This window comes from Prosthecobacter sp. GW821-HT29F12, from assembly GCF_058803405.1.
In genome coordinates this window covers 7,452,315-7,509,985 of the sequence record NZ_CM179517.1, presented here as the reverse complement: position 1 = coordinate 7,509,985, position 57,671 = coordinate 7,452,315, and the positions used below count along the sequence as shown (strand labels likewise).

The following is a 57,671-nucleotide window of genomic DNA, read 5'->3' as shown; positions in this document are numbered from 1 at the left end:
ATGTGGTGCCACAAGTCCCGAAGACACACCATGCAATGGCAGAACCCGCACCTGATCCCAAGCCATCCGCCGACCCCAAAGCCATCCACACCCGCAGCTTTCGCGTGCCCCCCGATTTTCTCTCGGCAGGTGGAGATTCGACCTCCACAGTTGGCAGGATAGAACGCAAGACAGCAAGGATCATCCTGGAAGAGGCCGGCATCCCCTTCCCTGAAGGAACAGCCGCTTATTACGGTCCACCAACAACTCAGATGGTTGTCAAAAACACGAATGAAAACCTCGACCTGATTCAAACCTATGTTGACTCAATTGTTGTTTGCCCACCGGCAATCATCGCCTTTACCACCCACATCCTCCAGGGCCCCGGCCCGCTGCTGCGCCGCCTCACCGCACAATCCGCCGGCAGGTGCGATCACCGCGCCGAACTCAACGAACTGCTCGCCGCAGTGAAAGCAGGCACCGTGCAGCATCTCAACACCGCCCACATCGAGACCAAGTCCGGCACCCGCGCCACCACCACCCAGGCCACCAAACACATCGCCATCGCCGATGTCAGTGTGAACGAAAAAGGCGAGCCCCACTTCACGCAGGAGAAGCGCGAAGTCGGCCTCAAAATCGAACTCGAACCCACCATCGGCGCAGACGGCCACACCGTCGAACTCACCTTCGCCCCCGAATTCCACACCGCCCCTCCCCTCGAACATCGTGAGCACCTCATCGACACCCAAGGCCGCCGCCTCGAATTCCCCCTCACCGATTACTTCACCACCACAGGCACCACCGGCATCACCCTCCCCTCCGGCTCCGCCCGCCTCCTCTCCCTCTACAAACCCACCGGCAACCCCGAGTTCGAAAAAGAAGACATCCTCCAGGCCATCTTCATCACCTGCGACATCCTGCGCCCAGAAAAGTAGCCCAGTTGCGCCGCAACTGGAGTTCCATCAACCAAGCGTACGTATTGTAGTCCCGGCTTCAGCCGGTCTTGATCTGAGTACGTAGTTCGGGCTTCAGCCCGTCCGGATCTGAGTTCGGGGTTCGCTCCGCGTCATTCCAGCAGCCCATCCGGTCAAGGCCAACTCAAGCCCATCGCATGTATTGTAGTCCCGGCATTCTTGTCCTTCGTAGCCTCGGCGCAGAAGGAAGCCGGTTCCGGTAATTCGTGTCCTCCGTCTCGCCCTTCGTCGCGTTAGCGAAGAAGAAAACTCGAAGAGCGAAGAAGGAAGCCCGCCCGCTCCACCCTTTTCTGATCCGTCCCTAGCATCTAGCAGCCTCGGCGAAGAAGGCTCGACACCACTCCCCCGCATCCATTAACCTCACCGGCATGTCGTTCCACGTCCGCAGCCTCCACCTGCTTCTCATCCTCGCCTGCACCATGGCTCTGGGCGCAGAAAAGCCCGAGATGCACACCCGCATCTTCCAAATCCCGCCCGACTTCCTCTCCTGCGAGATTCCACCGGATGGTGCCCCCCCCAAAGCCACTGCCGATCCCTTCTCCGATGCCAATCCCGCAGCACCGGCGCCCGTTTCTCTTCTCAAAACCGCCAGACAAATCCTCGAAGCCGTCGGCATCCCTTTTCCCGAGGGCGCTAGCGCAGCATTCAGTCCAGTCACCAGCCTCCTCACCGTCACCAACACCGCACCAAATCTCGAGCTCGTCGAAACCTACATTTTATCCATCTCCCACCAATCGCCAGCCACCATCGCCTGCACCCTCACCGTCATCGAAGCTCCTGGAGATCTCATCCGTCAGGCCAGTGCCGCCTCTTCGCGCACAACCAACGCCGCCCCAGAGTTCACCAAGCTCCTCAGCCTCGTAAAAAATCCCGACTCCAACGTCCGCATCGTCGGAGACGCCTTTCTCGAAACCAAGTCCGGCACTCGCGCCACCACCGAAGCCGTGTGCGAACACACCTATGCCTCCGATCTCACCATGGACGCGAAAAGCCGCGCCTCCGTCACCCAGGAAACGCGCCAGATCGGCCTGTTGCTGGAATGGGAGCCGACTCTCGGCGCGGATGGCACGACCATCGAGTCCTCCGTTTCGATTAAATTGCATCCCGCACCGCCCACTTCGCGCCAGGTCAGCATCACGGAACCGGCCAGCGGTGGCACCGCTGAATTTCCTGCCACCGACATCCCCACGGCCCATTTCATCACCGGCTTCACCAGCACCCCCGGCTGCACCAAGTTCCTCGGCATCGCCAAACCTGTCGGCACCTCCAAACAAGACGCCGACATTCTCTGGGCCGCATTTGTCACCACCAACGTACGCCGGATGGAATGCCTGCCCTTTTCCAAACCAGCCCCTCAGCCTCAAGTCGCTCAGGTACCCGCAGGCATGAGTGCCGCCGCATTCAATGTGCCCGACGACTTGTTTGAATCCTTCATCGAGGAATCCCAACCTCCCCAGGCAATGGTCAAGCAACCCGTGCCGCTGCAAACGTGGTTCGAATCAAACGGCATCACTCCAGTCAAAGGGGCCATGGCAGAACACACCCACAATGTTCTGACCCTCATCAACACCCCCGACAACATCGAACGCATCGCCAGCCTCACCGACGAATGCCTCCGCAGATCTCGCAAGACGGCCGCATTCACCCTCCATACCCTTCAAGCACCCGCCCACTTCCTGCGTGAACTGACACACCAGATCACCGCCTCAGCGGATGATACCGCCATGCTGGCCGCCGTGGAAGCCGCCGTCGCTCGTGGAGAGGCCACCTTCATCGACTCCCTCTTCCTCGAAACCAGATCCGGCACCCGCGCCATGCATGAATCCGTGCGCGAACACACCTATCTCTCCTCCTTTGGCACCAATGCCAAAGGCCAGCCTCATCTCGCTTTCGCGATGCGTCCTGTCGGCTCCATCCTCGAAATCGAACCCACCTTCGGCAGCGATGGACACACAGTGGAAATCACCTTGAACCACGTGCTGCATTCCGCCGCTCCCGAAGCACGTCGCGAACACTTTCGCGATCCTTCATCGAACAAGCCCTTCGACATTCCCGTCATCGACTTTCACGCCGCCAAGACCACCACCGGCATCACGATGATCAAAGGTGGCACCAAGCTCATCTCACTCAACCGTCCCACGGGCCGTGGCGATGCCGACGTCCTGTGGGCCACGTTTCTGAAATGCGATCTCGTCACGCAGGTTCCAAAGTCCCGCCAAGCCCCCGCTGAAAAGAAAAAGAAACCACCACTCGACCCCAAAGCCTGGAACACCCGGATGTATCACGTCCCCCCAGATTTCCTCTCCACAAGCAGCGGAGGAGAGCTGACCACGGTCAAAGAAAGACAGGAACACTTAAAATCTCGTCTCACATCGAAGATGATTCTCGAAGCCTGTGGCATTCCCTTCCCCGAAGGAGCCACCGCCTCATACAATCCCGCCACATCGATAATGTTTGTCAGAAACACCAACGAGAACCTCACCTTGGTGGATGCCTACGTTGAATCCATTAGTAGACTCGCCCCCAAGACCGTCGTGTTAACCGCCCACGTGCTCCAAGGCCCCGGCCCCCTGTTGCGTCGTCTCACATCGCAAGCCGTCAGCAAGAGCGATCACCGCATCGAACTCGATGAAGCCCTTGCCGCCGCAAAAGCTGGCAACGTCCAGCATCTCAACACCGCACGCATCGAGACCAAGTCCGGCACTCGCGCCACTTCAGAGCAGGCCATCGAGTACACCGCCGTCACCGATGTGACCATGAACGAAAAGGGCGAACCCACGTTCAAGCAGCAGATGCGTGAAGTCGGCCTCAACATCGAATTCGAACCCACTGTAAGCGCAGACGGCATGTTGGTGGAGCCCAACATCACCTTCGAATTCCACACCGCTCCTCCCCTCGAACATCGCGAACACATCATCGACAACCAGGGCCGCCGCCTCGAATTCCCCCTCACCGATTACTTCACCTCCAAGACCACCACCGGCATCACCCTCCCCGACGGCACCACCCGCCTCCTCTCCCTCGACAAACCCACCGGCAAACCCGAGTTCGAAAAAGACGACATCCTCCAGGCCATCTTCATCACCTGCGACCTCCTCCGCGCAGGCGAGTAGCCCAGTTGCGCCGCAACTGGACTCCGATCAGCCCCTCTGAGTTCGTAGTTCGGGCTTTAGCCCGTCTGGTCAAGGCATCGTCAAAATCTTTGCCATCAAAGCTCCCAGCAGTCATCCGGCAACGACCCTCCATCATCTTTGCTCCTTCTTGCGCCCCTCCTGTCCTTCGTAGCTCGGAGAACGAAGAACGGATTGCGGCCACCTCTCCGGCCTCTCCCCTCACTCCTCAAACTCCGTGTAATGCCTCCTTCGCGGCGGCTCCGTCACCATCGCCTTCTGCTTCCAGAACGTGGCCAGATGCAGATCCTTCTCACAGCCCACGCCTTCCAGATAGCATTGAGAAAGGCTCTTCATCGCCTCCACCACGCCCTCCTCAGCCGCAGCCTTGATCGCCGCAAAACCCGTTCGGCGCTCCTTCGTCGTCTGCCCATGATTCAGCAGCACCATGCCAGCCAGATTCTTGGCAGGCGGAAATTTCTCCACCGCTCGTGAGAGCGTGTCATACACATCCTGCCACAGCGCCGGATCATGCTCCGCTTTGCGCCACAGCAGATGCGCCGCCAGGTACGCCTCCAGCGGATGCTTGGACCGGCTCATAAACGCCAGCACCAGCGCCCCCGCCTTCTCGATGTCCTGCGGCACGCCTTGTCCCTGAAACAGCGCCTCCGCATAGTAGAACCGCGCATCACGCCTCTTCCCCTCCTCAAAGGCCTTCTGGTAAAGCGCCACGCTGCGTGCCGCACTCCGCTGGCAGCCATAACCCGCCGCATACAGGTGCCCTTCCAGCAGCATCGCAGACACACTGCCGTGTTCGGCAAACTGGTGCACCTGCTCCGCCCACGCCGCATCCAGCCACTTGCCACTCATGAACAACTGCCGCGCCATGCGATCACACAGCTTGTCCGCAAACGGCTGCCAGAAAGTATCCTGTGGAAATTCATACATCGCGTTCATCAGCACCGTCAGCGCCGGCTTGAAGTCCTCCGTCGCCTCCAGCCCCCGCATCTGCTCCAGAATCTCCAGCCGCGCCTCATCCACCTGCTCCTCATGCGTGAAAGCCGGCTTCAGCTCGCGCAACGACGCAGCACTCACAAACTGCTCCTTCGTCGGCAGCAGCTCCGTCACCTCAATGCGGTCACTCGCATCCGTGACCCTCCAGTGGTCCGCCACATCGCGCTGCACCGAGCACACAAGCACACCCTTCCCCCGCGCAATGCGCTCACCACGCTGCACTTCAAATTGAAACGGCTGCGTCACCTTGATCACATCAAACGTCTCCAGCTCCGCCTGTGCTCCCGCCACCACGCTGATGCGCCGCAACGGCCAGCGGTCCCGCATTTCCTCCTCCTGGCGCAGCAGCACCTCCATCGGCGGATGATCCAGCGTGAAAAACTTCCCCTGCCCCGCCGCCACATGCTCCAGCAGCCTGGCCACGGACACCTCGTTCCAAGAGCGCACATACGCAGCCACACGGTCCAGCGCCCCCTGCTTGGCTGAAAGCTTCTCCACAGCACGCTTGTCTCCCGCCACCCGCGCCTTTTCAAAAGCAGCCAGCGCCAGCTTCATGTCAGGCTTTGTGCCGTTGCCATACTCGTAGCGCTCCCCCAGCGGCATCCAGGCCGAAGTCTCCCCGAGTTTCGCCGCCAGTTGCAGCTGCTTGAAAGCCACCTCCGTGTAGCGCGCCGGATTCTCCTCATCATCCACCACAGTCACAAAATCACGCAGCGCCTCGCGCCGTCCGCCCTCGACCGCCCTCTGCAGCAGCACCGCCACTTCCTCTCCAAACTTCCCCGAATCCCGCAGTGCCAGCGCCAGTTGATGCATCGCCGCTATATCCCCCTTCTCCGCCAGCGGCATCAGCATCGGCGCAGCCAATTGCGGAGCCCCTACACGAATGAGGTCCTCGCACGCCCACACCGTCGTCTCCGGCGAAAGAGCGGGAGCAACCACCGGCGGCAGCACCACCTCGGGTTTCGCCGCAGAGAGCTGATCCAGATGATGCGGCCAGTAAACGATGCCCGCGATCATCGCTCCGCAGAGAAGCAATCCCCCCAGCACCAGCTTGGAAGACTCCTTGTCCTCCTCATCAGCCGGCAGCGGCGTTTCCACCATCGCTTCCACCGTCTGAGTTGGCGGCGCGACAGCCTGAGTCGGCATGGGCACCTCGATTTCCGGCGGCGGACCAGCCTCTAAAATCACCTCCCCCACCCGCTGTCCGGCGCGTGGCTTCAAGGTGATCGGCCTCAGCAAATACTCCCGTCGGCTGGGTCGAGGCCCAGCAGCCCCCCCTTCAACTCCAGCATTAGGCTCCGCCGTGACCCCCTCTTCCAACGGCACCTCCGCTTCCCCCTCAGCGAGATCCACATCAAACATCTCCCCGCCAATCCCAAACTTGAACGGCACATTCACTTCCAGCTCGCTCGAAATCACGCCATTCACCGAGAACAGCGCCGCCGCATACACTCCAATGATTTGAAACGTCCGCTCTCCAGTCCGGTACAGCACGCAATGCCTTGGCAGGATGCCCACTCCTTCAAACGTCACATCACAGTCCGGTCCGCAGCCAAGCGTCAGAGACGTGTGCAGCGGACACGAAATCCGATGCTCGCCGTCTAGATTACTCAATGTCAAAACCACCAGGGGCATCCATGCAGTATGCTAAACAACGGTTTAGCGTCGAGTCAGCATTGCATAAAAGAACCTAGGATATCCTTACTTTCCAGCACCCAGTTCCTGATAGTAACGCTTCACCAGATCTCGGAACTCAGCCGGCACCGGATCACGATCCACCGGCGCCAGATTCTTCCCCGCATCCTTTTTCGAAAGCTCCTCCACCACTCGATCCCGCAGCTCCATCAGAGGCTGCGTGATGCGCGTATTCAGGTTGGCGACCTGCGGTGCCTCATTGCTCCGTTTGAGTTCAATGCGCAGCGCACGCGCGCGATCCTGCACCTTCGCCGCCTCGTTGCGCAGTTCCGGGTTGTTGAGAAGCTCCTCCACATTGCGCAGCCGGTCGCTCCATTGCTCGTAGCCACTTCCAGTAAAGACCCCGCTGTCAGGCTGCTCCTTGCTGTCGTCAAAGAACAGCGCCTCAGGCACAGCCCCCCCAGTGATCTGCGGACGCCGGCGGTCATTGTCCGAATCACGATCTCCCGTGATGCCAAGCCCCATGTTGGAATCCGCCGTCTGCGTCTGTGCCTGCCCCCTGCCTTGACCACGGCCTTGATTCTTCCCTTTGCCAGGTTGTTGTCCCTGACCAGGTTGCTGCCCTTCACCCGGTTGCTGCCCATTCTCCGCCGTCTGCGGTTCGCCCTGGCCTTGGCCCATCCCCTTGCCTTGCCCATCTTTCCCAGGCTGCTGACCTTCCTTGCCCGGTTGCTGCCCGGGTTGATTCCCCTTGGGCTGCTGCGCTGAAGCCTGCTGCCCCTGGCCTTCTCCTTGGCCATCAGGATTGGGCTGCTGTCCGCCTTGCCCCTTCTCGCCGGGTTGCATTCCTTGTCCCGGCTTCTGCCCGTTCTCAGCAGTCTGCTCACCTTGGGCCTCGCCTTGGCCTGCTTTGCCATCCTTGCCTTGTCCAGGCTTCGGCTCCCCTTCGCCAGGCTTCTGACCTGCGCCAGCCATCTTCGGATCCTGCGGCTCGCCTTGGCCATTCTTGCCTTCACCTTCTTTGCCCGGCTGCTGACCTTCCCCGGCCATCTTCGGTTCCTTCCCCTGACCTTGGCCATCCTTGCCCGGCTCCTTGCCTTGCCCATCTTTTCCAGGCTGCTCGCCAGCCCCCGGCTTCTCACCTTTCTCAGCAGTTTGGCCATCCTTGGGCTGCCCGTCTTTCCCCGGCTTCCCCTCTCCCGCTTTGGCCCCCTTCTCGGCAGCATTCGGCTCCCCGGCATCCGCAGTTTTTTGTCCTTCCTTACCTTTTTGCCCTTCGCCCGCAGCCTCCTGCTCCTGCGCCTCCTTGATTAGCTTATCGAGTTCATTCTTCGCCACGCGCAAAGCCTCGCTCTCACTGCCCAGCACGCTCTCAGCCGCCTTCTCCACGCCCTTCCTCAGCTCCTCCACCGCATTGGCCGCTTTGCGCTCCGCATCCTTGGCTTCCGCTTGCGATCCATACCGCAGCTGATCCCGTGTCTCCTTCAAATTCTCTTCCAGCCCGCTCGTCTGCGCCTTGCGCACAGCGTCGTAAAGATTGCGGTGCAGCAGCGGTTCGCTCTCCTCCGCCTGCTCGCTGAGCTGTCGCATGCTGTTGAGCAGCTTTTCCACCTTCTCCTGCTGCTCCGCCACCTGCCGGCTCTGCGCCGCATTCTGCATGTTCTGCTCGATGTCAGTCCCGGCCTCCTTCTGATTCTCCAGCGCCTCGCTGATCTTCTTCTCGTTCTCCGCCGCATCACGCGCCTGCTGGCGGATCTGCTTCACCTCCTCGGCAAATTTCTTCGAAGTCTTCTGCCGGAAATCCTCCTGCATCTTTTCCAGCTCACGCTGCGCACGCGTGGCGGAGTTCGCAGCATCCGCCAGCTTCTCATCCTTCAGCTGCTCCGCCGCCTCACTCACCTTCTCACGCGTCTGCTCCAGCTGCTCCTTCGCCTCCGCCATGTTCTGCGCGTTCTCCGGCTTCTCCATGCGCTCCTTGAGATCATCCAGATCACTCAGCAGCTGCTCCTGCTCCGCCTGCAAACGCTTGAGCTGGTTGTCCAGCTCCTGCTTCTCCTCCTCCGTCTTCGCATTGGCAATCTGGTTCTGCAGCTCTTTGATCTTTTCCGCCAGCGCCTCCTGCCGCCGCGCCAGTTCCTTCAGCCGGTTCAGCACCTGCAGGTTCTCCTGCTGCTCCGCCGTCTGCTCCTCCGTGGCGGCCTTCTCTTCTTCGTAGCGCTGCTCCTTCTGCTTCAGCTCCAGATCCATGATCTGGTTCTTGTTCGCCTGCTGCTGGCCCTGCGAGGGCTTGTCCTGCCGCATCACCTGGTGCTCACGGCTCTGCGCACGGTGCAGCCATTCCAGCGCCGTTTGTTCAAAAGTCAGCGCTTGATTCAGCGGCGAACGCTTCTTCTCCGCCGACGCCTGCTGCAGCGGCCCCTGCGCATCCTTGAGACTCTTCCACGCCTCCGTCAGCGACTGCTTCACTTCCGCATCCTCCACTTCTTCCATCGCCTCTTTGACCTTCTCCATCGCAATTCCCACCGACTGATGCACCACATCAATGTCCGGCGTCGCAGCCTCAATCACCCGCCCCGCGTTGGTATCACGAATGATCTTCCACGTCGCGTTGACGATCTGCTTCACCAGATCCACCAGCTTGTCACTCTGCGCCTTGCCGGGGGGGGCCGGCGCTGCCTCCATCTCACGGAAAATGTCTTCGTAATGTCGCACGTCGGCAAAGAACATCTCGCTCATGCTCCGCCGCACCTCCCCCTTCGGCCCCGTGTCCTCCGCCCATAGATAATAACTCACCAGCTGTCGCGGCTCGGCGTGCTCCTTCTCCAGCGCCAGCTCCGTCTTCACCTCCTGCTTCTTCAGCGGCGCAGTCACCGGATGCTTGAAAATGATCTCCTTGCTGTTGCCGTTGATGCTGAAGACCGCCCCAGATTTCGTGACCCCAAGATCATCCGAGACCTGCGCCTCCACCGGCAGTTCCTGAATGCTCGACACCTGCAGATCTCTCTTCGGAAACACCATCTCGATCTTCGCCAGCTGATTCGCCTGCACCGTCACCGTAAACCACGGCGGATTTTTGTTCCCGCGCTCCGCTTCATCCACCAGATGCAGCCGATACTTCTGCGTCTTCTCCGCCATCAGCGACCCCTCAAGCACCATGGCATCCTCCACCGAGGGCGTCAGTGCAATCACACTCTTGTCCTCTCCAAAAAGCTCCGCCGCCGTCAGATGCGGTGCAAACGGAGACACCTCTTTCCGCGCAGGTGCGCCCGACTCACCCGCGGCGATCAGCGGCTTGTTCACCTTGATCTTCCATACAATTTTCGAGCCCTCCAGCGCCGTCACCTTTCGCGTGTTCTTCGTCTCCTTGGCAGCCAGCTTCGTGTACTCCGGCGGCGTGACAATGACATCGCTGCCGACCAGCGCAGGAAAATCAAACACGGTCAGCGTATGCACCTGCGATTTCTGATCCGCAAACTCCACGTGGTATTTCGCATCACGCTCCACCTTGTTGATCATGCCGCCAAACACCTGCTCATCCACCGTCAGGCGCATCGGCAGACGCTCCCGTTCCTTCCCATCCGCCTCGCTCACCACCAGCGTCGCATCCGCAGGCACCGGCCCATTGAAACGCGCTTCGATGATGAGCCGTGAACCGCGTTCCAGCTCCGCATCCCCCGGAGTCAGCGTCGCTTGAAATTCCGTCGGCTTGGCCTCTTCCTCCGTTTGAGTTTTGACAATCTCCGCCTTGCTGCTGCGGCGTGATTGCAGCCGCAACGCCACATCCGTGGCCAGAAAAGCGATGATGGCAATCACCGCGCCCACCGCCGCACGAGTGTAAGGCTTGTTGGCCACCGTGACCGGCCAGTTCTGCGTGGCGGCATGCGCCAGCGCACGATCAATGAGCCGTTCATGCAGGAAACCGGCAGGCTTCTCAGCCTCCGGTTCGTGCTCGATGGCCGTCAGCAGCAATGCGTTCAACGAAGGATGCTTTTGCTCAATGACACGGGCGATGTCACGATCACTCCAAATGTTACGCCGCCCTTGGATCCAGGCAATCAGCCCCAGCACGATGAGCCCCAGCATCGACCAGCGATCAAGCCTCTTCGAAACAGGAAATCCATTCAGCGTCGCCAGCAGCAAGCCGCCCCTCACCACAACCCCCAGCGCGAACACAACAGCGAGATGACGCATGAGCCGCGCGAGACGCAGCGCCTCACGAACTTCAACAATGCGAGCTTCGAGGATGGTGCGTGCGATCATAAGTGGAGAGAATTACGCCGTTTGAAGAGTCGTCTGTCGGGCGCGCCCCGCAACCCACGTTTCGAGCAGGAGAACGGCCAGGAGGATAAGGAGAATATACCACCACGACTGCTGCCGCTGCTCCGTGTCAGTCGCCGTGAGCCGCTCGTCCGTGGTTTCACCGGCGGCACTACTATCACCACCGCTGGAAAGCTTGATCCCATATTCCGCCAGCTTCTGCGGAGCCAGCGGCAGCACACGCCCTTCATCCGGCGGGAGATTGACGGCCAGAATCTGCATATGGCTGGCGCTTTGCACCTTGTAGAGTCCGATCCCCGTCGTGGTGAATCTCTCGCCCGCCTCGAGGCTGTGCGTCTTGCCTTCCGGCTCCGTGATGGTGTACGCGGAAGCGGAATCAAGCGGCAGGTCTTCACCCACCAGCAGCGTCGCCGCTGGATCATGGCTGAAACCCGCCGCCGCCAGCCAGCCATACAGCAGCGGCACAAACTTCGTGCTGAGCGCCAGCTGGCTGTCACTCGGCTGCCAGCCTGAAGCCAGGACAATGAGCGTCCCCTTCCCAATGCGGGCGCTGAGAATCGCAGGCCGACCGTTGTCAAAGCTGGCCAGAGTTTCCAGCTTGTTGCCCGCATCTTGAATCCCGATCTCCCGGTGCTTCCAAAACCGCAGCTTGGTAAAGTCGCGCAGCTTCGGATCACCAAAGGGCTTGAGCAGCGGATGCTCCGTTTTGACATCCGCCAGCATCCGGTAGTCGTCATTGCCATCCCCGTCCTTGACGGTGATGCCAGGAATCCCAGTGAGCGTTTGAAGCAGGATTGCATCGGCAGAAGAAGAGGCGACCTCCACCAGAAACCCGCCCGCACTGACAAAGTCGCGCAAGGCGACATGCGTCCCGGCAGGCGGCGTGCTGCCCGAGATGACAAGCACGTCCGGCTTCTGCGCCGACATCGCCTTCCCCGCCGTGAGCACCGGCGCCAGCGTGGCCGTGGGTTGCAGCGCTCGTGCCAGATAATACAGCGGCGCAGCAGCCTCATCCCGCGTGGCCTCATCGCCCAGAAAGTGAATCCGCACCGCACGCGGCTGCGGCGGGGCGATGAACAGTCGGTTGTCGAAATCGTATTTGTCGCCCGTGAGAGTCAGCGTCGTCGCGCGATTCGTGGAATTCGGCGGTGCGTTGAGGATGCGCGAAGCTCCCGGCGGGATCTGTGCTGTGATGCTGTCCGTCAGCGGGCCTTTTTCCCACGCCAGCGTGAAGTCGCGCAAAGCCGAGTCACGCGTGTTGCTCAAACGCACACGAATGAGCGCGTCCGCATTCCCCTCCTCATCGCGCGCAGCCAGAGCCACAGCAAAATTATCATTCGTCACCGGATCAAGCCGATGCACATGGAGCGTGAGCTCGGCAGGCCAGGCAATCGTCCGCAACGCATCAAGGTGCGTCCCCTCCTGCAAATCCGTGATGAGATGAATGCGCTTCTTCAACTTCGCCGTGCTGGCATCAAACGACGGCACCGCAGCGATCAGCGCACGATCCAGCTGCGTGCCGCTCCACGTCGGCGCCAGCGCAGCCAGTCGGCTTTGCAGTGCCGCACTGCGATTCGCCGGCGTGTTGCGATCTTCTTCAAAACTCCACACCTGCGTGAGCTCGCGGTCAAACACCGCCAGCGCGATCCGGTCCGTAACCTTCGCCGCCTTAAAAAGCCTCTCCGCTTCAGCCAGACCCCGCTTCCACAAATCATCCCGCCGCATCGAAGCACTTCGGTCCAGCAGGATCAGCGTCGCCTGATCCGCCGATGAGGCAGTGGCACTTTCACTCTGCAAAAACGGCCGCGCAAACATCAGCGCGAGAAGGATCAGAGCGAGACACCGCAGCAACAGCAGCAGCCAGTTCTCCAGCCGCCTCTTGCTCACCGGCACCGGCGTGCTCGCATCCAGAAACATCAACGTGCTGAACTCCACCCGGTCCTGCGGCGGCCTGCGTCGCAGGTGCAACAAGATCGGCGCGATGATCGCAGCGGCACCAGCGAGGTAGAGTGGAAAGAGCCAGGACATTGGGAAAGGACGAGCTAGTTGGCGATGCGTGCCGCTGAGGATTTGGAAGCCTTCTTCCTCTGCCGCGCACTCAAAAAGTTAAACAGCACCTCTTCCAACGGCTGATCCGTCGGACAAAAATGGTATTCAACATTATGGCGGTCCGCCGCCAACTGAATCGTATCACGATGCGCCTGCAGCCGCTTCAGGTAATTCTCCCGCACCAGCTGCGGATCAATGAACCGCTCCGCCCCAGTCTCCGCGTCCCGAAAGTGCGCCGACTTCTCAAACGTGAAATCAATCTCCGCCCGGTCCATCAGGTGAAACAGCACCAGGTCATGCCCCATCGCACTCAGCAGCGCCAGTTGCTTCTCCAGATGCTCCACCGGCGCCAGCAGATCCGTGATCAAACAAATCATCCCACGCTTCCGCAGCAGATCCGCCAGCTGCCCCACCGACAGTGCCAGCGACGTCCCCGCTGCCTTCGCCGGCCTCTCCAGCTCCGTGATGATCCGTCGCAGATGCCCCGGCCGATTGCGTGGCGGCAGATGCTCCTCAATCCCCTCCGCAAAAGTCGTCAGCCCAGCTGCATCCCCCTGCTTCATCAAAAACGACGCCAGCGTCGCAGCCAGCGTCGCCGCATAATCCGCCTTCGTATATCCCAGCGATCCAAACCCCATCGACTTGCTGTGATCAATCACCAGCTGACACCGCAGGTTCGTCTCATCCTCAAACTTCTTGATATAAGTCCGGTCACTCCGTGCCAGCACCTTCCAGTCAATGTACCGCGGATCATCCCCCTGCACGTAAGCCCGGTACTCCGAGAACTCCACCGAGAACCCATGATACGGACTCCGATGCATCCCCTTCCAAAGCCCCTCCACCACCACCTTCGCCCTTAGCTCAAGCGACTTGATCCGCATCAGCGCGGCAGGATCGAGGAAGGATGCCTGTGAAGAGCGGGAGGATGTTGGAGCAGTATTCACAGCAGTATTATTTTAACAATCAGGCTAGCCAACGAGCACCAAATATTCGTGAATCAACACGATCACAAATACGCCAAAACTGATCAATCCAAGGGTTGATATTGCTTTTGAGGAAGCTCCTAACGCCACAGCACTCAGGATAACTGTGACTAAATCTTGCCGACAAACCACCCAAGGATGAATTTTGACTGAACTGACCCGAATTCCCAGCCATAAGATGATGGAGAATCCCAGACTCAGTATGGCAACAAAGTTGGGAATGTATGGAAGTTTTCGGCGCAGATTCATCTGGAATGTTCTTTCACCCCTTCACATGCGTCCAGTTGCACAGCAGCACGCTCGGCTCCGCCACACACCAACCCCAACGGGGTTGCGGAATATAGCCCAGGGTTGATCTTTCTTCGATAATGCAGACACTCAAAATAGGGTTAGTTGAGTTGGATGATTTTTTCGAAGTTGGCAGGTGATTGGAAGCCGAGGGAACTGTGGAGGCGAGTGGTGTTGTAGAAGGTTTCGATGTAGTCGAAAACCATGAGATGGGCCTGGGCACGGGTGGCGGGTATCATTGAACCAAAGCACTCGGCTTTGAGGGTGGCCCAGAACGATTCCATGGCGGCGTTGTCGTAGCAGTTGCCTTTGCGGCTCATGCTCTGGGTGATCTGGCAGAGGTCGAGACGCTGGCGAAAGGCGGCGCTGGTGTACTGGCAGCCGCGGTCGCTGTGGTGGAGCAGATCTGGCAGCGCGGCGGCGGGCCGTGCTTGAAGGGCACGGTCAAGGGCCTGGGTGGTCAGTTCGGTGGCGAGGCTGTCGTGGGTGCTCCAGCCGATGATGCGGCGGCTGCAGAGGTCGAGCTCGGCAGCCAGGTAGAGGAAGCCTTCGCCAGTGGGCAGATAGGTGATGTCAGTGAGCCAGACTTCATTGAGGCGGGTGACTGCGGGGTGCTTGAGCAGATGATTGGGCGACACCGGAGAGGCTTTGTCGGCCACGGTGGTGCGAGGCACGAAGCGGCGTTTTTGCTGCACATAAAGGCCCTGCTGGCGCATGAGCCGGGCGATGCGGTTTTTGCCGTGGCGTGCCCCTGCATGGCGCAGGGCGTGCATGATGCGCGGGCTGCCGTAGGTGCGGCGGCTCGCGTCGAAGGCGGCGCTGATCTGGCCGCCGAGCGTGGCGTCCTGACGGCGACGCTGACGCTGGTTCTTGTGCTGGTGGGCATAGTAACCGGCGGGGCTGATGGCCAGGGTGTGGCAGGCTTCACGAATGTTCATGGCAGGTCGGTGCAGGCGCAGCTGGTCGATCAGTGCGTAGCGTTCGGCGGATCCTGGGCAACGATGGCCAAGGCTTTTTTTAAAATGTCACGCTGACGAATGACGGCGTCGAGTTCACGGCGCATGTCGGCGAGTTGCACGGCGAGCTCCACGGTGCTGGCTGCGCCTGCGCTCGTCCCTGCGGCGCTGCGCGCCTGGGGGCTCGCTACGGCGCAGCCAGCACCGTAAATCTCCTTCCAGTCGCGCAGGTTCCATTGCGAGACGCCCAGCTCGCGGGCGAGCTGGGTGGCAGAGCGCCCCTGCTGCAGCAGCGCGACAGCATCGCGTTTGAACTGCTCTTCATACTGACGTCGCTTCGCTTTGACCTGGGGCGTTTGATGTGTTGCGGATCTGTTCATGCTTTGTGGGAGTTTACCCCTCTTTTCGTGTCTGCATAAACGAAGGAAGGTCAGGTCAGCCGAGCCTAGGCGAGGCGACCCTGGGTATCGATACATACGACCGGAAAGCAAACCCAGCACTCCACCGAACCCAGCAGCCACCAGCAGCGTCTGCAAAGAGCTCCGCCACGCATTCGCTCCGCGATGACACATCACTCCAAAACCACCCAGCCCCCGGATGACCGCCGTTCTGAACTGAGTGCTCTTCATAGTAGTCATGGGAGTGCGTAAGGTATCATCATTCGTCATTCCTTTGCCTAGACCTTCACGTGCTCCAGCAGCTTCCCTATCACCTTCTCCACCGTCACCCCCTCCGCCTCCGCCTTGTAATTCACCAGAATACGATGCCTAAACACCGGCAGCGCCATCGCCCGAATATCTTCCACCGTCACATGCGTCCGGTTATGTAAAAGAACCCGCGTCTTCGCCCCCAGCACCAGATTCTGACTCGCACGTGTCCCCGCTCCCCAGCTCACCCACTGATTCACAAAATCAGGCACGCCCTCTCTTCCAGGCCTCGAAGCCGCCGAAAGCCGCACCGCATACCGCGCCACGTCTTCCGCAATCGGCACCTTCCGCACCACCTTCTGAAACGCCAGCAGTTCCTCCCCGCTGAACAGCCTCTGCACCGGCTCGCCTTTTCCAGACGTCGTCTTCGTCACCACCGCCACCTCATCATCCTCGCTCAGATAATCGATCACGATGTTCAGCATGAATCGGTCAAGCTGCGCCTCCGGCAGCGGATACGTCCCCTCCTGCTCAATCGGATTCTGCGTCGCCAGCACAAAGAACGGTTCCGGCAGATGCATCGTCTTCCCATTCACCGTCACCTGATGCTCCTGCATCGCCTCAAGCAGCGAAGCCTGCGTCTTCGGCGGCGTGCGGTTGATTTCATCAGCCAGAATCATGTTCGCAAACACCGGCCCGCGACTGAACACCAGCTTCCGCCCATCCGGGCTGTCCTCCAAAATCTCCGTTCCCGTAATATCTGAAGGCATCAAATCCGGCGTGAACTGAATCCGCTGGAAGCTCAGATGGCACACATCCGCCACCGTCTTGATGAGCAGCGTCTTCGCCAGCCCCGGCGCCCCCGTGATCAAACAATGCCCCCCGCTCAGCAGCGCGATCAGCATCTCATCAATCACATGCAACTGCCCCACAATCACCTTCCCCACCTCCGCAAACAGCCTCTGGCGGGCGGTGGAGAGCAGTTCGACAATCTGACGTTCAGTGAGTGGGGCGGAGGACGGCGGAAGGTCGGAAGGAGCGCTCATGGAGTGTGTGTTGTATCAAACAGCGCCCACGATGCCAAGTTTTCATCCACCACGCAGGAACCCAAGATTGATCGTCCGAGTGCGCGACAGCGTCCTCGGAGTGCGGCGCTTCAGCGCCGCTTTCGAGCGTCCCTACCCATTCTTCCTTCTCAACAACCCCACGCCACTCACGCCTCGTCATCCAGCATCCAGCCCCCTACTTCGACCACGCCGGCTCCGGCTCCCACGTCTTCTCGCCGTGGCCCACACCAATCAGCTCCGCCTCCTCCTCTTCCTCCGTCTGCTCCAGCAAAGGTGCAAACCTCTCCGATCGGAATCCCAATTCCTGCTTCACGCTCGAATGCGGATCATCCGGATTATTAAGCTCCTTCAGCAGCAGCAGCAGGTCAAACTCCGCCCCCGCCAGCTTGATCTCCGCATCATCATTCACCACAAACTGCGGATTCGAGCGCCCCGCACGCAGCGCGCGCACGGTATAAATCTCATCCTTCTTGGGCAATGACTTGTACAGATCAAAGACCCACGGATCGAATTGATCATCAATGCAGACAACTTGCTGGCCGGTTTTAAACATGCAGGTAAAACGAAAAAGGGAGAGATTACGGGTGTACAAAATGAATGCCATGCTCGCCGGCAATCGCAACGAGACGCTCCATATCCGGAGCACCCGGTTTGGCAAATTCCTCCGCACAGCGGTCAAAGAAAGTCTCAAAGCCGGACGGCACCGTGGTGATCAGCATTTTCAGCAGCGTGCTGCCCGCATTGCGAAACGCATGCACCACGCCCTTAGGCATGAACACCGCTGTTCCCGGCGGCACCGCCGTCCACTGCCCGTCTTGGAAAAACTCCACGCTGCCCTCGATCACATAAAAGTTCTCATCCTCCCGCGTGTGGTAGTGCGGCGGCGGTCCGCCCCCGGGATGCGTGGTCTCAATCCACTGGGTAAAACGACCACCCGTCTGCTCCCCGGTGATCACAAACTCGACTTCATCTCCAAAAACAGACATAGCCCGCCCCTGTCCGGGCGGAGTGATCACAGGAATGGCAACGCTGGCTGAACTCATGCCCGCGATCGTAGCATACCCCGTGCAGCAGGCAAGGCATTGACATACCCCACCGATTCCGACGTACACTGCACCTAACCATGAGAATATTCCGCCTCTCCGCCTGCCTGCTGCTTTCGCTGTCACTCCCTCTCTTCGCCGAGGTGAAACCAGCCGCAAAATCCATTCGTGAAAGCATGGAGTCCTTCGTCAAAGAGGGCACCCTCTCCGGCGCCGTGACGCTTTTTTCCCACAACGGCAAGATCGTCAGCGAAGAGGCCGTCGGCTTGCGCGACATCGCTTCAAAGTCACCCATGACCAAGGACAGCCTCTTCTGGATCGCCTCCATGACCAAACCCATGACTTCGCTGGCAGTCATGATGCTGCAGGACGAAGGCAAGCTCAGCATTGAGGACCCCGTCATGAAGCACCTGCCCGAGTTCAAAGGCCAGATGCTCCTCAAGGAAAAAACCAAGGACCAAACCGTGCTCGTCAAACCAGCACGCCCTATCACCATCAAAGACCTCCTCACACACACCAGCGGCCTCGTCAGCAATTCGCCGCTCGACGGCACCGCTCTCGACGTCCTCACCTTGAAGGAAGCCGTGATCACCTACGCACTCTCTCCATTGCAATTCGAACCCGGCTCCAAATGGTCCTACTGCAATCCCGGCATCAACACCCTCGGCCGCATCATCGAAGTCGTCAGCGGCCAGGACTACGCAAAGTTCATGGAAAGCCGTCTCTTCCACCCCCTCGGCATGCACGACACCACCTTCTGGCCGAGCCCGAAGCAGCTCGCACGTCTGGCCACCAGCTACCAGCCCGCAGCAGACGGCAAAGGCCTGGAGCCCACCACCATCCGCTATCTCACCGCACCCTACTCCAACAAAAAACGCTCCCCTCTGGCCGCTGGCGGACTCTTCTCCACCGCCGCAGATCTCCTCAAATTCTACACCATGGTGCTCAACGGCGGCGAAGCCGGCGGCAAGCGCTACATTTCCGAAAAATCGCTCCAGCAGATGACCACAAATCAAACCGGCGATCTCAAGGCCAGCTTCACCGAAGGCATGGGCATGGGTCTAGGCTTCCACATCGTGCACCAGCCCACCGGCGTCACCGCCATGCTCAGTCCCGGAACCTTCGGCCACGGCGGCGCTCACGGCACCCAGGGCTGGATCGATCCCGTGACCAAATCCATTTACATCCTCCTTATCCAACGCGCCGGATTAAAGAACGGCGACGCCTCCCCCATGCGCCAGGCCTTCCAGGAAGCCGCAGCAGCAACTTTGCCCAAACCCTGAGGTTTGAAGCCAGCACTTCCACCTCTCCGCCCATGATTCGCCATCTCTGTTTCCTGCTCGCCCTGCTGGCCGTCGTCGCCACCTGCCAGGCTCAAATTCAACTTCCAGACGGCGTCCAAAAGCTCGATCTCACCGTCGATGGCGTCGCACGCAGCGGCTTCGTTTACACCCCTGTCACCGCCAAGGAAACGCCTGCCCCTGTCGTCTTCGTCTGGCACGGCCACGGCGGCACCGCAGTGAATGCAGCCCGCAGCTTCGCCATGTACCAACACATGCCCGAAGCCATCTCAGTCTATCTCCAAGGCCTCAACACCCCCGGCCAGCTCACCGACCCCGAAGGCAAAAAGCCCGGCTGGCAGCACGCCGCAGGCGCACAGGAAGATCGCGATCTCAAACTCTTTGATGCCACGATCGCGTACCTCAAAGATCACTACAAAGTCGACACCAAGCGCATCTTCTCCACCGGCCACTCCAACGGCGGCGGCTTCACCTACCTCCTCTGGCAGACCCGCCCGGACGTCCTCTGCGCCATCGCCCCATCCGCCGCAGCGTCCATCCGCCTCAAAGACACTCCCTTCAAACCCAAGCCCTGCATGCACCTCGCCGGCACCGCAGATCCCCTCGTCAAATACGCCTGGCAGGAGCTCGCCATGACCAAGGTCAAAGAGATCAATCAATGCTCACCCGAAGGCACTCCCTGGGCCAAAGACTGCACCCTCTACCCCTCCAAAGTCGGTGCCCCATTCATCGCCTTCATCCAGCAAGGCGGCACCCACAAGTTCCCCCCAGAAGCCCCACCCCTCATCGCCAAATTCTTCAAAGAACAATCCGCCGCCATCAAATAACGGCCCCTCCGGGAAAGTACGACAGGCACTCCTGCCTGTCGACCAGCGCTCCGCCACACCCACCTCACCCGCACATCCCAGCACCTGCTGGCGCCCCCCTCATTTCCCCAAAGCCGCCTCCCACTCCCCCTCCTTAAACCCCACAAGGAACACCTTCTTCCCCGCATCCACCGCAAACGGCCGCTTCACCAGATTCCCATTCCCCGCCAGCAGCCCCAGCGCATCCTCCGTGCTCATCCCCGGCAGCGTGTCCTTCAGCCCCAGACTCCGGTAGTCCATCCCCGACACATTAAAAAGCCGCCGCAGCTCCCCACCCTGCGCCCCCAGCATCCCCTTCAGCTCTCCCACCGACGGTGGCGTCTCCCGGATCGCCATTTCCTCAAAAGCAATCCCCCTACCCTTCAGCCACTTGATCGCATTCTTGCACGTGGAGCATCCAGAGTAGGCGTAAACTTTGAGCATAAAATAAAAGAGAAAAAGGCTGTGTCTTGAGTCACCCAACGAAGCGCCGATTCACACAAAGGAAAAGCAAAACCACTCCCCTCTTCCCCATTCCATTGCCAAAAAAAGCCCCCATTCGTCATTCGTCATTCGTCATTCGTCATTCGTCATTCGTCATTCGTCATTCGTCATTCGTCATTAGTTTCATCCACGCCCCATATTCCTCCGGCACCTTCGCCTCAAACGCCATCGGTTTGTCGTTGATCGGATGGTTAAACGAAAGCTTCCACGCATGCAGCATCAGCCGCGGCACCTGCACCCGCTGCTTCGCCGGATTCGCATAGATCGGATCCCCCAGGATCGCACACTGCAAAGACTCCCGCATATGCACGCGGATCTGGTGCGTCCGCCCCGTCAGCAGTCGGCACTGGATCAGCGCGCAGCCCTCGTCCACCGCCAGCCGCTTCCACTCCGTCACCGCATTCTTCCCCGCCCCGTCCAGCAGATTGCTCATCCGCTTTCGGTCCACCGGATGCCTCCCGATGCTCGTCTCGATCCGCCCGCTCTCCTCCTTCGGCACCCCGTTCACCACCGCAAGGTAGATCTTCGAGATCCGCCTCTCTGAAAACGCCTCCGTCAGCCGCCGGTGCGCGATGTCATTCTTCGCCACCACCATGCAGCCGCTCGTATCTTTATCGAGCCGATGCACAATCCCCGGCCGCATCTCCCCGCCGATCCCGCTCAGATCCTCAATGTGGTGCAGCAGCGCGTTCACCAGCGTCCCGTCCGGATTTCCCTCCGCCGGATGAACGACAAGCCCCGATGCCTTGTCCAGCACTACGATGTCGCTGTCCTCATACAAAATCGTCAAAGGAATGTTCTGGGCCTTGATCTCCACTTCCGCTACATCCGGCACCGTGAGACTCACCGCATCCCCGCATTTGAGCGTAGCCCCCGCCTTGACCGCCTTCCCGTTCAGCGTTGCGTGTCCCTCCTTGATCAAATCCTGCAATCGCGAGCGCGACATATCCGGCAAACGCCTCGCGAGGTGTTTGTCGAAACGATCTCCTATATCCACTGTTTCACTGATGAGCCAATCCACCCTATAAACTCAACATTCGAATTAATAAGGCAAACTGTAATTTCTGGCATATCGAATGCGTCCCTGCTACTGACAACACCCGTCCCCCTTGATTCTCGCCCCTCCAGAACAGTCCTTTTTGAGCACCTGCCCGGTGTGTCAGAAGCAGATTGATGTCACCTCCCTGGAGCCCTTCACCAAGCTCAAGTGCCCCTTCTGCGGCCAGATGGTCCGCGTCCGCCGCCGCTTCGATCAGTTCATGATCGTCCGCCAGATCGGCGAAGGCGGCATGAGCCGCGTCTTCGAAGCCGAAGACGAAACCCTCGGCCGCCGCGTCGCCCTCAAAATCCTCAACCGCCAGTACTCCCGCGACTCCATCCGCCTCGAGCAGTTCCGCCGCGAAGCCCACATCACCGCCAATGTGACGCACCCCAACGTCATCAAGCTCTACTCCGTCGGCTATGACCAGGGCTACTTCTACATCGCCATGGAGCTCGTCGGCGGCGGCTCCCTCGAGCAGCGCATCCGCCGCGAAGGCCACCTCAAAGAAGACGAAGCCCTCCGCATCGGCCGCGAAGTCGCCGAAGGCCTCCGCGCCGCCCAGCAGCTCACCCTCATCCATCGGGATGTGAAGCCCGCCAACATCCTCTTCACCGAGACCGGCACCGCCAAAGTCGTGGACTTCGGCCTCGCCCTCTTCGTCGATCGCGGCGGCGATCAATCCGGCGAGATCTGGGCCACCCCCTACTACGTCGCCCCCGAAAAAGTCATCGAAAACAAAGAAGACTACCGCAGCGACATCTTCTCCCTCGGCGCCACCCTCTACCACGCCATGACCGGCAATCCGCCCCACAAGGCGGACACCGCCGCCATCGAAGACCTCCGCCGCATCAAGTCCAAGCGCGTCACCCTCGGCGAATCCGGCCTCCGCTTCTCCCCCCGCACAGAGCACGTCATCAATGGCATGCTCTCCTTCAATCCCGAAGACCGCTTCGCAAACTACTCCGAAGTCGTCGATGAAATGCGCCTCGCCGAAGGCCTCCTTGATCGCGGCAGCGTCCGCCGCCGCCTCGTCAATCGCCGCACCCGCCTCATCGGCCTCATCGCCGCCGCCATCATCATCGCCTACGGCATGGGCTGGCTCCTCCGTGAAGGCGGGGAGCGCCGCAATGTCCGCGCCATCCAGCTCGCCACCGCCAATGAGCGCGAGCTCGATGGCGCCGGCGTCACCCTCACCGCAGACAAGGCCAACAAAAAAACCGTCTCCGAGCGCTTCACCGAAGCACGCCAGGCCATGCTCGAAGGCCGCCAGTACGCCACCGCCGAAGACAAGTTCATCACCCTCGCCAAATCCAAAGACGTCCTCCAGCCCACCGCCAACTGGGCCCGCTTCAATGCCGCCCTCTGCAGCATCATGCTCGATCGCAAAAAGGACGCCGCAGAACAGTTCGCCAAGCTCGCCACCACCCCGGATCTCAACGGCCTCGCCCCCTTCTTCGCCAAAATCCAGGACCGCATGTCCCACGACTTCGGCCTCGGCACCCCGCTCCACGCTCTCGACTACAAAACCGACAACGAAGAAATCCTCGGCTACCTCGTCCACGGCCTCGCCGAATGGCACTTCGGAGACGCCCTCCTCGGCGCCCAGGAGCTCGAGCACTTCCAGCAGCATCTCGCCGATACCAAAAAACCCCCCGCAGACGCCTCCGCAGCCACACTCGAATGGCTCACCCTCTACAGCCCCCTCGTAGACCGCTACAAGCCCGACTTCGCCCTCGTCCGCGGCGCCCTCCAGCCCAAGCGCTCCGGCACCATCCCAGAGCTCCGCACCGCCCTCGCCGAAGTCCAGCAGGTCCGCAAAAACCTCAAGACCAGCGGCGCCTTCCTCCGCTTCATCACCGACCTGGAGACCAGCTACCAGCGTGAGATCTCCAGCATGACCCTCGAAGAGCAGCAGCGCCAGATGGAGGCCGACAAAAAGCACCGCCAGGCCGACCTCGAGCTCCTCGCCGAAGTCAACGCCCTCGTCCCCTCCCTCGTCCAGGGCTACGACTACACCCGCGCCATCGATCTCCTCAGCGGCACCCGCCTCCAAACCGCAGACGTCCGCACCGCCCTCGACGGCCGCCTCTACCTCTACACCCAGTCCCGCGACTTCATCCGCCAGCTCACCGCCGATCTCGCCACCAAAGGCTGGACCGGCACCATCACCCGTCGGGAAGGCGGCCAGCTCACCGGCCGTATCACCTGCAACACCGCCGGCACCCAGATCAGCGTCACCCTCGATCGCGGCACCCTTACCCTACCCTTCGAAAGCCTCACCCCCGAGACCCTTGTCGAAATCGCCCAATCCCTCGGCACCCAGGTCACCGACTCCACCGACTACTACCGTCGCCAGGAAAACACCGCCGCCTTCGCCCGCCTCACCGGCCTCACCCAGCTCTCCACCACCATCGCCGCCCAGCTCATGGAAGAGAATAGCTCCTTCCGCATGCGCTGGATGAAAGTCATGGCCGCCGGCATTTGAGGTCCCCTTTCCCCACTGGGAGCGCCGGTTTTTAACCGGCTCCGGCTCAGCGCCCAGCCACACCCAGCGGCAAAAATCCCCACAGGCAGTCGCGAAGACGCCAGTAAAGTGGTCCGCACACTCCGTGTGCGGTTTCCGCCAGTTCGCGCAAGTCGCGCTCGAAAAGGTGATGAAGCGTTTCTACGGCGAAAGCGAAGAAAAGGTGGAGACCGTCGCCTCCGTTATTCTCGACGCCTTCGAGAAAGACGAATACTGGCTGGTGCTGAAGCAAATCGACGAAAGCAAAGGCGGCGATGTTGAGACCTTCGCATCCGCGTTGGAGGTGTTCGGATTACTCGACATGGCAGTCATGGCGAATCAGGCCAAGAGCCGGCTAAAAGTCCTAGACGACTTGGACGACTTCGTTCGCAACCCTGCCACGCTCGAGAAAAACGTCCACAGTGTCATTGAGCGGAACCTCTGGATCCTCGGCTACGACCATTCTCTCATCTCCTCAAACAAGACACTCGCCCGCACCATTGAGGAATACACCTCCGCGAAATTCACTGGCGACCGTGCTTCTAAACGTCCCGATTTGTTCCTCGCCAAAAACCTTAGAGGCGGGTATCTGCTAATCGAGTTCAAGCGGCCGTCCAAGGATATTGACCGGCAGGACCAACGCCAAGCGCAGGAATACCGCGATGAGCTCGAACCGAAATTCGGCCAGATTGAAATACTACTTCTGGGCAAAGGGCGTGATGTCACCGCCACTGCTCAAAATGATCCGCCTCGCCTTCAAGTATTTAGCTATGAGGCAGTCATTAGCGAAGCGCGCACGCAGTTGGATTGGCTTCTCTCAGAACTCAAGGCAAACAACTCGGACTAGCAGATGGCAAACGCGAAAACGCATATTCTCAATGATGACAGTCCGTTGCCTCCTGCTTGGCGGCGGTTCTTCCTTGAGCCATTTCTGATGCAGAGACTCCGTAAAGCGGGCCTGCCCGTAGTTCGTTTCGCCATTACCACTCCGGCATTGTATCGCGACTTCCGAAGGACGGGAAAAGTCGCGCGAGCAGTGGCAGAGCACCTGCTTGAAAATCTTCTCAGAGACAACACTTCTCAAAGTAGAAGCACTATTGTTCGATGCCCATTCTTGGACGTCGACGCCCCACTGCCCGAAGCTGCTACCGTCAACCTGAACGCAACTGCTATCCTAGGTGTAATCGAGTCCTTTTTCCGTGCATGGAATAACGAAAGTTTCGAATATTATAGAACTGCGAAAAGCGTTCCCGAGAGTGTGCATCCAATCCTCATCTTGCATAGAGGTTGCGGAACAAGCGGATTAGCCTTCAGCAGGTCACCAAGGACCGGAGAAAGAAGCAACGAATCAAATTGGGAGGGTAATCTAGTAGGCGCAATAAGCCGATTGCCAACGGAGACGAGTAAAGCGTTGCGAATGTCAGAGATGTTGCTTCACTACCCGGTTGCACTTACGGTCAATAATGTTACGCCAAAGAAAACTCTAACGATTTGCGGCGTTCAGCATCTTAAGTTGACTGCAGAATGCTCCCTTCGCGCATTGATTGAGATGCTTCGAGACGGCGAACTTACAGTTGCTGATTTTTTGTCGCAGATTGATATTAGCTGGTTCCGAGGCGCAACCAGCTTTCGAGTTATTCCGCCCTCATTCAAGTGCATGGGACTTCCGGTAGGTGCTGGAGTAGCATTCGCACCAGCATATTTGCGTCCTCCTTCGGACAGCGAAATTCCACGTGGGGGCATCTTTGTTGTCACCGAAGTTTCACCCGAAGATCTTCGCATGATCATTGCTTCTCAAGCGGTCGTCTCGACACGCGGCGGAATACACAGCCATGCTGCTCTTGCGTGCCGCCAAATGGGAATACCTTGCGTTGTGGGTGTGACCGCTCTTGAAATTGACTATAGCTCAAGGACTATCCGGTCTTGTGCCGGGTCGGTTCCTGAGGGAACTTTATGTATCCTGGACGGAACGACCGGAGAGGTGGCGTTTTTGGTTGGGGGGGTAGACACTATTACGGTTGCCAAAACAATCGTTAGGAGTACTGCCGAACATCTCAGAACATTGCGCACACTCTTCGGCAGAATACTCAGTCGTCACGTAAACCGGTTCGCCGGGCACAATGCTGAGGTATTGAGCGAAATTCAATCTCTCTTCGACCTTCTTGATGAGCCTTAATGTTCTAATCGTCGAAGACGACGCCTTGTTCGCTGCTGATTTACGTCAGGCACTACGACGTTTGGGACACAGTATTCGTGTGGCCGGGTCCCCATCAGCAGCAAAGCTCGAAATCAAGAGAACTAATTTCGATATCGCCCTGATAGACTTGATGCTTCCTCCGGACTTCAATCGGTCAGGAATTGAGGTGTTGAGAATGGTCCGAGAGAAATGCGGTGGCACCCATGCCGTGCTCATGAGTACAAAAGAGTCACAGGTAACTGAAATTGTCGCGGATGCGATGGTTCAAGGTGCATCATATTTTTTCGACAAGAACAGCCAGAGCTGCATTTCACGAATCACAGACCACGTCCAAATAATCGAAATCACCATGAAAGAAAACGTATTTGTCAGCCACGGACATGATGAGATCGCGAAACTAAAAGTTAAGGATTTTTTGATTTCTCGACTCGGAAAGCCGGCGATAATTTTATCCGAACAAGCCAGCAGGGGACTCACAGTTGTTGAAAAACTTGAGGCGGTTAGCTCGCGCTGCTGCTTTGCAATTATTCTGCTGACGAAGGACGACGCAACTCGTGACGGAGGAATGCGGGCGCGGCAAAATGTCATTCATGAGGTCGGTTTTTTTCAGGCCAAGTATGGAAGGGAAAAAGTCCTCCTACTTTGCGAGAGGGGTGTCGAAATCTTCTCCAATATTTCCGGCATAGTTCGTTTGGAGTATGAGTCGGGGCACATCGAAGAAGCTTTCGAGGCAATTCGTGTGGAACTCGAAGCCGCAGGTTTAATCAAGAGAACTGTTTGACTCTTCCCGTTGCTGAAACCAAAACCCCGCATCCGCCGTCACGCCGCCGCGAACCAGCACTCTCCGGAACTTTTAACCTGAAACTTTAAACCTTAAACTCCGCCCGTTCAGCTACATCAAGAAAATATCCGCCTCCGGATAAGTAGCCGCCGCCAGCGCCGCCCACAGCGGATCACCGATCACGATGACCGCCGTCATCACCCCAAACGCCGGCAGCCGATGGCTCAACGGCAGATAGCGCACCCCCGACGGATCATCCTCCATTTCCCTTTGATTCGAGCGCGCCACATACGCATAGCCCTCTTGATTCAAATGCTGGGCCAGCTCCAACACCTTCTCATCCGGCACAGTCGCCGCTCCCACCGAACCCGGCGCCACGATGAGAAAATTCCGATACGATGACTGCGTTTTCGCCTCAGGCTCAGACTCAGTTTCGGAATCAGCAGAAGCACGCGCCGCGAAAACCTGCAGAGCCTGGAGCATAGGAAGAGAAGTATTCATGGGAATGAGAGGTTCGAATCACCAGCAGCCGCTCGTCATGAGCCAGCATCAGTCACTCTTCGCATCCCATCAGCAATTGGCCGGGTCGAAAACACAACCTCAACCTCCTCCTCTTTTTCTGAGACAAACCCCGCTCAGACATTCCTCATCAACATCAGTCAGCAGTTCAAATCCCATTCTCCATTCCTCTGCCAATTCATTCCCCTGCCAAAAACAAAGCCCCACACCCACCTCCCATCACCACCGAATCCGGCATTTTCCGACTCCCATTATCAGCGTCTTACTCGTCCTCCGAAGCTTCAGCGAAGGAAGGATCAGCGGTTAAAAAATCCTCTCCATCACTGAGCACTCCCGCACACCAACACCCTCCGGAATCAGTCATTTTCGCGCCTCTCCTGTCCTTCGTAGCTTTAGCGAAGAACGGATTGCGGCCATCCCTCCGGCTCCTCAAACCCACCACCGCGTTGACAGCACTACGCTTGCTTCGGTTCCGTGTATTCAGTGTATTCCGTGGTCACTTTCCAGCCAAAAACACCCCCCAGTCTCCCAAGCCCCGAACTCAGCCCATTCCTCTGCCAATCCATTCCTCTGCCAAAAAAACAAGCCCACACCCACCTCCCAGCACCACCGAATCCGGCATTTTCCGAGTCCCATTTTCAGCGTCTCATTTTCAGCGTCTCATTAGCGTCACATCAGCGGTTAAAAAACCCGTTCCATTCACTGAGAACACCCGCACTCCCCCACCCTCCGGAATCCGTCATTTTTGCGCCCCTCCTGTCCTTCGTAGCTTTAGCGAAGAACGGATTGCGGCCATCCCTCCGGCTCCCCAAACCACCGTCAACCACCGTCAACTCCCCTCAAACAAAAACCCCGCCTGCCTCACGACAAACGGGGTTCTCAAAACTCACTTCAGCCGCTTCGCAGCTTACTTGATCTCCTGAGCCCAGAAGATGTGCCAGTCGTCCAGATTGTTCAGATCCACCGCACCTGGGTTCACACTGCCGTCATCCGCGATGCCATCCGCATCCAGAATCGTCTTGCGCGTCTCATCGCTGTGGATGTAGCCCGAAATCGCCTGGTTGTGCTTGAAAATATTGCCCTTCGTCAGGTTCACACCCGGCTGCGCCTTCACCCAGCTCTCAAGCTGCGGATAGCTCGGCTTCGTCGCGATGAACGTCCTGAACGTCTCGATGTTGATGCCCAGCGCATCCAGCGTCATCTGGTCATACCCGCAGCCGATGCCCGGATAATCAGCATGCAGTTTGCCCGCAGCAGCCAAAGAAGCCTTCTGCCAGAGGCGCGGAAGATGAAGAACACCGAGAGGGCCGGCGATGCCGGAACTGATAAGAGGAACGATCTGACTCATGGATAAGATTTGGGTTGGATTTAATTCAATGACATTCGCGACTGCGAAAGAGCCTCCAATTTAGGAGGCCCCGCGCAGCAGCATCAAGAACAAACGCATCAGCCAGGTTTTTTGAACGCAAATATCAAAAAATGAACTGCGAATTTTCACGAATCCTAACGCCCCCATCCCCATTTCAAAAAATTCGCGGCCCTTCGCGCCCATTCGCGTTTGCCCCCCTCCCTCCTCCACAAAATCTTTCTGCCCTTTCCCCCTCTTTCCCTCCACTCCAGACCTCTGAAATGATTTTACCCCCCATTATTCTACCTCAATTCCGGCCATCCACCTCCGCCCCTTTGCGGCAAACGTACGTCCCTCCCCCTCCTCTCCAACCACTCCGAAATCATAAATCATAAATCGTAAATCATAAATCCCCCCACGTTCCTCCCTTTCCAGTCACTCTTTTCAGAATCAATCTCTGCGGTGTAAAATCAGTGGATCCGCCCCCGTCCTCCGCTCGAAAAGCCCGCCTTCATTTTTGGCCCTTTTTTGCGCCTCTTTGCGGCCATCCCCTCCGTTCACCTTTTGCCCCCACGTTCCCCACCCTGTCCTTCGTAGCCTTTGGGGCGAAGAAAGGATTTCGGCCAACCAAATTCTGCTCCACAGATCGTAACCCCCTTTCATGAAAAACCTCTGTCACCTCGCCCTGGCCGCACTGCTCGCCCTCCCATGCCTCGCCGCTGACGAAACACCCGCCAAGACCAGAGCCAAGGCACCCAAGGCCGCGCCCATCAAATCCCCCCTCGAACTCCACCGCTGGTCCGGCACCCTCAACGTCCCCGACCCCGTCGCCGTCACCGTCGATCCCCAGGGCCGCATCTACGTCTCCGCCACCACCCGCCGCAAAGTCGCCGACCTCGACATCCGCGAGCACACCCAGTGGATCCCCGACGACGTCGCCCTCACCAGCGTCGAAGAAAAAGAAGCCTTCCTCAAACGCGAGCTCGCCCCCGGCAAAACACGCCTCCCTCGCGGCGGCCTCGCCGACCACAACAAAGACGGCTCCATCGACTGGAAAGACCTCACCGTTCACAGCGAGCGCATCTACCAGCTCCGCGACACCGACCACGACGGCACCGCCGACAAGCTCACCGTCTTCGCCGAAGGCTTCAACAGCGTCGTCACCGGCATCGCCGCCGGCATCCTCTATCACGACGGCTGGGTCTACGTCACCGTCGCCCCCGACCTCATCCGCCTTCGCGACACCAACGACGACGGCATCGCCGACGAACGCGAAATCGTCGCCCACGGCTTCGGCATGCACATCGCCTACGCCGGCCACGACATGCACGGCCCCCGCATCGGCCCCGATGGCCGCATCTACTGGAGCATCGGCGACAAAGGCGTCAACGTCACCAGCAAGGAAGGCAGACACTTCTACTACCCCCACGAAGGCTGCGTCCTCCGCTGCGAACCCGACGGCACAAACTTCGAAGTCTTCGCCCACGGCCTTCGCAACATTCAGGAAATCGCCTTCGACAACTACGGCAACATCTTCGGCGTCGACAACGACGCCGACCTCCCCGGCGAACGCGAACGCTTCGTCTACATCACCGAGCGCAGCGACTCCGGCTGGCGCTGTAGTCATCAATATCAAAAAGAAGCCAGCCGCTGGATCCGCGACGGCATCTGGCAACCCGCCCATCCTGGCCAACCCCTCTTCATCACACCCCCACTCGCCAACTACTCCAACGGCCCCGCCGGATTCATCCACGAACCCGGCACCGCCCTCGGCGCTTCATTGCGCAATCACTTCATCCTCGATCAATTTCCCTCCGGTCAGATGACCGCCTTCCAGATCGTCCCCAGTGGCAGCACCTTCAAGATGCAGAACGAACGAGTCATCCACTCCGGCCTCATGGGCATCGGCCTCGCCATGGCCCCCACCGGCGAGCTCATCATCGCCGACTGGGACGGCGGCTACCCCCTCGATCAAAAAGGCGCCATCTGGTTCGCCGACGACCCCACCGGCAAAAACAGCACCGAGCGCCAGGAAACCAGCCAACTCCTCAACTCCGACAACCTCGACGCCACCCACCTCTCCCACCCCGACCAACGCGTCCGCCTTCACGCCCAATTCACCCTCGTCAAAAAAGGTGATTACACCGTGCTGCAAAAAATAGCACACGACAAAAAGGCCGCCCAACTCGCCCGCATCCACGCCATCTGGGGACTCGGCCAGGGCATGCGTTCTGGAAAGGTCGATACCGCAACTCTTTTGCCCCTGATTGCGGAATCCGACACAGAGATCATCACCCAAGTCCTCAAAATGCTTGGCGATGTCAAAACCTCCGGCGCCCCAATTATTCCGCTCCTTGCACATCCTTCCCAACGCGTGCGCTTTCACGCCGCCATTTGCCTCGGCAAGCTTCAAGAAGCCACCGCTGTCACCGCCTTGCTAAACCTTGCCCCCAAGGAAAGCGCCGATCCCTACATGCGCCACGCCATCGTCACCGGCCTCGCCGGCTGCGCCGATGAAGCCACCCTCGCCTCCCACATCAACGACAAGCAGTCCCTCTGCTGCCTCCTTGCGCTCGCCCGCCAAAACTCGCCACGCGTTGCCGATTTCCTCACAAATCCGACCCTAGCCCCCGAAGCCGAACGCGCCATCCACGACGACACCGGCATCCCCGCCGCTCTCCCCAAGCTCACCACCCGCCAGACCCCTCGCGGCCTCAACGCCTGCCTCCGCCTCGACATCGCCGAACCCATCATCAAAACCGCATTACAGCGCAACCCGCTGCAAGCAGAAGCACTCGACGTCCTCCTCACCTTCACCAATCCCCCACGCCTCGACCGCATTGACGGCATGGCCCACGACACCGCGCCACGTGATGCCACCGCCTTCGCCTCCCTGCTACAACCCCACCTCGACGCCCTCCTCGCCATCCAGGACGGCACCCTCAAAGCCAAAGCCGTCGAACTCCTCACCCAGCTCCAGCTAAAAGTCGCCGCCCCCGTCCTCCAGCAGATCATCTCAGATTCCACCGCTCGCGCCACATTGCGCGCAGAAGCACTGAAACTCATGGCCTCGCAGCACGCTGCCACACCCGAGTTCGCCACCACCCTCGATCTCGCGCTCGCCAAAACCTCCCCCGCCGAACTCCGCCGCGAAGCCCTGCGCCAGCTATTCACCCACCAGCCCGACCGCGCCATCACCGAAGCCGCCGCCGTCCTTGCCAACGGTGACACCACATCGCAGCAACTTGCACTGTCTCTCCTTTCCACGTCCAAAGACGACACCGTCATCACCCAGTGGCTGGACCGCCTCATCGACAACAAAGCCCCCGCCGCCATCCAGCTCGACATCCTCGAAGCCGCCGCCACACGCGAATCTTTGAAACCCAAGCTCGCTTCCCTGCAACTCAGTGCATCTGAACTCCTAGAAGGCGGCGACGCCACCCGCGGCAAAGACATCGTCACCAACAACATCGCTGCCAACTGCATCGCCTGCCACACCATCGAAGCCAAGGAAGGCAGCCAGGTCGGCCCCAACCTGAAAACCATCGGCAGCCAGAAAGACCGCAAATACATCCTCGAATCCCTCCTCAATCCCCTCGCCCAGATCGCTCCCGGCTTCGGCCTCGTCTCCATCACCACCAAAGACGGCAAATCCCTCTCGGCCATTTTGGGGAAAGAGGACGCAAAACAAGTCACTTTACGCCTGCCTGATGGAAAAACACAGACAGTGCCCCGCGACCAAATCGCCACCATCACCCCACCCATGACCGTCATGCCCCCCATGCTCGGCATCCTCACCAAACCCCAAATCCGCGACGTCGTGGCCTATCTGGCAGGATTGAAAGGGAAGACCAGCAAGAAAGCGGTGGCTCCATCTCATTGAAGCTCAAGCAGGGAGCAAAGCACTCCCATCAGCCTGCGAGTTTTTGATTGCTCCGCAGATGCCGCTCATGCCAGCATCGCGGAGTTATGAAATGCCTGCTCACCATTCGCACCCTCTCTTTTGTCCTTTTCAGCTTGGTGGCAGTCATGCCCCTTTCAGCGCAACAAGTGGCAAAACAGGGTCAGGAAGCGCAGGGAGAATGGTCGCTGCGCGTTTACCGTTACCCGTCCTCGGAGTTGCTCGGCGGCTTTGTCTCCAGCGAACAGGGGCAGCTCACGGCACCCGCGCTTCCCGCAGGCAATGCGAGTGCGGAAGATGTCGCCAAATTCCTGCGGCGCTCTCATTTTGTCATCGACCAGCATCTGAAAATGATGGGCGTAACGCTGCCGCCAGGATCGCTCGCCGCATTCGACCCGAAAAACAAAACGCTGGCTTTGCGCAGCACCGAGCTGACGCATCAACGCATGGCGGCGCTTGCTGCACAAGCCGAGCGCGCCATGCCCAAGCTGGTGAGCATGAATGTACAGATCATCGAGGCGGAAGCGACCGCCGTAAACGAGGCGGTCAAGCAGGTGAAGGCGCAGGCGGACCACGCCGCCGCTTGGACCGCGCTGGATGCGCTGGTCTCCCAGAAAAAGGCCAGCTATGTGGGTGATCTGCGCATGGAAACGAAGAGCGGCAACCGTGCGACGATGGTGCGTGGAGAGGGGCGCACCTATGTCACTGAAATGACGGTGGATGAAACACGGCGCTCCAACATCGCCATGGAGGAACGTGGTGCCGGCACTCGCCTGGAACTGGAGCCCACCATCGGTGCCGATGGCGAGACCATGGAGCTGACCTATTCTCTGGAGCATCACTACCGTACGCCGCAGGAGCATTGGGACAAGATCAGCGCCACTGGTGAGCGGGTCGTGGAGACTCCGAACATTGATTTTTACAACGCCCATGTGACCACCGGCATCACGTTGCTCGGGGGCATGACCAAGCTGCTTGGCATCTGGAAGCCCGAAGAGGTCGCGGAGCCGGAGCGCGCCAGTCATCTGCAGGCCGCATTTCTGAAAGCCCACATCGTTTCGCTGCTGCCGGCCTTGGACAGGCGGGTGGAGCAATTGCTGCGGGAGGAAGGCGAAAAGATTGAGAAGACCCCCACCGCGCCGCCGCCAGAACCACCGGGTGCCACGAAGGGCATCATCACCCGCAGTTTCCACATCACCGAAGAGTTGCTGACGATGGGAGATGCAGCCGGTGGAGCACCTGCCGCCGCCGCCGATCCTTTCGCGGCAGGCGGAGCTCCGGCAGCCCCGATGGCAAACGAAGCACGGCTGACCATGCGCATCACCGCCGTGGAGATTCTGAAGTCCAAGGGCATCCCCTTTCCTGAAGGTTCCTCCGCCAACTACAAACCCAGCACTGGTGAACTTCTGGTGCGCAACACGCCGGAAAACATGAAGCTGGTGGAGGCCTACATCTCCTCCTTGAAACTCCATGCGCCGCACAATCTCGCGACAACTATGCACATCATTGAGGCGGATGCCGCCACCATCCGCAGACTGGTGGCAAGCACCGCCCCCACCACGGACCACACCACTGCATGGCAGGAGGTGGAGCAGGGCATCGCGCAGAACAAGATCCGCCTGCTGCGCTCCGCTTTTCTTGAGTCCAAATCCGGCATGCGCAGTACTTTTGAATCCGGCCGCGAGCTTGTGTATGTCACTGAAACGTCCAGCGGCGCGCAGGAACATTCTACCAACACCAGCAACACTCCGGGCGGCAATGACAAAGATGCGAAGCCCTCGCAGACGAGCATCAGCAACGTTCATGTCTCCAATGTCGCAACGCCACACTTTTCATCCGCCGCTGAAATGCGCTTGGTAGGACTGCGTTTTGAAATGGAGGGAACTGTCGGCTACTCCGAGCCGGACGCAGTCGAACTCAGCACCGTCATCAACTATGACTACACCAGCCCGGTGGTCACCGATTCTTCCGCACAGCCGGATGCCAAAACGATTCGTCCTTTAAACCACAGCATTCAGTTTCACCGGGCCGAATGCACCGTGAGCACCACCTTGGCCAGCGGCACCCATCGTCTGCTGAACGTGTGGAAACCTGAGGGGACACCTGAATTTGAGAAGGCTGACGTCCTCCAAGCAGCCTTCCTGAGCATTGACATCGTGCCGGTGGAACGCGCAGCAAAACCCTGACATCACATCGGCCCCGGCGGGCGCTCTTGTTCCAGCATTGGAACAGGCGGTACAGAGGGTCCACCGGAGCCTTTGCCGAGGCGACCGCTGTAGAGGTCGATGGCGCGCTTGGCGATGATGTCGATCACGGCTGGTTGCAGAGTGCGGGCGGCGACGTTGGAGACGGCCATGCCGGCCCACATGATGGGGGATTTGAAGCGCAGCACCTGCCAGTAGGGCAGCAGGCGTTTGTACCATTTGTTCGCCGTCTGCAGTTTTTCGTGTTTGGCGATCTTGTGGGTCATTTCCCAGGTTTTCAGCGCTGTGCTGGCACTGACATCCACGAGGCGGCCAATGGAGCGCGTTTGCAAAAAGTCCGCCACATCCATGGCAGCAAGGTGCACGGCGCGGGAGAACTGGCTGAGACCCGGGGCCAGCAGCGCCTCCTGCTTGCCGGGATGGTAGATGGCCGCGATTTCGCGGACCAGCTTCGGCACTTCATCCACCAACGGCGGCAGCCACTCGGGGTTGAGGTTCTTCTGCCAGCGCAGGCGGTTTTTACAGGCCTCGACGGCTGCATGGGCTTTTTCGTCCGCCAGACCGCATTCGGGATAGACGAAACTTGCCAGCGCATGCCGTGCCGCGCGGAGATCGGCGGCGAAACGCAGCAGCTTCCAGATCACAATCGAGGCTGCGCCGATGAGGACGCCGGCAAGGAAGGTCAGGATGTGGCCCCAAGGCATGCTCGTACCGGAGAGCACCCCGGGCAGGGTGTCAAGATGACGAAAGTGGCGAGACAGCCTGCTTGCGGCGGCGGGATGACACGCCATAGATGCGCCCCACACCATGTCCTCCATTTTCGAACTCTTCTCTCTTCAAGGCAAAACCGCTGTCGTGATCGGCGGCACAGGCGAACTCTGCGGCGCCATCGCAGAAGGCTACGCATCTGCGGGTGCGGAGGTCGTGCTCGTCGGGCGGGACCAGTCCAAGGCCGACAAGCGTTTGGAGACCATTCAAGCCGCAGGCGGACAGGCCTACTTCGTTTCCGCTGACGCCAGCCGCAAAGCCGACCTGCAAATTTTGCTGGATCAGGTGCTGGAGCGCTCCGGTGGCTGCCACATTCTGATCAATGGTGCCGGCGTGAATTCTGCGACGCCGTTCCTCGATATTCCCGAAGAGGAATACGACCGGATCATGAACATCAACACTAAGGGCGTGTTTCTCGCCTGCCAGGTGTTTGGCAAATACTTCGTGGATCACAAGATCCCCGCCTCGATCATCAATCTGGGCTCCATGTCCGGCCTGCTGCCGCTGAGCCGTGTGTTCACGTACTCCATGTCCAAAGGTGCGGTGCACAATCTTAGCAAGAACCTTGCGCGTGAATGGGCCCCTCTTGGCATCCGCGTGAACACCTTGGTCCCCGGCTTCTTCCCTGCCGAGCAGAACAAGAAAGTACTCACGCCTGACCGCGTGGCGAAGATCATGGGCCACACGCCGATGAACCGCTTTGGCGAAGCCAAGGAACTTGTCGCCGCGGCTTTGCTGCTCGCGGGTGCAGGCAGTTCCTTCATCACCGGCCATGAGATGGTGGTGGATGGCGGGTATTCGTCGCAGACGATCTGAGATTTGAATCCCTCGCGATAGAATCGCAAAAACGCCCCGTTTAAGCCAGTGGTAAGACCTCTAACCACATGGCTTTTTCATCCATCAAACCCCAGCGCAGCCTTGTTGAAGAGGTGTGTGCACGCATTGCATCTGAGATTCGGGACGAAGGAGGCGGGGGGAATGGGTGGCTGCCGCCGGAGAGGGATCTGGCGCTGAAGCTGGGCGTGAGCCGTCCCGTGGTGCGTGAGGCAACAAAGCGGCTGGAGTTGCAAGGATTGCTGGAAGTGAAGCATGGGGTGGGCACGAAGGTGGTGGACAAGCTGCACAAGCCGCTGAACGGCTCGCTGGCGCTGCTGATTCCGGACGATAAGGAGCGGCTGCGGCAGCTCATCCAGGTGCGCTTCATGCTGGAGCCGGAGAATGCGCGACTGGCCGCTGAGAACGCCACACCGGCGCAGCTTCGTCGGTTGCGAGCTGCATTGCAGGAACTGGCGGAGACGCAGGATTTTGAGACTGCGGTGGAGGCTGATATGGCGTTCCATCGGGAGCTGGCGGCGGCGTCGGGGAATCAGATTGCGAACCTGCTGCTGCATTCGCTCTCCGAATTGATTCAGACGAGTCTCCAGCATGGTTACAGCCGCACCTCGACTGACAATGCCGTGCGGCAGCATGCTGCGGTGCTCAACGCCATCGAGAAACGCGACCCCGCCGCCGCTGCGAAGGCGATGCGCGAACATTTGATCACCGCCGAGGCCGATCTGGCCCTGCCTAAAGCCAAGAAAGCAGCATGAAATCACTTCCTTATTTTTCCTTCGTCCTTGCGAGCAGCAGTGTCCTCGCCGTCGAGCCTGATGCAGCGAAGCTGTTTCATGAGCAGGTGGCACCGATCCTGGTGAAGAACTGCGTGGAATGCCACAATGACGTGACGACCAAAGGTGGCCTGAACATGAGCACGCTGGCGGATGTGCTCAAAGGCGGTGACGACGGTCCTGCCTTGGTTCCGGGCAAAGCTGCGGAGTCAGCGCTCTACACAATGATCGTGCCGGAAGCTGCGGGCGAGAAGGCGGAGATGCCGAAGAAGAAGCCTGCTCTTTCCACTGCCGAAACCGACCTCATCAAGCGTTGGATCGACATGGGCGCGGCGTGGCCTCAGGAGATCGTGCTCAAGGAGAAGCCGAAGGGCGATATCACGCACTGGTCCCTGCTGCCTCTGAAGTCATCGAAGCTTGCATCCATCGACGAATTCATTGGTGAAAAGCTGAAGGAGAAAAACCTCACGCTGAATGCGCCAGCAGATGCCCGCACGTTCATCCGTCGTGCCAGCTTTGATCTGACCGGGCTGCCGCCGACACCCGAAGAAGCGGCGGCTTTTGAAAAGGAATTCAGCCGGGATCAAACAGCGGCAGTCAAAGGATTGATCGACCGTCTGCTGGCTTCACCACGTTATGGGGAGCGCTGGGCGCGGCACTGGCTGGATGTGGTGCGCTTTGCGGAAAGCCATGGCTTTGAGATGAACCGCGTGAGGCCGAATGCGTGGCCGTATCGTGATTACGTCATTCGTGCGTTCAACGAGGACAAGCCGTATGACCAGTTTGTGCGTGAGCAGATCGCCGGGGATCAACTGGGCACCGATGAAGGCACAGGATTTCTTGTGGCGGGTTCCTGGGATCAGGTGAAGGGGCAGGACCCGGTGCTGCGGGCGAATCAACGGGCGGATGAGATGCATGACCTCGTCAGCACCACGGGCAGCACTTTTCTTGGGCTCACGATTGGCTGCGCACGCTGCCATGATCACAAGTTTGATCCCATTTTGCAGACCGATTATTATCGAGTGCGGGCCATCTTTGAGGGTGTGCAGCATGCGGAGCGTGAACTGCGTCCGGCAGATGCTGATCAACGGCTGAAGCAGGCAGAAGGCGTGCGGGCTGAGATTGCGAAGGTGGATGCGGCACTCGCACGTTTCCAACCACGCGCCCAACTGACGCGGCGTGTGCTGGTGGATGATGATCTGCCGCCGCCAACGAAGCCAGATGCGATCGGCTGCGTGCAGATCGAACAGCCCACGAATGGCAAGCCCATCGAATATTCTGCGGGCACAGAACTGGGCCAGGCAGCAGATCCGGGGGATGCGACACGACTGCCCAATCTCGGCGAGAGCTACCGCTATTGGAAGGCCGAGAAGGATGCCGCTGCGAAGGATTTCTTCTCATGGAATCCGCGTGTCTCAGGCAAACAACGCATCTGGCTTTCATGGGCGGCGTGGACGACGCATGCAAAGGATGCGCGCTACATCCTCGATCTGGACGGTGATGCGAACACGAAGGGCGACCAGCAAGAAATCGCCAGCGTGGATCAAAGCAAGTTTGCCGACGGCAGCGGTGCGATCCCAGAACAGAAGCGCTGGAGTGGTTTCAAGTATGCGGGGACGTATGCGGTGACGCCGGATTCCATCCTCATCCTGCGCAGCGGCAAACTCGGCGGGCCGACCGTGGCTGATGCGGTGCTGTTTGAAGAGGCGGACGGCACTCAGCCATCATCACAACCGCATCTGCGCGCGCCGGTGACACATCTGGCGAACCGAGAAAGCTTTGATGCGGTGAAGGCGAAGTTTGTGCGCTTCACGATTCATGCGACGACCGGCGGGCAGCCGTGCATTGATGAGCTGGAAGTGTTTTCCTCCGGGAAGCAGCCACGCAACGTGGCTCTGGCGAAGAACGGCGCGAAGGTGACGGCTTCGGATGTATTCAGTGATGGCACGAATCCGATTCATCAAATCGCGCACGCGAATGATGGTCTGTATGGCAACGCAAAGAGCTGGATTTCGAAGAATGCGGGCAAGGGCTGGTTGCAGATCGAACTGCCACGTGAGGAAAGCATCAGCAGCGTGGTGTGGAGCCGGGATCGGGGAGAGAAGAAGGGCAAGGTCTATGAAGATCGTCTTTCCACGGATTATGTGATTGAGAGTTCGCTGGATGGGAAAACATGGCAGGCGGTGGCGTCTTCCGCCGACCGGCTGGGCGTGGAGTATCGGGACCGCATTCGCGACATTCCAACCTTGAGCGGAGTCTCTTCTGACAATGCGGCCACGGTGAAGAAACACAGCGAGCAGCGTGCCGCGCTGCAGCGCAGACTGAAGGAACTGACGAGCTTCCCCATGGCCTACCTGGGCAAGTTTGAGCAGCCGGGACCGACCTACCGGCTGCAACGCGGCGACCCGATGACGCCGCAGGAGGAAATTGCACCGGGGGCGCTGGCGCAGATCGGCGCGAAACTGGACCTTCCCAAAGACACACCGGAAGCGGAGCGGCGCATGGCCTTGGCGAAATGGCTGACCGATCCACAGAATCCGCTGACGGCGCGAGTGATGGTGAACCGAATCTGGCACTATCATTTTGGCACGGGCATCGTGGATACGCCGAGCGATCTTGGATTTAATGGTGGCAAGCCGTCACATCCTGAACTGCTGGACTGGCTGGCAGCGCAGTTTATGCAGCACGGCTGGAGCATGAAGGAGATGCATCGGTTGATTATGAACTCAGCGGCCTACCGGCAGTCGAGCACGGCCAATGATGCGGGAATGCTGGCAGATTCGGGCGCGCGGCTTCTGTGGCGTTTTCCCACGCGGCGACTCGAAGCGGAGCCGCTGCGCGATACAATCCTAGCCGTGAGCGGCGTGCTGGATCTGACGATGGGAGGACCGGGCTTCGATTTGTTCGTGCCGAATGACAACTACGTGAAGGTCTATCAATCGAAGCAGGAGTTTGGGCCCGACACGTTCCGGCGCATGGTTTACCAGAGCAAGCCACGGGTGCAGCTTGATGACACGTTTGGTGCGTTCGACGTGCCGGATGCGGGGCAGATCGCCCCGCGCCGCACCTCAAGCACGACGCCTTTGCAGGCGCTGAATTTCTTGAACAGCACGTTTGCCATGCAGCAGAGCGAGCTGCTGGCCGCGCGACTTGAAAAGGAGGCGGGCAAGGACGCTGCGGCACAGGTGAAGCGGGCGTTTCAACTGGCCTACCAGCGTGATCCGAATGCGGACGAGCTGGCTGCCTCCACACAACTCATTTCACAGCATGGGCTGGCGATGTTCTGCCGCGCCCTGTTCAACACGAGCGAGTTCATGACCCTGTATTGATCCTGTTATGCAAAACCATCTTTTATCCCGTCGGAACTTTCTCAATCAAGGCGTCAGCGGGCTGGGCAGCATCGCTTTGACTTCGCTGCTGGCGCAGAAGGGCCTGCTGGCGAACGACCCCATTCGTCCGCGCATTGATCCGGCGCATCCCTATGCGCCGCGACCGCCGCATTTCGAGCCGCGTGCGAAGAACGTGCTCGTGATTTTCTGCTCGGGCGCGATGAGCCATGTGGATACGTTTGATTACAAGCCGGAGCTGGTGAAGCGGCACGGCATGCCGCTGCCGGGCGCGGCAGATTTGATCACCTTCCAGGGGGCGCAGGGAAATCTCGTCAAACCCATCTGGGAGTTCAAACCACGCGGACAGAGCGGCAAGATGATCAGCGACCTGCTGCCAAACATCGCGGGGCTGGCGGATGACATGTGCTTCATTCATTCGATGACGGCGAAATCGAACACGCACGGCCCGGCGGAAAACCAGATGAGCACGGGGTACATTCTGGATGGCTTCCCCGGCATGGGCTCCTGGGTGACGTATGCGCTCGGCTCCGAGTGCGATGACATGCCGGCCTTTGTGGCGATCCCTGATCCGCGTGGCGTGCCGCAGATCGGTCCGCGTCATTGGAACTCGGCATTCCTCCCGGCGGCTTTCCAAGGCACGGCATTCAATGCGAGCAAGCCGATCCCCAATCTGATCCGCCCTGCGAGTGTGAGCGAGGCGGCAGACCGCGACACGCGTGCGTTTGTGAATTTGCTCAATCAGCGGCAGGCGCAGGAGCATCCGGCGGACAGCGACCTGGCGGCGCGGATTTCGTCCTACGAACTGGCGGCACGGATGCAGATCGCGGCTTCAGAAGTCGGCAATATGTCGAATGAGAGCAAGGCCACGCTGGATCTTTATGGCGTGAACGACAGCAATGAGACAAAGGCCGGCTTCGCCAAGAACTGCCTGCTGGCGCGGCGCCTGATCGAGCGCGGGGTGCGGTTTGTGCAGCTTTTCAACGGCTCCTACGCCATGGGCGAGGGCGTGGGCAACTGGGACGGGCACAAGACCATCGAGCAACAGTACTCGGTGCATGGGCCGATCCTCGACCAGCCGGTGGCCGGGCTGCTGAAGGATTTGAAAGCCCGGGGGCTGCTGCAGGACACGCTGGTGGCCTTTGTGACGGAGTTTGGGCGCATGCCCACTTTTCAGAAGGGGGCCAATGGCCGGGACCACAACCCCAAGGGCTTTACGGTCTGGCTGGCGGGCGCCGGGGTTAAAAAGGGCTTCAGCTACGGTGCGACCGACGAATTTGGCTACAAAGCCGCCGAGCGGGTGAGCACCATTTACGACCTGCATGCCACGATTTTGCACCTGCTGGGCATCGACCACGAGCGCCTGAGCTACTATAATAACGGCATCGAACGGAGGCTGACGGACGTCCATGGGCATGTGCTCAAAGACGTGCTGGCATGAGCCTCCCTGAGAATGAGGGGGAAAAAACGTTTGATTTCCTTCTCAAAGTCTCCACCATGCGCCTCCCCAAAACCTGACCCCATTCCCGTACACGTACCATGGCAGTTGTTCTCCGTCTCCGTCAAGAAGGCCAAAAAGGCCGTCCAGTCTTCCGTATTGTTGCGGCTGACCAACGCTTCCCAAAAGAAGGCCGTTTCCTCGAAATCCTTGGTACCTACGATCCTCAAAAGGGCGTCAAAGGTGCTGTCGTGAAGCTTGATCGCGTCAATGCCTGGATCTCCCAAGGAGCCAAGCCCTCTGACACCGTCAAGAGCCTCATCAAGCACGCCGCTTCCGCAGTCCCAGCATAAGCTGCCATGGACGCGCCGGAAGCCCTCCGCGAGTTCCTTTCGTATGTGGTGGCGAATTTAATCGACCACCCGCAGCAGGCGACCATTGCCATCGGCACTAATATCAACGGTGCCGTGGCCTACCGTGTGCAGCTGGCACCGGAAGATGTGCGTCATGTCATTGGCAAGAATGGCATGACGATCAGCGCGATCCGCTCCTTGCTCAATACAGCGGCCGCCAAGCACGGGATCAAAATTTCCCTCAAAGTAGGATCCGCACGTGAAGAGGATGCGGAAGCAGCCCTCGAGATGCCTCAGTCTGAAGCCTGAGCTTATCAGGCCAGCTTGCTGCCCGCCCACCAGCCGACGGCTGCGGCGGTGATGCCCAGCAGAATGCTGCCAATGGCATTGATAAGCGCGAGCCAGGAATGCTGGTTCAGCATCAGCAGCCACGAGTCGTTCGCGAGCGTGGAAAAGGTCGTATAGCCACCGAGTACGCCTGTGGCGGCGAACAGCCATGGACCGCTGCCTTTTTCCTTCATGGCAGGCAGGGCGAAGAGGAAGCCCAGGATGAAACTGCCGAGGATATTGGCCGCGAGCACGCCCCAGGGAAAGACGGCCTTGGGCAGCAGACGCGCCATGCCGATGACGGTGCCATACCTCAGCACCGAACCGAGGCCGCCACCGAGAAAGATCAGCAGGATGTTCTTCATAAGAGATTGCTGATTGTGATCATGCCGTCACCGCCTGCTCACGTCTGGAGCCGCCGATCGTCTGCGGAGCGATGCGCGCCCGCCACACGTAGCGCTGGAAGAGCACCTTGACCGAGGCGGTGAGAGGCACCGCCAGGATGGCACCGAGCAGACCGCCCAGCAGCAGGCCCCAAACAAACACGGAAACGATTACCGTCATGGGGTGCAGCCCAACGGCTTCGCCGACGATGCGCGGGGTGATGAACAGGGCATCCACCTGCTGCACCAGGGCGAAGACCCCGGTCACCGCCAGCGGCATGACCCACCAAGGGTCCGCAGAAATCCACGCACTCCCTCCCTGCACGGAGGCAATGATCACCGCCGGTATCCAGCACAAGACGATGCCCAGATAAGGGATGATCCCCGCCAGGCAAAGCGCCAGACCGATGAGCAGGCCAAAATCCAGCCCCACGATCATCAGCCCGATGCCCGTGGCGATGCCATTGATCACACTGACAAAAAGCTGGCCACGGAAGAAGGCGACGAGGTAGCTGTTGATCTCGTTCAGGCAGCTCACCAGCTCGTCTTTGAAGGCCGAGGCCCTTAGTGGCAGGTAATCTGACCACCGCTCCTGAATATTGGCGCTCTCGATCAGGAAATAGTAGAGGTACAAGGGCACAATGATGAAAGAGAGCAGAAAGCCAAAGACGCCGAGGAAACCACCCACACTGGTTCGGAGGAAGGTCCAGACGATGCCGGGGACTTTGGGCAGCGTGGTCTTCACCCAGTCACCACGTAACAAGGCCTGAAAATCGGCGTCAGGTGCTTCATTGCCCTCTTTTACTGCCGGGATTGCCCCCTGCCCCGCTGGTGCTGCTTCAGACGAAGGCGAAGGAGCAGCGGTCGACTCTATCCGGGGCAACAGTTTGATGTCGTAGTCCTTTTCGATCTTCGCTGAAAACTCGATCACCGCCTTTTGCGCCTTGGCATAATAGACGGGCACGCGGTCTGCCAGATGGTGGGCGGGATCGTCCAACTTCACCACGATCCACCAGCCCAGACCGCCCATGGCCAGCGTGAACATCGCAAAGGCCAGCAGCACAGAGCGCTGGCGGTTTAGGCCGCGCCGCTCCAGCCACTCCACGCCGGGCTCCAGCAGGTAGGCGAGCACGCCTGCCACAGCGAAAGGTACGAGAATGGGCTGCAGAAAAGCCATCACCTGCGTCGCGAGATAGATCAGCCCGATGGACAGCGCACCGATGACGGTGATCGACACGGCGGTGATGGCTGTCCATAACGCATTGCGCTGAAAGACGGTGGGAAAGTTTTTCATCGGGGAGAATGGTGCGCAGACTAGCTGGGCACTGCCGTTTGGGTACTCCAAAAATAGCCGCAAATTGGACAGCTTAATCTCACTGCGTATCGTCACCCATCATGTCCCGCCCTCAGCCCCAGCCTGTAGATCCCGCCGAACTGCCGCAACTCGCGCAGGCCACCATGCTTGCCGCGAAGTTTCCCATGCTGGCCACGGTGGATGGAGATCAGCCACGGGTGCGACCTGTTTCACCCGTGCGCACGGACGGCTTCACGGTCTATGTCGCCAATTTGCGCCGCTATGGCAAGACGCACGAGCTGGCGAGCAATCCGAAGGCTGAATTGTGTTACAAGGATGATCAGGACAATCAGGTGCGAATCACCGCTGCGGCCGAGATCGTCACTGAACGACCTCTTTTGGAGGAAATCTGGGCTGCCAATCCTTTGCTGCGTGCCTATCTCGGCAGCATCGACAATCCCGAACTGATCATTTACCGCTTTGTTCCAAACCAGGTGCGCTACATGAGGGAATGGGCTTTGGAATATTTTGAAGTGCCCTTTTCGGCACATTCATAAAGTTGATACACACGTTGGCCTGAGCTGTGCGTTCATGGGGTGGTAGAAACGTGCCACCAACTGTGAATAACTTCGTCTTTGTGAATAAGTTCTTGCCAGCCACTGCACGTTCTGACACTCTTCAGCAATTACCGTGATTCATTCAAAAAATCACATTTCGGGATCGGTACGTTTGGCTCTCCCCCGCGCCAACGAAAAGCTGTCCCCGCCTTTTTCAACGCAGGCAACCACTACACCCACTAAAACACCATGGACCGTGACGACCACCCAGCATCGGTAATCTCTTCTGTCATTTCCACCCGCGCTTCTGACCCTGGTCCTGTTTCTGTGAATTCTGCCTCCTCCTCCCGCCGCCGCCGCGCCAGCACCCCGACCGCCACCAAGACTTTCGTTCTCGACACCAACGTCCTGCTGCACGATCCCGCCTGCATTCACCGCTTTGCCGAGCATCACATCTGCATTCCGGTCGATGTCCTGAGTGAACTGGACCGCTTCAAAAACGAGATGACTGAACGCGGCTCCAACGCCCGCGAGGTGCATCGGGCGCTGATGAAAATTTTCTCCAACAAGGGAGCGTCCGTCACCACAGGAGTGCCGACCGATGGCGGCGGCAGCATCCGCGTGGCTGTCTATGATCCTGCTGAGGCGCGCAAGCACGCCAGCGTGCAGGGATTTGAGCGTATTTTCCACGATCTGGACAAAGCCGACCACCGCATCCTGGCCTGCACGCTCTGGCTGAGTGAGCAGGTTTCACCGCCGGTCATTCTCGTCAGCAAGGACCTGAACATGCAGCTCAAGGCACGCGCGGTGGGCATTGAGTGCGAAGATTACCTCCATGACAAAGTGGAGCCGCGTGAGGTCGCGAACTTTGACATCGCCCGTGTGGAAGTCAGCCAGCATGAGCTGCAGCGCTTTGCGAGCAGCGGCTGTCTTTCCGTGCCAGAGACTCGTACCGTGGGGATGGTGGTGAACGACTACGCTCTGCTCACCGCCGGAGACAAAGCCACCATGCCTGCGAAGCTGAGCACCAATGGTGAATTCGTCCGCCTGCACCACACGCCGGAGTCGATCAAGGTCGGTCAGGGCCGTGCCATCAAACCGATGAATCTGGGGCAGGCCTGCTTCCTGGATGCGCTGCTTGATCCTGAGATCAGCCTCGTCACCTGCTACGGCCAAGCAGGTACCGGTAAGACATTGCTCGCCGTCGCGGCAGCCTTGCAGCAGGTGTTTAACCGCACCTACCACGGTGTCACTGTGAGCCGTCCCATCGTTGCCATGGGTCAGACCGTTGGTTTCCTGCCCGGATCCTTGCAGGAAAAAATGCGCCCATGGCTGCAGCCCGTCTATGACGCGCTGGACCTCCTGATGCGGCCCATGGAGGGCACACAGCAGGGCCCGGCCCGCAAAAAGAACCGCTTCATGCCCGAGCCGCAGCAGCAGATGGCCACACCAGCCGCGCCGTATGACCCGCTGATTCAGCAGGGCGTCATCGAAGTGGAGGCGCTCTGCTACATCCGTGGTCGCAGCATTCCAGACCGCTTCTTCATCCTGGATGAAGCGCAGCAGCTTACGCCGCTGGAGGCCAAGACGATCGTCACGCGCATGTCACGTGGCTCGAAGCTCGTGCTCGTCGGTGATCCGGCACAGATCGACAATCCTTATGTGGACAGCCGCAGCAATGGCCTGGTGTACACGCGCCAGCGCATGCGCGGGCAGACGTTTGCGGCTCACGTTCCTCTGGTCAAAGGTGAACGCAGTGCGCTGGCGGAAGCAGCGGCACGTTTGCTGTGAACTGCATTCGTTGTGGAAATTTGCAGCCGAAAAATTCCTCTGTGAATTTTTGAAATGGAATGAGGTCCTTTCCGTTTAACACGGCACGCACCGGACTGGGGACGCCCCCAGCACCCAGCGCTTTTCCATCAACAAACCAACATTGATCCACATGAAAGCTGTTACCTCATTCCTCGCCATTTTGGCGCTGTCCGCCGTCACCTCCTTTGCCGCTGAGGGTGACGCTCCCAAGAAACCCGAAGGAGACAAGGGCAAGCCCAAGATGACCCCGGAAGAAATGTTCACCAAGAAGGATGCTGACAAAGACGGCAAGGTCTCCAAGGAAGAGTTCCTCAAGGGCTCCAAGGATGCTGCCAAATCCGAGGCCACATTCACCAAAAAGGACAAGGACAAAGACGGCTTCCTTTCCAAGGAAGAATTCACCGCAGCTCCCAAGAAGAAGTAAGACGACTGAGTCGCCTGACTTTTGACTCTCACAAGTCACCACGCCGCACCCGCCCCGCGCGAGTGCGGCGTTTTTATGCCTGCATCAGGGAGGTCCCCGATGCGGTTCATAAAAAAGAACCATCTTTTATCGAAACGAAATGGGCGGCTTCTCGTTTAACCCGGCACGCACGGGACTGGTCCCCAGCATCCTGAGCTCCAAATCAACAACCCAATACAGATCCATATGAAAGTTATTACCTCGTTCCTCGCCATCCTGGCTCTCTCCGCAGTGACCACCTTTGCCGCTGAGGGTGATGCCCCCAAGAAGCCCGAAGGCGACAAGGGCAAGCCCAAGATGAATCCCGAGGAAATGCTCAAGAGACTCGACACCGACAAAGACGGCAAAGTTTCCAAGGCAGAATTCCTGGCTTCTCCAAATGCCAAGAAGGACGAAGCCAAGGCCACCGAGCGCTTCGGCAAGATGGACAAGAACAGCGACGGCTCCCTCACGCTGGAAGAATTGACCCCGAAGAAAAAGAAGGACGCCTGAGCCGTCTGACTCTTTGACTCCCCACAGTCATCAAGGCCGCACCCGCCCCGCGCGAGTGCGGCTTTTTTGTGGATGCGTTTGCCAGAACGCGGAAGAAGCCCCCTGCCCTTCAACGTACCTTCTGTCCGTCCTGCTTTTCCTTTTTTCGAATGCTCCGCTGCACCTTCATCACATTCCTGCTCTGCACTGCCGCCAGCCATGCGGCGGTGGACTACACCACGCAGATCAAACCGCTGCTGCAACAGCACTGCGTGAAATGCCACGGTGCGACCACGCAGAAATCCCAGCTCAAGCTCGACACCGCCATGGGTGCGCGCTCTGGCGGCAAGCATGGCGCCGCACTGCCAGATCTCCTCGTGCAGGTCGTCTCTGGGACTCACGCAGAAATCCCGCAAATGCCCTACAAACGCGGGCCGCTGGATTCTGCACAGATCGCGCTCATCAGGCAGTGGGTTGCTGAAGGCGCACATGCACCCGCTGAGGAAGCTCCGAGCGATGACCGGCACTGGGCCTTCATCGCGCCAGTGAAAGCTCCGCTGCCGCAGAGTGGCAGCATGCATCCCGTTGATGCCTTCATTCGCGCAAGTCTTAGCAAGGCAGGGCTGGAGCCCTCGCCTCCTGCCGCACCTGCCACACTCATCCGCCGTCTCCATCTGGACCTCACCGGCTTGCCGCCGACGCCTGCTGAAGTGGCTGTTTTTCTCAAACAGCCGGCGTCAAACAGTGAGGAACTGGTAACAAGACTGCTCGCCTCCAAACACTACGGCGAACGCTGGGGCCGCTGGTGGCTTGATCAGGCGCGCTACGGCGACAGCAATGGCTACAGCATCGACGCCCCGCGCAGCATGTGGCCGTATCGCGATTACGTCGTCAATGCCTTGAACCAGGACAAGCCCTTCGACCAGTTCACACTGGAACAACTCGCGGGCGACATGCTGCCCAAGCCTTCGCGCGAGCAGCTCATCGCGACGGGTTTCCATCGCAACACGCAGATCAATCAGGAGGGCGGCATCGATAAAGAGCAGTTCCGCATCGAGAGCATTTTTGATCGCGTGGCCACCACCGGCACGGTCTGGCTGGGACTGACCATCGGCTGCGCGCAGTGCCATGATCACAAGTTTGATCCGATCAGCCAGCGCGAGTACTATCAGCTCTTCGCTTTTCTCAACAACCAGGACGAGCCCACTTTGCCCGTGCCTGATCCGGGGCAGGATCTCGACAAGCTGAAAGCCGAGCACACGCAGGTGCTCAAGCAGATCGATGCGCACATCAAGGCGAGAATCGCCGTGCTGCAGGAGTGGGAAAAGACCTTGGGTGACCAATCGAAAAAGCTGGTTGATGCCGAAGCTCTCAAGTCCCTGGCCAAGCCCGCCGCGAAACGTGGTGCTGCTGATCAGCGCATTCTTTTCAAAGCCATGACCGGCACGTCTGACAGCGTCTTCAATCCGCTCTATGACCGGCACCTCGAACTCGACAACATCTTCAAAAACGGTACCACCACCCTGGTGATGAAGGAGCTGCCGCAGCCGCGCAAGACGACGCTCTTCATCAAAGGGGATTTCACCCGGCCATCTGATGAAGTTCTGCCCGGTGTCCTGGCCGTGCTGCCGCCGCTGCCAGAAGGGACCAAGGCTAACCGCCTCGCCCTCGCGCGATGGCTCATTGATCCGAAGAACCCGCTCACCGCACGCGTCATCGTAAACCGCGTCTGGCAGCAGTACTTTGGACGAGGCCTCGTCTCGACGGAAAATGATTTCGGCACCATGGGCCGTCCTCCCACGCACCCGGAACTTCTCGACTGGCTCGCCGTGGATTTCATGGAGCACGGCTGGAGCCTGAAGCACCTGCACAAGCTCATCGTCACCAGCGCGACGTATCAACAGGCTTCCACGATTCGGCCTGCATCAGCCCGCATTGATCCCAACAATGACCTGCTCTGGCGGCAGAACCGCCTGCGGCTGGATGCGGAAGTCGTGCGTGATGTGTGCCTTGCCGCCAGCGGCCTGCTCTCGCCCAAGATGGGTGGAGCGCCTGTTTATCCACCGATTCCTGAGGGCGTCATGTCATTGGGGCAGGTTAAACGCGGCTGGCCGCTCAGCAAAGGCAGCGATCGCTACCGGCGTGGTATTTACACCTTCATCTTCCGCGCCACACCGCCGCCTGCCCTCAGTGTCTTTGATGCTCCCGACGGCTTCAGCACCTGCACACGCCGCATCCGCAGCAACACCCCGCTGCAGGCCCTCACCCTGCTCAATGACAGCGCCTATGTGGAGTTCGCGCAGGCTTTGGCCGCACGCCTGATCAAGGAAGCCAAAACGGACGATGCCCGCATCTCCCACGCCTGCCAGCTCTGCCTCTCCCGCCCGCCGCTCGACAACGAACGTAAGGCTCTCACGCACCTGCTTGCCGCCGAACGTCAGGCGAACGCCACTGAGACTCAAGCCTGGCAGGCGGTGGCCCGTGTGATGCTGAATCTGGACGAGACCATCACACGGGAGTGAATATCACTCCGGTTACTGGCGGTTGGGCTCCTTCAATGCCAGGAGCAGCCACTGGGGGGCGTTGGCGGGAAGTTTGATCTTGCGATTCTGCTTCAAGAATTCGGACAGATGAAGCCGACCGGTCATCGTGCCCTTTTCATCATGCATATAGACATAAGGACGACCGCCAATCACGGCCCCGACAAGAAGGTTCTTCGGACCCGCTATGTTGAGATCTTCTTTGTCTGGTGTTTGGAATTGAGCGATCAACGGGACCGCCTCCGCAGGGTCCCAGGAATTGACCCTCAGCGTCTTGATGTTCGAACCACCGGTGAAGAGTTTGGCGATTTTGCCGGAAGCATCAAATGAGGCCTCATAGGTGGTTTTCACATTCCCATTCGGCAGTGTTTGGACAGACTTCATGAGCTTTCCGAAGGCGGGTCCCGGCGTGCTCACATACTGGTATGTCATGGTGCTTCCATCCAGCTTGGCATGCACCGCCACCATTTTTTGAGTGTAGTACTTGTAGCTCTCTTTCTGGCCCCGGGCATTCTCCCGTTCCAGCGAAGGAAATGCTTCTTTGCCGTCCTTGCTGGGAGTGACCGTGTAGGTGAAGTCTCCGTCTTGCCGCAGCCAGCCTGTCGCTGGATCCCACTGGAAGGTGCGTGACGTTTGAGGCTTTGGGCCGTCCTTTTCCTTCACGGTCAACTTCATCATTTTGCTCTGCGCGTCCCGCTCCAAGGAACTTTCCATGTTGTAACCAGCCTTGTTGGTCAAACCAATGATCGAGGTGGCCGTGCTGATAACGGACGAGCCACTGGCAGCGGCGGCCACCTGCGGCTTTGTCCCGATCTTGAAGGAGATTGAAGCGTCCTTGTTGTAGTCAATCCGGGAAACGATGCCGGTTTTCGGATCGTAGGTGACCGAGAGCAACCGGCCAAACTGCTTTGATTCAATGGCCGTGGCCTTGGCTTCCGTATAACTCCAGCGAAGCACGTCGCCTTTGTGGGTCAGCGCGGCAAGCAAACGGCCATCCGAATAGTCATAGGTCCAACCTGCGTCATCCGTAACTTCGAAATGATCCGCCTTGATTCTGCCCTTCCACTGCCGGTCCTTCGTGGCGTACTGACTGCTGTCTTTGGCGTCCTTGTACAGGGTTTCACTGTTGCCACTCAATGTGTAAAGCCTGACGCTGGTCTCGCTTAATTTTTTGACCCGGCTTTCAAGCAGCGGAAACCACCAGCCTTCGCCGCCGATTCCCTGCCCGACAAAACGCTGCTCGCTGCAAAACTGGAGACGCACCGGAAGCTGGGCCGATTCTTCTGGGCCACCGAGCTTCATGTCATCGTCAAAATCAAACCAGATGCTCAGATTTCCCCACCTGTCCGCCCAGCCCAGAGCATTCTTGATCTGCTGAACGTTCTGCGAAAACGCGGCAGTGGCCACCACGAGATTGGCAATCAAGAGCAGCAAGCAGGACCGGAAGTGGTGAGGGAGATTGAAATTCATGGTTCTCGCAGGGGACATAAAATCGAGTGGCTTGATGCAATGTTTCTCTAATCTTTTAAAGCGGCACAACCCCCGAATTATTGGGCTGTTTTTATTCACCTTGCCATGAAATACACCTGAAGAGCGAACCACTTTTTGCGCTTCAGGTAAAAAATGCCGCCCTCAATCTCTCCTTATCAGGCAGGCGGCAAACCACACTGCTGAAAGCGTCAAGAAGATCCGCCAAGGTAAGGCTCACTGAAGAATGCCGAGTCTTTGCACCCACCTGATGGCTCCCTGCCGTCCGATAATAGAGATGAGCAATCCTTATGAAAACCCTCATCCCACCCCAAACAATGTCACTCGGCCTCCTGGCCTTGTGCTTCTTTTCACTGACTGCCAACGCCGAGAAGCCTTCAACGCCGCAGGCTTCTCTGGAACGCCAGCGACTCGATCTTCAGGAGAAAAAACTCACGCTCCAAAAGCAAATCTTCGATCTGGATCAGCAGCAGCTGGCTTTGGAACGCAAAATTCTGGAGGTAGCCTCCGCGCGAAGAGCACTGCAGGTGGAGGAAACCGCCACCTCCCTCACCATGAAGCTGGAAGGAGACGTGCTCTTTGATTTTGACAAAGCCGCCGTGCGTCCGGACGCAGAAGTGCTGCTGGAAAAAGTCGCCACGGTCCTCGGTGAATTTCCCGAAGGCAAAGTCACGGTCGAAGGTCACACCGACTCGAAAGGCAGCGACAAGGTCAATCTCGACATGTCACAGCGTCGAGCCGATGCCGTGAAAACATGGCTGGTGAAAAAGAAAGGCATCCCCGAAAAAATGATCACCACCCAAGGCTATGGCAAGACCAAGCCCGCTGCCCCAAATAACAACCCTGACGGCAGCGACAACCCGGAAGGCCGCCAGCAAAACCGCCGTGTGCAGATCACGGTGGAGAAGTGAGCTCCATGTTTGATCAAATGCTTTCCCAAGCGCGCTCGCCCACCGGATCGCGACCTTCATCATACTCAATGTGGTCGATCAGGGTCTCGATGGGCTTGCCGCTGAGGCCGCTGTCCTGAATGCGCTGCGGGAGCACGGCGGAGCGTTCGTCACGCCAGCCGAGTTTGGCGATGAAACGGTTCCACATGTGGCACTCTTCATCTGTGCGGACGATGCCGCGGGCATGCACCCAGTTCAGGATTTCCTCGTCGGTGCCGCCTTCGAGAACGCGTGTCTGGAGCACTGCATACGGGACTCCGAGAAAACGGCAGCAACGGCCATCGAGAGTGTAAAACTGCGTGTCACCCAGCTGTGCCGTATAATCGGCCGGAAGTTTGGCTGCAGCGTGCAGACGGATCTTGTCGAGCATGCGACCAAAATAGATGAGGCGGCCAACCTTGGCGTAGCAACTGCGAAGACCTGGAACGTGGGGCATGAGGGCACTCTTCTCCATCAGACTGCTGTTTGGCAAGCCATGATGGCGGATCTCCTATGTCCTTTTGTCTTCCTCAAGGCGGCGGCAGCGGCACATCATTGATCCGTGGCGCAGCAGGTCTGGGCGCACCACCGGGGACCGGAGTGGATGGCGGAGGAAGAATCGGATTGGGCGGCAGTCCTGTTTGAACAGGCGGGGTGTTCATGGTTCGACGCTGCTGCATGCCCATGCCTTGATTCGGTGCTGCAGACTGCTGCGTGGGAATGGCACTCCTGACCTCGACGGGTGGTGCGGCGGAGAGATCGGCGAAGCTGATCCAGCCGGCCTGATCTCCCTTTTGTAATTGAATGCGGGTCTTGTCCACGCTCTCGCCAGGTTTGACCGCGCGGATCTTGATGCCCATTTCGTTTTCTGAACCAATGCGCGCCTCCATGACCTGCGAGGTGGTGCGATCCACCAGCACAGCGACGACACCGCCGTCGATCTCATAGATGCCGGAGAGGCTAAGGTTGTCGGCGAAGTTCGGCCCCGTGGGTGCATCGGGTGAAGGCAGATCCTTGGTGGTGAAGATGGAGCGCTCCCACAAAGGGGCGAAGTGCTGCAGCTTTGGAAACGGCACGGGGGTGGCGTCTTTCTTCTGTGGCTCCTGGGCATATGCATGAGGGGCAAACATCGCCAGCCCCAGCAGAGAGAATGATAATGTGGAAAGTTTCATGGCTAGTTTGCTTTGCTGACCTTGGGTGCCGATTTCTCACGGTAAAACTGCGTGAACTCGACCTCGGCGTTGATGGTCTTGTTCGTTCCGCTGGGATTGATCTGCATGCGGGTGATGCCGAGGAAGCTCTGCGGCTGCTGCAGTGCATGGAGCCAGCCAAAGAAGGCCTGCTCCTGAATGCCTGCGAGGGTGATCTTTACGGTGGCCTTGTCAAAATAGCCGAGGTTTTCCTCCAGCGGCAGACCGTCGGGCCCCAGCACGCGGGCGGCTTCGATGAACTCCTTGCCGCCGATGCTGATGCCCTTTTTTTCCGCCTCGGCAGTGATGACTTCCAGCAGCTTGGCTGAAGCCTCCTGGCGGCTGGTGAAGTTCGGGCAATGCTCCTCAAGCCAGCCGTACTTGTCCGCCCAATCAGCGCCCTGCGAGATGGCGAGATTCATATCGGCGAGACGGTCGCGTAAAGTGTCGTTCTCCTCGCGAATGGCCGAGTAGTTGTTGAAGGCGTACATGAGCCCACCACCGCCGATGATGGCGAGGAACAGGAAGGCGAAGACGCCGAGCAGCACTTTCTCACTCTTCTTCATTCGCCCGGTCCTCCCTTCATCTCAAAGCTGGCGCTGCCGTCGCTGGCAAAGGCTGGCGGCGGCCCGTTTAATGCGAAAGGAGCCAGAGCTTCGATCGACTTGAGTTCCTGGGTGTACTTGAACGCCAGAGTAGCGTCCGGCATGCGCCCACGCAGACTCATACGCTCAGGGGTCCATTCCCAATGCGTGATGGAAACTTCCTTGGATGATTCAGGCTCCATGAGGTGCAGCAGAACCTGCTGCGGCCAGGTGGTGGGATCCACGGCAGGCGCAACTTCCTGCCACGCTTTTTTGTGATCCATGACCCGCGAGGCACGCGGCGTGAGAACGGCAACCTTTTCACGCAGCAGGTTGCGCTCCTGCAAGGCCAGCGATGTCAGCGTGGCGACGAGGGCAATGGCCGCGGCGATCACTGTTCCAGCCGCCAGCGCCATGAAGCGTGTCTTTGCGCGGCGCGTCTGGCTTTGACGCTCGGCAGTGACATCCTGCGGCATGAGCAGGCTGGAGCCGCGCTCAGGCATGGTGGGTGCCGGCATGTCGCAGCGGTAGGCAGCCAAACCAGTGACGCGCTGGATCTGCGTGATGTCGCCCTCGTCAATCCACAGCACGATGCTTTCCAGCCTGCCAAGCACGCCCTGAAAACCGAGCTGCAGGCAGATGTTGTTCAGCTCTGCGAGTGCGTTGCCATCCAGCTTGTTCGCGGAGAGCGGGGTGCAATAGATCAACTGCGATCCGCTGGTGATGGCGACGACGAGGCGACCGAGCTCACGGAAAATCGTGAGGCTGTTTTGCACCATCGGGTAGCACAGCGCGTGCAGAGTGACTTCATCAGGCAGCCGTGCGGTGTCGGTAAGCGGCGATGGCAGATCCTTGAGTGCAAGGATGCGAGTGAGATACGCGCCTTCCTTTCCCTGCATGTTGCGCACCTGCACCGTGGCCTCATCATCCTCGGCTTTGATGCCCATGCGTTCGAGATGCAGCAACGCCATGCTGCGCAGGTGCTCGGGCTGGCCCTTGAGCCAGGCGGGCAGCGCCCAGAAATGAACGGCGGGAAGTGCGAGAACACGGCGCTGGGCGTCTTTGCCAAATCTTGCGCCCTCGGCGCTTTGCTCGGCGTGCAGCAGGCATGAGGCGCCCTCCGCACCCATCCAGCTTTGCCAGACTTGTGCGCCGGGGAGCAGCAGCTCGCAGGGAGGTTTACGTGTTTTTGCCATGGGCGGGGATTTCACCACGCCAGACGGCCTTGCCGTCCTGCGTGATGAGGATGAGTTTGCGTTGCAGAGGTCCGAGGGAACCGACGCTTTCGATGCGGCGAATGGGACCGGCGAATTGAATCCATTGGGTGAGCTGCTGAAGGATCTGCGGTTGATAGACGCCCAGCAACTGCGCCACCTGCGGCACGCTGCTGAGCCGCACATCATCCTGCGTGTGCAGCGCGCCATCGCGTCCGGCACGCAGCGTGAGCAGCGGCTGAATGCGCTCCAGCGGCAGATCGGCCAGCAGCGCGATGAGCTCAGGACGGGCGTCATTTATATCTACGCGGCCATCACCAAAGACGGTGAACCACTCGCGCCAGTCGGGGCGTTCGGCGTTGACGATGTCCATGCCGCGCACGAGCAGCATCTCCTCGACCTCCTTGAACGGGCGATTGAACGGCATGCCTTCAAAACCCATCTTTTCGTAGTCGCGTTTTTCGGCGCCATTGAGACTGACATTCTGATCAGCATCGACCCAATCCTTCAACGCATCGCACAAAGCGGAGACAAACTGCTCCTTGAAGCCCCAACTGGTGAACAACCGGCGCAGCAGCACCTTGTCACCTGTCTGGATAAGATGGTTGGCGTTCAGCCGCGCCTCCTCGGCCACGAGCTTGACGTTGTAGCCACCGCCATCGTCTGCATTGAAGTGCAGCAGAGGATCGTCCTCCCGCATGACGGGATGACGCGCCACCTCAAGGCCCATTTCCGCATAACGTTTGGCAAAAATGCGGCCCCGCATCATACGCGTGTACTGGGAGTCAGCCTGCAGAGACTTGGCACCTGCAAACATGACCATGCCGAGAATCGCGATCATCCAGAACACCACGATGAGTGCGGAGCCGCGCTGCAAGGACGCACGACGGAGTGTGAACGACGAAGGAATGACAAAGCCTGAACGACGAGCGTGGACTTCCTGACAGGCATTGCCGCCCATCATTCCTTCTTCGGTCGTTGGAGGTTCATTCGTCATTGCGGTGGTGGTGCCTGTGGCACGCTGACCTGAGCGAGGTCGTTGGCGATCCAAAAGGTGTACTCGTGCTCACGCGGGTCGGCGGTGAAGGCAAACTTGAGCTTCATGAAGAGCGGCGGCTGCGGGCGCTTCTTCGGATCCCAGCTGGTGTACCATTTCTTTTCCTCCTGCTCATAGAACTGCCACTGCATCTGCTTGAGTCCGTCGAGGATCGGCAGTTCTGCGATGAGATTGTATTCTCCCGGCGTGCGGGCCTTGGGGTTGAGTTTGAAGTGACGCACCACGAGGCTCAGGTCTTTGGTCTCCCGGTTGCGCACGACGCCAAACTCGACGGCATCGGCGAGCTTCAAATGACGCTCCCAAGCGAAGGGCATGTGACCTCCGGCGATGAACATATTGCCCGAGGCCCCGCGAGCGACTTTTTCCAGCCCGGCGCTGAGCTGGATGCCCGGGTCCATGGTTTCCAGATAGTCGCGCCACTGGGTGACGAAGTTGCTGATGCGGGTCTCAGCCACGCGAGCGGTGCTCATGGATTTGCCCAACTGCATGGCACCATTGGCCACGCCATAGACGGCGCTCAGGATGAAACCGATGAGCGCCATGGCCATGATGACTTCGAGCAGCGTGAACGCGGCCTTAGATCGGACTGTGGGGCGAATACACATAGGTTTCCATGCTGCGTTTCATGCGCCGCGTGCGCCCGTCATTGATCCATGCTTCGGCGCGGATGCGAAACATGTG

General features: G+C 59.2%; 46 protein-coding genes (2 of these 46 cut by a window edge). 22 read left to right on the top strand and 24 right to left on the bottom strand.

What is annotated here, in order from left to right:
• Both AC3RLQ_RS30845 and AC3RLQ_RS30840 read left to right on the top strand, forming a co-directional pair.
• Positions 1 to 914: the 3' portion of a hypothetical protein gene (locus AC3RLQ_RS30845; RefSeq protein ID WP_493032868.1), read on the top strand. 2,008 nt of this gene lie to the left of the window's left edge; the window shows 914 of its 2,922 coding nt (coding positions 2,009-2,922); its start codon lies off the left edge, out of view; the stop codon is at positions 912 to 914.
• A gap of 407 nt (positions 915 to 1,321) precedes the next feature.
• Positions 1,322 to 4,066: a hypothetical protein gene (locus AC3RLQ_RS30840; protein ID WP_493032866.1), complete on the top strand. Its 2,745-nt coding sequence runs from the start codon at positions 1,322 to 1,324 to the stop codon at positions 4,064 to 4,066.
• 219 nt (positions 4,067 to 4,285) lie between these two features.
• Here the strand turns inward: AC3RLQ_RS30840 and AC3RLQ_RS30835 are convergent, their stop codons facing one another.
• The 9 genes from AC3RLQ_RS30835 to AC3RLQ_RS30795 all read right to left on the bottom strand — a co-directional run bounded on the left by AC3RLQ_RS30835 (position 4,286) and on the right by AC3RLQ_RS30795 (position 18,023).
• Positions 4,286 to 6,610, bottom strand: coding sequence for a tetratricopeptide repeat protein (locus AC3RLQ_RS30835; RefSeq protein WP_493032864.1), 2,325 nt, complete (start codon positions 6,608 to 6,610; stop codon positions 4,286 to 4,288).
• Positions 6,611 to 6,778: 168 nt separating this feature from the next.
• Positions 6,779 to 10,972 (bottom strand): coiled-coil domain-containing protein, encoded by a 4,194-nt coding sequence (locus AC3RLQ_RS30830; protein ID WP_493032862.1) that lies wholly within the window; start codon positions 10,970 to 10,972, stop codon positions 6,779 to 6,781.
• Between the two features lie 12 nt (positions 10,973 to 10,984).
• Positions 10,985 to 13,018 carry a vWA domain-containing protein gene (locus tag AC3RLQ_RS30825; protein WP_493032860.1) on the bottom strand — a complete coding sequence of 678 codons (2,034 nt, stop codon included), beginning with the start codon at positions 13,016 to 13,018 and terminating at the stop codon, positions 10,985 to 10,987.
• Positions 13,019 to 13,032: 14 nt separating this feature from the next.
• Positions 13,033 to 13,983, bottom strand: coding sequence for a DUF58 domain-containing protein (locus AC3RLQ_RS30820; protein WP_493032858.1), 951 nt, complete (start codon positions 13,981 to 13,983; stop codon positions 13,033 to 13,035).
• Between the two features lie 428 nt (positions 13,984 to 14,411).
• A complete protein-coding gene (locus tag AC3RLQ_RS30815) occupies positions 14,412 to 15,269 on the bottom strand; it encodes an IS3 family transposase (protein ID WP_493038741.1) in 858 nt (285 codons plus the stop codon).
• 8 nt (positions 15,270 to 15,277) lie between these two features.
• The gene (locus AC3RLQ_RS30810; RefSeq protein ID WP_493030056.1) at positions 15,278 to 15,646 is read right to left on the bottom strand and encodes a transposase; all 369 of its coding nucleotides are present in this window, start codon (positions 15,644 to 15,646) and stop codon (positions 15,278 to 15,280) included.
• A gap of 296 nt (positions 15,647 to 15,942) precedes the next feature.
• Complete coding sequence (locus AC3RLQ_RS30805; RefSeq protein ID WP_493032856.1) at positions 15,943 to 16,959, bottom strand: AAA family ATPase; 1,017 nt, start codon at positions 16,957 to 16,959, stop codon at positions 15,943 to 15,945.
• A 196-nt stretch (positions 16,960 to 17,155) separates the two neighbouring features.
• Positions 17,156 to 17,533, bottom strand: a complete 378-nt coding sequence (locus tag AC3RLQ_RS30800) for a hypothetical protein (RefSeq protein WP_397383688.1) — start codon at positions 17,531 to 17,533, stop codon at positions 17,156 to 17,158.
• A 25-nt stretch (positions 17,534 to 17,558) separates the two neighbouring features.
• Positions 17,559 to 18,023: a cupin domain-containing protein gene (locus AC3RLQ_RS30795; protein ID WP_493032854.1), complete on the bottom strand. Its 465-nt coding sequence runs from the start codon at positions 18,021 to 18,023 to the stop codon at positions 17,559 to 17,561.
• 80 nt (positions 18,024 to 18,103) lie between these two features.
• On the opposite strand from AC3RLQ_RS30795, the gene AC3RLQ_RS30790 reads away from it, so the two are divergent.
• A complete protein-coding gene (locus AC3RLQ_RS30790; protein WP_493032852.1) occupies positions 18,104 to 19,306 on the top strand; it encodes a serine hydrolase domain-containing protein in 1,203 nt (400 codons plus the stop codon).
• 32 nt (positions 19,307 to 19,338) lie between these two features.
• The gene (locus tag AC3RLQ_RS30785; RefSeq protein ID WP_493032850.1) at positions 19,339 to 20,151 is read left to right on the top strand and encodes a CE1 family esterase; all 813 of its coding nucleotides are present in this window, start codon (positions 19,339 to 19,341) and stop codon (positions 20,149 to 20,151) included.
• Positions 20,152 to 20,250: 99 nt separating this feature from the next.
• Here AC3RLQ_RS30785 and AC3RLQ_RS30780 read toward each other — a convergent pair whose 3' ends face one another.
• Entirely contained in the window at positions 20,251 to 20,613 is a 363-nt protein-coding gene (locus tag AC3RLQ_RS30780; RefSeq protein ID WP_493032848.1) for an arsenate reductase family protein, read from the bottom strand.
• 160 nt (positions 20,614 to 20,773) lie between these two features.
• Complete coding sequence (locus AC3RLQ_RS30775; protein WP_493038789.1) at positions 20,774 to 21,670, bottom strand: RluA family pseudouridine synthase; 897 nt, start codon at positions 21,668 to 21,670, stop codon at positions 20,774 to 20,776.
• 112 nt (positions 21,671 to 21,782) lie between these two features.
• On the opposite strand from AC3RLQ_RS30775, the gene AC3RLQ_RS30770 reads away from it, so the two are divergent.
• From AC3RLQ_RS30770 to AC3RLQ_RS30755, 4 genes are all read left to right on the top strand, one after another.
• Positions 21,783 to 24,200, top strand: coding sequence for a serine/threonine-protein kinase (locus AC3RLQ_RS30770; RefSeq protein WP_493032846.1), 2,418 nt, complete (start codon positions 21,783 to 21,785; stop codon positions 24,198 to 24,200).
• Between the two features lie 169 nt (positions 24,201 to 24,369).
• Positions 24,370 to 25,065 (top strand): Shedu anti-phage system protein SduA domain-containing protein, encoded by a 696-nt coding sequence (locus AC3RLQ_RS30765; RefSeq protein WP_493032844.1) that lies wholly within the window; start codon positions 24,370 to 24,372, stop codon positions 25,063 to 25,065.
• 570 nt (positions 25,066 to 25,635) lie between these two features.
• Positions 25,636 to 26,394, top strand: a complete 759-nt coding sequence (locus tag AC3RLQ_RS30760) for a PEP-utilizing enzyme (RefSeq protein WP_493032842.1) — start codon at positions 25,636 to 25,638, stop codon at positions 26,392 to 26,394.
• Entirely contained in the window at positions 26,384 to 27,196 is an 813-nt protein-coding gene (locus AC3RLQ_RS30755) for a TIR domain-containing protein (RefSeq protein WP_493032840.1), read from the top strand. The genes AC3RLQ_RS30760 and AC3RLQ_RS30755 overlap by 11 nt, the downstream gene beginning before the upstream one ends.
• A gap of 111 nt (positions 27,197 to 27,307) precedes the next feature.
• Here the strand turns inward: AC3RLQ_RS30755 and AC3RLQ_RS30750 are convergent, their stop codons facing one another.
• Positions 27,308 to 27,697 carry a hypothetical protein gene (locus AC3RLQ_RS30750; RefSeq protein ID WP_493032837.1) on the bottom strand — a complete coding sequence of 130 codons (390 nt, stop codon included), beginning with the start codon at positions 27,695 to 27,697 and terminating at the stop codon, positions 27,308 to 27,310.
• A 925-nt stretch (positions 27,698 to 28,622) separates the two neighbouring features.
• The gene (locus AC3RLQ_RS30745; RefSeq protein WP_422320330.1) at positions 28,623 to 29,063 is read right to left on the bottom strand and encodes a DUF5069 domain-containing protein; all 441 of its coding nucleotides are present in this window, start codon (positions 29,061 to 29,063) and stop codon (positions 28,623 to 28,625) included.
• Between the two features lie 661 nt (positions 29,064 to 29,724).
• Between AC3RLQ_RS30745 and AC3RLQ_RS30740 the strand changes: the two genes are divergently transcribed.
• Both AC3RLQ_RS30740 and AC3RLQ_RS30735 read left to right on the top strand, forming a co-directional pair.
• Positions 29,725 to 32,946: a PVC-type heme-binding CxxCH protein gene (locus AC3RLQ_RS30740; protein ID WP_493032834.1), complete on the top strand. Its 3,222-nt coding sequence runs from the start codon at positions 29,725 to 29,727 to the stop codon at positions 32,944 to 32,946.
• An 86-nt stretch (positions 32,947 to 33,032) separates the two neighbouring features.
• A complete protein-coding gene (locus tag AC3RLQ_RS30735; RefSeq protein ID WP_493032832.1) occupies positions 33,033 to 35,150 on the top strand; it encodes a hypothetical protein in 2,118 nt (705 codons plus the stop codon).
• Positions 35,151 to 35,152: 2 nt separating this feature from the next.
• Here AC3RLQ_RS30735 and AC3RLQ_RS30730 read toward each other — a convergent pair whose 3' ends face one another.
• The gene (locus AC3RLQ_RS30730; RefSeq protein WP_493032830.1) at positions 35,153 to 35,872 is read right to left on the bottom strand and encodes a hypothetical protein; all 720 of its coding nucleotides are present in this window, start codon (positions 35,870 to 35,872) and stop codon (positions 35,153 to 35,155) included.
• A gap of 103 nt (positions 35,873 to 35,975) precedes the next feature.
• Between AC3RLQ_RS30730 and AC3RLQ_RS30725 the strand changes: the two genes are divergently transcribed.
• The 6 genes from AC3RLQ_RS30725 to AC3RLQ_RS30700 all read left to right on the top strand — a co-directional run bounded on the left by AC3RLQ_RS30725 (position 35,976) and on the right by AC3RLQ_RS30700 (position 42,990).
• Positions 35,976 to 36,752: an SDR family oxidoreductase gene (locus AC3RLQ_RS30725; RefSeq protein WP_422320334.1), complete on the top strand. Its 777-nt coding sequence runs from the start codon at positions 35,976 to 35,978 to the stop codon at positions 36,750 to 36,752.
• Positions 36,753 to 36,820: 68 nt separating this feature from the next.
• The gene (locus tag AC3RLQ_RS30720) at positions 36,821 to 37,525 is read left to right on the top strand and encodes a FadR/GntR family transcriptional regulator (RefSeq protein ID WP_493032828.1); all 705 of its coding nucleotides are present in this window, start codon (positions 36,821 to 36,823) and stop codon (positions 37,523 to 37,525) included.
• Complete coding sequence (locus AC3RLQ_RS30715; protein WP_493032826.1) at positions 37,522 to 40,872, top strand: DUF1553 domain-containing protein; 3,351 nt, start codon at positions 37,522 to 37,524, stop codon at positions 40,870 to 40,872. The genes AC3RLQ_RS30720 and AC3RLQ_RS30715 overlap by 4 nt, the downstream gene beginning before the upstream one ends.
• A gap of 7 nt (positions 40,873 to 40,879) precedes the next feature.
• Positions 40,880 to 42,331, top strand: a complete 1,452-nt coding sequence (locus AC3RLQ_RS30710; RefSeq protein WP_493032823.1) for a DUF1501 domain-containing protein — start codon at positions 40,880 to 40,882, stop codon at positions 42,329 to 42,331.
• A 98-nt stretch (positions 42,332 to 42,429) separates the two neighbouring features.
• Complete coding sequence (rpsP, locus tag AC3RLQ_RS30705; protein ID WP_493032821.1) at positions 42,430 to 42,681, top strand: 30S ribosomal protein S16; 252 nt, start codon at positions 42,430 to 42,432, stop codon at positions 42,679 to 42,681.
• A gap of 6 nt (positions 42,682 to 42,687) precedes the next feature.
• Positions 42,688 to 42,990 carry a KH domain-containing protein gene (locus AC3RLQ_RS30700; RefSeq protein WP_493032819.1) on the top strand — a complete coding sequence of 101 codons (303 nt, stop codon included), beginning with the start codon at positions 42,688 to 42,690 and terminating at the stop codon, positions 42,988 to 42,990.
• Positions 42,991 to 42,995: 5 nt separating this feature from the next.
• Here the strand turns inward: AC3RLQ_RS30700 and AC3RLQ_RS30695 are convergent, their stop codons facing one another.
• Entirely contained in the window at positions 42,996 to 43,373 is a 378-nt protein-coding gene (locus AC3RLQ_RS30695) for a fluoride efflux transporter FluC (protein ID WP_493032817.1), read from the bottom strand.
• Positions 43,374 to 43,392: 19 nt separating this feature from the next.
• Positions 43,393 to 44,685 (bottom strand): AI-2E family transporter, encoded by a 1,293-nt coding sequence (locus tag AC3RLQ_RS30690; RefSeq protein WP_493032815.1) that lies wholly within the window; start codon positions 44,683 to 44,685, stop codon positions 43,393 to 43,395.
• Positions 44,686 to 44,786: 101 nt separating this feature from the next.
• Here AC3RLQ_RS30690 and AC3RLQ_RS30685 point away from each other — a divergent pair, with 101 nt between their 5' ends.
• The 5 genes from AC3RLQ_RS30685 (at position 44,787) to AC3RLQ_RS30665 (ending at position 50,510) form a co-directional block, all read left to right on the top strand.
• Entirely contained in the window at positions 44,787 to 45,242 is a 456-nt protein-coding gene (locus AC3RLQ_RS30685; RefSeq protein WP_493032813.1) for a pyridoxamine 5'-phosphate oxidase family protein, read from the top strand.
• 327 nt (positions 45,243 to 45,569) lie between these two features.
• Positions 45,570 to 47,033: a PhoH family protein gene (locus AC3RLQ_RS30680; protein WP_493032811.1), complete on the top strand. Its 1,464-nt coding sequence runs from the start codon at positions 45,570 to 45,572 to the stop codon at positions 47,031 to 47,033.
• A gap of 151 nt (positions 47,034 to 47,184) precedes the next feature.
• Positions 47,185 to 47,478, top strand: a complete 294-nt coding sequence (locus tag AC3RLQ_RS30675; RefSeq protein ID WP_493032809.1) for a hypothetical protein — start codon at positions 47,185 to 47,187, stop codon at positions 47,476 to 47,478.
• Positions 47,479 to 47,703: 225 nt separating this feature from the next.
• Positions 47,704 to 48,009 (top strand): EF-hand domain-containing protein, encoded by a 306-nt coding sequence (locus tag AC3RLQ_RS30670; RefSeq protein WP_493032807.1) that lies wholly within the window; start codon positions 47,704 to 47,706, stop codon positions 48,007 to 48,009.
• Between the two features lie 149 nt (positions 48,010 to 48,158).
• A complete protein-coding gene (locus tag AC3RLQ_RS30665; protein ID WP_493032805.1) occupies positions 48,159 to 50,510 on the top strand; it encodes a PSD1 and planctomycete cytochrome C domain-containing protein in 2,352 nt (783 codons plus the stop codon).
• A 12-nt stretch (positions 50,511 to 50,522) separates the two neighbouring features.
• Here the strand turns inward: AC3RLQ_RS30665 and AC3RLQ_RS30660 are convergent, their stop codons facing one another.
• The gene (locus tag AC3RLQ_RS30660) at positions 50,523 to 51,998 is read right to left on the bottom strand and encodes a hypothetical protein (RefSeq protein ID WP_493032803.1); all 1,476 of its coding nucleotides are present in this window, start codon (positions 51,996 to 51,998) and stop codon (positions 50,523 to 50,525) included.
• Positions 51,999 to 52,306: 308 nt separating this feature from the next.
• Between AC3RLQ_RS30660 and AC3RLQ_RS30655 the strand changes: the two genes are divergently transcribed.
• On the top strand, positions 52,307 to 52,927 hold the full coding sequence (locus AC3RLQ_RS30655) for an OmpA family protein (RefSeq protein ID WP_493032801.1): 621 nt from the start codon (positions 52,307 to 52,309) through the stop codon (positions 52,925 to 52,927).
• 13 nt (positions 52,928 to 52,940) lie between these two features.
• On the opposite strand, the gene AC3RLQ_RS30650 is transcribed toward AC3RLQ_RS30655, so the two are convergent.
• The 7 genes from AC3RLQ_RS30650 to AC3RLQ_RS30620 form a co-directional block, all read right to left on the bottom strand.
• Positions 52,941 to 53,402, bottom strand: a complete 462-nt coding sequence (locus AC3RLQ_RS30650; RefSeq protein WP_493032799.1) for a DUF5069 domain-containing protein — start codon at positions 53,400 to 53,402, stop codon at positions 52,941 to 52,943.
• A gap of 73 nt (positions 53,403 to 53,475) precedes the next feature.
• A complete protein-coding gene (locus tag AC3RLQ_RS30645; protein ID WP_493032797.1) occupies positions 53,476 to 54,117 on the bottom strand; it encodes a hypothetical protein in 642 nt (213 codons plus the stop codon).
• A gap of 2 nt (positions 54,118 to 54,119) precedes the next feature.
• The gene (locus tag AC3RLQ_RS30640; protein ID WP_461526432.1) at positions 54,120 to 54,701 is read right to left on the bottom strand and encodes a hypothetical protein; all 582 of its coding nucleotides are present in this window, start codon (positions 54,699 to 54,701) and stop codon (positions 54,120 to 54,122) included.
• A complete protein-coding gene (locus AC3RLQ_RS30635) occupies positions 54,698 to 55,915 on the bottom strand; it encodes a hypothetical protein (protein WP_493032795.1) in 1,218 nt (405 codons plus the stop codon). The genes AC3RLQ_RS30640 and AC3RLQ_RS30635 overlap by 4 nt, the downstream gene beginning before the upstream one ends.
• Positions 55,899 to 56,930, bottom strand: coding sequence for a type II secretion system minor pseudopilin (locus AC3RLQ_RS30630; RefSeq protein WP_493032793.1), 1,032 nt, complete (start codon positions 56,928 to 56,930; stop codon positions 55,899 to 55,901). Before AC3RLQ_RS30630 ends, AC3RLQ_RS30635 begins: the two co-directional genes overlap by 17 nt.
• On the bottom strand, positions 56,927 to 57,595 hold the full coding sequence (locus tag AC3RLQ_RS30625; RefSeq protein WP_493032791.1) for a type II secretion system protein: 669 nt from the start codon (positions 57,593 to 57,595) through the stop codon (positions 56,927 to 56,929). Before AC3RLQ_RS30625 ends, AC3RLQ_RS30630 begins: the two co-directional genes overlap by 4 nt.
• On the bottom strand, positions 57,567 to 57,671 hold the 3' portion of the coding sequence (locus AC3RLQ_RS30620) for a PulJ/GspJ family protein (RefSeq protein WP_493032789.1). Its footprint extends 309 nt past the window's final position; the window shows 105 of its 414 coding nt (coding positions 310-414); its start codon lies beyond the right edge, outside the window — the gene reads right to left on this strand; its stop codon occupies positions 57,567 to 57,569. The genes AC3RLQ_RS30625 and AC3RLQ_RS30620 overlap by 29 nt, the downstream gene beginning before the upstream one ends.

What these genes read in the sequence shown, in the direction of transcription:
- AC3RLQ_RS30840 (WP_493032866.1), top strand. Translation starts at nt 1,322, where the DNA reads ATGTCGTTCCACGTCCGCAGCCTCCACCTGCTTCTCATCCTCGCCTGC.
- AC3RLQ_RS30830 (WP_493032862.1), bottom strand. Translation starts at nt 10,972, where the DNA reads ATGATCGCACGCACCATCCTCGAAGCTCGCATTGTTGAAGTTCGTGAG.
- AC3RLQ_RS30825 (WP_493032860.1), bottom strand. Translation starts at nt 13,018, where the DNA reads ATGTCCTGGCTCTTTCCACTCTACCTCGCTGGTGCCGCTGCGATCATC.
- AC3RLQ_RS30810 (WP_493030056.1), bottom strand. Translation starts at nt 15,646, where the DNA reads ATGAACAGATCCGCAACACATCAAACGCCCCAGGTCAAAGCGAAGCGA.
- AC3RLQ_RS30805 (WP_493032856.1), bottom strand. Translation starts at nt 16,959, where the DNA reads ATGAGCGCTCCTTCCGACCTTCCGCCGTCCTCCGCCCCACTCACTGAA.
- AC3RLQ_RS30800 (WP_397383688.1), bottom strand. Translation starts at nt 17,533, where the DNA reads ATGTTTAAAACCGGCCAGCAAGTTGTCTGCATTGATGATCAATTCGAT.
- AC3RLQ_RS30795 (WP_493032854.1), bottom strand. Translation starts at nt 18,023, where the DNA reads ATGAGTTCAGCCAGCGTTGCCATTCCTGTGATCACTCCGCCCGGACAG.
- AC3RLQ_RS30790 (WP_493032852.1), top strand. Translation starts at nt 18,104, where the DNA reads ATGAGAATATTCCGCCTCTCCGCCTGCCTGCTGCTTTCGCTGTCACTC.
- AC3RLQ_RS30785 (WP_493032850.1), top strand. Translation starts at nt 19,339, where the DNA reads ATGATTCGCCATCTCTGTTTCCTGCTCGCCCTGCTGGCCGTCGTCGCC.
- AC3RLQ_RS30780 (WP_493032848.1), bottom strand. Translation starts at nt 20,613, where the DNA reads ATGCTCAAAGTTTACGCCTACTCTGGATGCTCCACGTGCAAGAATGCG.
- AC3RLQ_RS30765 (WP_493032844.1), top strand. Translation starts at nt 24,370, where the DNA reads ATGAAGCGTTTCTACGGCGAAAGCGAAGAAAAGGTGGAGACCGTCGCC.
- AC3RLQ_RS30760 (WP_493032842.1), top strand. Translation starts at nt 25,636, where the DNA reads ATGTCAGAGATGTTGCTTCACTACCCGGTTGCACTTACGGTCAATAAT.
- AC3RLQ_RS30755 (WP_493032840.1), top strand. Translation starts at nt 26,384, where the DNA reads ATGAGCCTTAATGTTCTAATCGTCGAAGACGACGCCTTGTTCGCTGCT.
- AC3RLQ_RS30750 (WP_493032837.1), bottom strand. Translation starts at nt 27,697, where the DNA reads ATGAATACTTCTCTTCCTATGCTCCAGGCTCTGCAGGTTTTCGCGGCG.
- AC3RLQ_RS30745 (WP_422320330.1), bottom strand. Translation starts at nt 29,063, where the DNA reads ATGAGTCAGATCGTTCCTCTTATCAGTTCCGGCATCGCCGGCCCTCTC.
- AC3RLQ_RS30740 (WP_493032834.1), top strand. Translation starts at nt 29,725, where the DNA reads ATGAAAAACCTCTGTCACCTCGCCCTGGCCGCACTGCTCGCCCTCCCA.
- AC3RLQ_RS30735 (WP_493032832.1), top strand. Translation starts at nt 33,033, where the DNA reads ATGAAATGCCTGCTCACCATTCGCACCCTCTCTTTTGTCCTTTTCAGC.
- AC3RLQ_RS30730 (WP_493032830.1), bottom strand. Translation starts at nt 35,872, where the DNA reads ATGCCTTGGGGCCACATCCTGACCTTCCTTGCCGGCGTCCTCATCGGC.
- AC3RLQ_RS30725 (WP_422320334.1), top strand. Translation starts at nt 35,976, where the DNA reads ATGTCCTCCATTTTCGAACTCTTCTCTCTTCAAGGCAAAACCGCTGTC.
- AC3RLQ_RS30720 (WP_493032828.1), top strand. Translation starts at nt 36,821, where the DNA reads ATGGCTTTTTCATCCATCAAACCCCAGCGCAGCCTTGTTGAAGAGGTG.
- AC3RLQ_RS30715 (WP_493032826.1), top strand. Translation starts at nt 37,522, where the DNA reads ATGAAATCACTTCCTTATTTTTCCTTCGTCCTTGCGAGCAGCAGTGTC.
- AC3RLQ_RS30710 (WP_493032823.1), top strand. Translation starts at nt 40,880, where the DNA reads ATGCAAAACCATCTTTTATCCCGTCGGAACTTTCTCAATCAAGGCGTC.
- rpsP (WP_493032821.1), top strand. Translation starts at nt 42,430, where the DNA reads ATGGCAGTTGTTCTCCGTCTCCGTCAAGAAGGCCAAAAAGGCCGTCCA.
- AC3RLQ_RS30700 (WP_493032819.1), top strand. Translation starts at nt 42,688, where the DNA reads ATGGACGCGCCGGAAGCCCTCCGCGAGTTCCTTTCGTATGTGGTGGCG.
- AC3RLQ_RS30695 (WP_493032817.1), bottom strand. Translation starts at nt 43,373, where the DNA reads ATGAAGAACATCCTGCTGATCTTTCTCGGTGGCGGCCTCGGTTCGGTG.
- AC3RLQ_RS30690 (WP_493032815.1), bottom strand. Translation starts at nt 44,685, where the DNA reads ATGAAAAACTTTCCCACCGTCTTTCAGCGCAATGCGTTATGGACAGCC.
- AC3RLQ_RS30685 (WP_493032813.1), top strand. Translation starts at nt 44,787, where the DNA reads ATGTCCCGCCCTCAGCCCCAGCCTGTAGATCCCGCCGAACTGCCGCAA.
- AC3RLQ_RS30675 (WP_493032809.1), top strand. Translation starts at nt 47,185, where the DNA reads ATGAAAGCTGTTACCTCATTCCTCGCCATTTTGGCGCTGTCCGCCGTC.
- AC3RLQ_RS30670 (WP_493032807.1), top strand. Translation starts at nt 47,704, where the DNA reads ATGAAAGTTATTACCTCGTTCCTCGCCATCCTGGCTCTCTCCGCAGTG.
- AC3RLQ_RS30665 (WP_493032805.1), top strand. Translation starts at nt 48,159, where the DNA reads ATGCTCCGCTGCACCTTCATCACATTCCTGCTCTGCACTGCCGCCAGC.
- AC3RLQ_RS30660 (WP_493032803.1), bottom strand. Translation starts at nt 51,998, where the DNA reads ATGAATTTCAATCTCCCTCACCACTTCCGGTCCTGCTTGCTGCTCTTG.
- AC3RLQ_RS30655 (WP_493032801.1), top strand. Translation starts at nt 52,307, where the DNA reads ATGAAAACCCTCATCCCACCCCAAACAATGTCACTCGGCCTCCTGGCC.
- AC3RLQ_RS30650 (WP_493032799.1), bottom strand. Translation starts at nt 53,402, where the DNA reads ATGCCCCACGTTCCAGGTCTTCGCAGTTGCTACGCCAAGGTTGGCCGC.
- AC3RLQ_RS30645 (WP_493032797.1), bottom strand. Translation starts at nt 54,117, where the DNA reads ATGAAACTTTCCACATTATCATTCTCTCTGCTGGGGCTGGCGATGTTT.
- AC3RLQ_RS30640 (WP_461526432.1), bottom strand. Translation starts at nt 54,701, where the DNA reads ATGAAGAAGAGTGAGAAAGTGCTGCTCGGCGTCTTCGCCTTCCTGTTC.
- AC3RLQ_RS30635 (WP_493032795.1), bottom strand. Translation starts at nt 55,915, where the DNA reads ATGGCAAAAACACGTAAACCTCCCTGCGAGCTGCTGCTCCCCGGCGCA.
- AC3RLQ_RS30630 (WP_493032793.1), bottom strand. Translation starts at nt 56,930, where the DNA reads ATGACGAATGAACCTCCAACGACCGAAGAAGGAATGATGGGCGGCAAT.
- AC3RLQ_RS30625 (WP_493032791.1), bottom strand. Translation starts at nt 57,595, where the DNA reads ATGTGTATTCGCCCCACAGTCCGATCTAAGGCCGCGTTCACGCTGCTC.